Below are 57,671 nucleotides of genomic sequence, written 5' to 3' on the forward strand. Positions count from 1 at the left end.
CCGCAGCCGACCCGGCGCTCCTGGCCGCTCCGGCCACCAGGGCCGACAAGCAACCGGGATTCCCGGCTCATAGCTGACACCCGATAAACGTGCGGCCCGTCGGAGCAGATGACGCCGCAGGTTCTGTCGGCATGCCCATTTCCCGCGAATCCGGGCCCATTTCCGCGCCGAAGGGGCAACCAGTCCGCGATCGACGGCACGCGGATTCCCGGATGAATGAACAAATGCCCCGTCACGACCAGGTCGGAGGGGCCGGGCCTGCGGAAACGTGCTCAGCGAGGCGATGTGAACGGGCGTTCACGACCACATTGCGACCACCAAAGGAAAAGGCCGTTCCTATCATTTCGATAAGAACGGCCTCCGACCTGCAGAAATGCCGGTCGGGACGACAGGATTTGAACCTGCGACCCCTTGACCCCCAGCAGCTGAGACCTCAAGGCCTCGGCTTTCTCGGTGCTCAACTATCCTGAGGTGAAAGTGAGTTGGGACTTCTCGATGGAGATGACACGGCAAGCAGCCGACGGTTGCTCAGTGTTTACTTTGTGCACAAGTGTCCGTTTCGGATCATCAGCGTCCATGGGCGCTCATCAGGGGTGGTCCCAAAGTGGTCCCAAGGCCGACCACCCCACTGCTGTCACTGCCCGCGACCGGAATCTGTCGGCCATTCAGCAGGTGGCATCACGCGAGCTCGACGGCCGCCATTTCGGCGGCGCCGGCCAGCTCGCGGGGCCGGCTCCTGCGAGCGGATCACGGTCGCTTACCCGCTGGCTACGGATCGTGATCTTCCGGGCGGCGTGTCGTCTTGAGCGTGTCTTCGCCGTCTGGTTCTGAGTGCTTCGTGCACCGCCCCGCACGCTCTGCCGCCACACCCGACACGGCAGCCACTCTTGCCCCAGAGGCACCACCCAGTCCGAGAGAAGGGGAAGCTCATGGGACAGCGTGCGCAGCGGGGCAGGGTGTACCGGCGGTGTGGTTGTTCGGACGGGAACGGGAGGCAGTTGGGTCCGTGGTGTGTGCGGTTGCTGGAGGAGGCGGGTCACGGGTCGTGGACGTACTGCGTCGACCTGGCCCCCGAGGACGGGAAGCGAAAGACCCGCCGGCGCGGTGGGTTCGCCACCCGCGCCGAGGCGGCCCGCGAGATGAGGGCGGTGCTGGACGGTAAGCTGCGCGGGGTCTACGAGAACCGCCGCACCACCGTCGCGAGCTACCTGCGGGAGTGGCTGGCCACGAGGAAACCGCACCTCGCGCCGAACACGTACGCCGGCTACGCCGCGTGCGTCGAGCGGGATCTCATCCCCGCTTTCGGCCACCTCCGGCTCCTCGACCTGCGCCCGGAACACATCGACGTCTGGGTCGCCGCCCAGCTGGAGGCCAACCGCGGACGCGTCACCGTCTACCGGGCCATGTCCACCCTGCGCAACGCACTGAACGCCGCCGTGCGCTCCTGGCGCCTGCGCTACAACCCGGCCAAGCACTCCGTGCCGCCCAAGCCCCGCTCCGCCGAGCGCACCTGCTGGACCCCCGAGCAGGCCGCGACCTTCCTGCAGCACGGCGCCGAGCAGTACACGGACCAGCTCACCGATCTGTTCGAGGTCATGCTCGGCACCGGCATGCGCCGCGGCGAGGTCCTCGCCCTCCACTGGTCCGACGTCCACCTCATGGACCGCAAGCTCTACGTCCGCTGGACCCTCGCCGCCATCGACAACGGCAAGACCCACCTCCGCGAGCCCAAGACCGAGGCCAGCCGCGCCTGGATCAGCCTCTCCCCCAGAGTCATCGCAGCCCTCCACCGCCAGGCCGCGATCCAGATGGCCGCCCACCCCGACGCCCGGCTCGAGGGCCTGGTCTTCGCCCGCCCCGGCGGAACCCCGCTGCGGCCCCAGTGGGTCCTCGATCAGCTCCGCAGACGCACCGCCGAACTCGACCTCCCGAAGATCGGACTGCACGACCTGCGGCACACCGCCGCCAGCATCATGATCGCCGAGAACATCCCCCTCGCCGTCGTGTCCAAGACCCTGCGCCACGCCACCCTCGCGACCACGATCAACCTCTACGGCCACCTCTTCAAGGACTCCGCCGACCAGGCCGTCAACGCCCTCGCCCGGGCACTCGACCAGGCCCAGCCGGACCGGCTCCGAGCCGTCCCCCGTGGCGACGACGACTTGCCGCTGGCGGCGTAGCGGTAGCCACGACCTGAGACCTTCGCCGGTCCGGCGTAGCTGCGCCTGGCCGGGGTCTCCGGGAGGGCGGCCTTCAGGCCTCGTGGCTGGCTGCCCTCCCGGGCTTCGCAGAGCGCTGCGTGCCGCTCTGGAGGGCGGCCGCCGGGGCCGTGCCGAGGTCTACCAGTCCAGGGGCAGTTGCACGGGGATTCCGGAGGTTGTCTCTACTCGCGCGGCCAGGTCGGTCGGGATGGGTACGTCGAGCCGTACCGCGGTCGGCGTGTAGAGGTCGGTCTCGATCTCGGGTGTCGTGAGGGACACGAGCAGGGCGTAGGAGACCGGTCGGCCGACGCGGTCGGACCTGTTGTTGTACTTCCACCAGCCGCCGGCCGGGTAGACGGCCAGGGCTCCGCAGTCGGCGAGCTCGGCGGCGGTGCCGCTCCAGATGTCGGCATGCAGGGAGCCGCGGTTGCGATTGTCGGAGCCGACGAGCCAGGCCTTGTCGCCCTCGAACTTGCCGACCGTGGTCATGCCGTCGTTCGCCGCCTGCGCGTCCTTCGCGACGCGTCCTTCGAAGTCCGTCAGGTTCTCCAGGGACCCCTTGATCGCGAACCGCAGCTTGTGGGAGGCGTAGGTGTGCTGGCCCATGACACCGCGCCGGCCGGGGTTGGGTTCGACGAAGTAGGAGAGGGTGACGCGCAGCTCGACCGGGGTGGCGCCGAGGTCGAGGAGCTGCTCGCGGGGCCAGGGCAGCTGGTGGAGCTTGAGCTCCCCCAGCTGCACGCGGCCCTTGTCGCGGCGGAACGGGACGAGGGAGCCCTGGATCATCAGCGTGACGGCATTGGTCGCGCTGGACAGGACGCGTTCCTCGGTCGGCGCTCCCCAGCCGTAGCGGCGCAGCACGGTGCGGGCGAAGTCCTTGCTGCCATTGCCCTTGCCCGTGCGGCGGCGGCCGTTCGCCTTGAGGATGCCGTCGGTCATGGCGTTGGTCCAGCGTGCTTCGTGGACCAGGAGTGCCCGGATGGTCTCGGGCTTGAGAGCAGGGTAGGCGGCGTGGGCGATGGCGGCCAGGCGCGCGGCCTGGGCGGTGGCGGCGCTGGTGGCGTTGGCGGTGGTGAGCGGCCGGTCGAAGCCGTGGTGGGTGGTGGTGAGGCTGACGATGTCGTGTTCCTCGGTGAGGGTGGCGTCGGCGTCGACGAGGAGGTTGCCGCCTTCGAGGACGATGTCCGGCTTGATGGAGGTGTTCGGCGGCAGGGCGACGGAGGTGCGGCTGAAGGGTGAGAGTTCACCGGCTGCGGCCAGGGGCCGGTAGCCGTCGAACATGGCGTCCTGGGGTGGCTGGGCGAAGTCGGTGTAGGCGCCGACGGTCAGGACGTTCCAGGCCTGGGCTGGGTTCTCTATCGGGGAGGTATCGCAGAGCGTGAGGTGGTGCAGGGTTCCGTCGTCCTGGCGGAGATGGGTGATGGGGTGTTCGCGGACATTGCCGGCCGAGACGACGATGAGCCGGGAGGCTCTGGGGTCGGGGGCGCCGAGGAGTTCGATGCGGTCGTCGTGGACGGCGATGTCGGTGCCGGCAGCGAGGGCGTCGAGGGAGGAGGACCACAGGCTCGCCTGACCGTCGGTGCCGTTGTGTTCGGGGGTGGAGCGTTGGGTGACGGCCATCGAGAAGACCCGGGCGCGCGGCTGGTCGACGGTGCCGGTCTCGGCGTCGGAGATCGCGTTGACGGTGACTTCCGCATGGCTTCGCGGGGTGTCGTCGTGGCGGACCTGCCGAGGGAGGATTTTGACGGACTCCAGGCCGTGGGCGAGCGTGATGGTGCCAGTGGATTCGAGGGCCCCGGCAACGTCACCGAGGAGGGCGAGGCCGGCCATCTTCGTTCCGTGGCCGTTGTTGTCGTCAGGTCCTTCGTGGAGGAACACGCTCTGCGCGCGGCCGGCGAGGGCCTGCTTGAGGAGCGGGTGCTCCTGGTGGATGCCGGTGTCGAGGATGCACACGACGGGCGCGTCGGCGGCGGCGTGCTCCAGCCGGGTCGCGAGGTCGAGGGTGAGGTCGCGCTGGAGGGTGCGGGCGGTGGTATGGATCTGTTCGGCGAAGCTGGGCTGCCGCACTTCCGAGGGGCAGGCGTTGGTGGCCAGGAGCATCTTGAGCTGGGTGCCGATCGTGGCGACGTGGGCGACCCGGTAGTCGCCGATGGTGATCGAGCGGTCGGCGATCGGCCAGCCGTTGGCGGCGGCGATGCGCTGGAGGGCGGCGATCTGGTCGGTGTCGGTGATGCCCGGGTCGAACCACAGTTCCCACCAGCGGTGTTCGCTCATGTCCGGCAGTCGTGCGTCGTCCTGCCAGAGGTGGTCGAGCAGGGCGTGCTGGATGCGTTCGGCGTTGGCGACGGCGGCCTGCTGCTTCGGCTTGCCGCTCGGGGTGTCCTGGGTGAACTGGCCGATCTTCTCGGCGAACGCCTGGACCCGCCCGTCGGGGATCCAGATGACGGCTTCCTGCGGGCTGTTGTCGGTTGCCTCGTGAACGCTCATGAGCGTCAGCCCGGAGTTGGCGAGGCTGTCGACCTGGAGGTCGTAGGTGTCGGCGGCTTCCACCCGGATCGCGAAACCGCTCGCCCGTTCGGCCGCGTCCACGTCCCGGCGCTCGGCGGTGGAGGCCTTCCGGGCTTCTTCGAGGCCGTCGAGCAGGCGGTCCACATGGCCTTGCCGGTCAGCGGACCGGTCGGCGAACTGCCCGCCCCAGGTGGACCCGGAGGGTTTCGCGGTGAGTGTCTTCGGATCCCAAAGGACCAGCAGGTGCGGGGTGAACCGCGACGGGGCCGGGTCAGGCATGGCGCAGCGCGTGCCGCTCGTCCAGTCCTTCGGTCAAGAGGTGTTGGTCGACCACGTCGTTGCCTCCGAGAATGGCGCGTTTGGCCGCAGATTCGGCGGCCTTGACCAGCTCGGCGTGGCTGAGCTGGTCAACCTTGGTGATCAGGTCGGACCAAGGTACGCCGGTGGTGTCCATTCCGGCTAGGCGTCGTTGCAGAATCTCGATCGCCTGCTGTGGGGAGGGTGGTGCGTAGTGGACGACGAGGTCAAAGCGGCGGAACAGCGCGCGGTCGAGGAGGTGGCGGTGGTTGGTGGCGGCGACGACGAGGCTCTCGGTGGGGGCTTCGTCGAGGAAGAGGAGGAAGGAGTTGAGGATGCGGCGGGCTTCGCCGACGTCGTTGCTGGCGGTGCGTTCGGCGCCGAGGGCGTCGAACTCGTCGAACAGGTAGACCGCGCGGGTCTCGGCGGCGGCTTCGAAGACGGTGCGGAGCTTGGTGGCGGTCTCTCCCATGAAGCGGCTGATTAGTCCGTCGAGGCGGATGGTGAACAGGGGCAGGGAGAGTTCTTTGGCCAGTGCGGCGGCGGTCATGCTCTTGCCGGTGCCGGGTGGTCCTGACAGGAGGATGCGGTGGACGGGGGTGAAGCCGAAGCGTTCCAGGCGGGCGCGCTGGCGTTGCTCGTGGAGGACCTTGTCCAGGGGGGTGCGGACGTCGTCGGCGAGGGTCATGTCGTCGAGGCTGACGTCGGGGTACCCGGCGGTGAGGAGGCTGGCGAGTTCGCCCCTGGGCTGGACGACCGGTGTCGGGGCGAGCCTGGGGATCTTCTCGGCGCGGGCGGCGTCGATGATCTCCCGGAGTTCGACGGCGAGCTTGCCGTGGCCCTGGCGCGCCGACTTCGCAGCAACCTGGAGGGCGATGCTGTAGAAACGGTCCTCGTCGCCGGCGGCGTGGGCGTTGAGGAGCGCCTTGAGGTGGTCAGCTGTGGCAGCCACGCACCTCACACTCCTCTTCAGCAGACCGGCCCGCCACTCTAACGAGCGCCTCGGACAATCGATACCCGTGGCGCGCGCGGTCCAGCGCCCTGTTCATCGTACGGCGGCAGGTCGGGCCGCTGCCCAACGGGTTACCGGCACTCGGGCCCGCCGGGTGTTTCGGTGTGGCTAGGGTTCGTGCGACAGGGTCGGTCAGCCGACGGGCAAGGCCGGCGTGGGCGGGTCCTGGCGTGTTCTCCGCATGGTCACGCCGGGGTGGCACCGGGAAGCGCGAGGGGGTCGTGCATGCGCGTGGGCAGTTCGCTCCAGTCGTGGAGTGCGCTGTGGAGCAGGTTCTCGAACTGGGCTCTGCCCTCGTTGACGAGGAGGTCCTTCAGACAGGCGCAGTCCTGCATCGGGCCGCCTCCGGTGAAGCAGATGACGATGCCGGCCGCCTGGAGGCCGCGTGCCGCGACGGCGACCTCGTACCCGAACGGCAGTGGTACCCGGGTGGCCAGTTCCCGGGCGAAGACCTGCTCGATCCGGGGCCGGCCCAGGGCCGCCCACAGTCGGCCGATGACGGCGCCGACCATGCCGTGCAACGACTTCTTGCCGTCGAGCAGTGCCCGGGCGAGCTTGGCGAGGGCCTCGCAGCCCCTCCCCCGCTGCTGTTCGAGGAGGGCGTTCCAGGTGGACTCGCTCGTGTAGCGCAGTGCTTGGGAGGTGATCGCGTCGCTGCCGCCGTCGGAGACAAGCTGGACGCAGACTTGCGCCGCGCTGTCCGACTCCGCCCGGCTAACCACCCGCGGTGCGGGCCGCTCAGGCCGCTGCGGACGGCGTTGGACCGGGATCACAGGGGTTCTCGGCGCCAGCGTGGGAACAGGTCGCCCGCTACGGCAGGGGCGGTTCACCGTGGAGGCAGGGCGGCGGGTCCTCGTGTCGGTGGGGCGTGGCTGGGGGGAGTTCGCGGCTCGTCGCGGTGAAGGGCCGAGGGGGCGCCTGCCGCCCGGGAGGCCTTGGTGCTGGTGGCAGCGCAGGCCCTGTTGCCTCACCCGGTTCTTGCAGAGCTTTCCGTCCTTCTTCATGGCACGGCACCTGTTGACCATCCGCAGAGAGTGACTGGTCGGACACCTTCGGGCAAGCCGCCGGAGGTCTCACCGGGTCGATCGAGTCATCCCCGGGGACCCTGCGGCCATGGGGATCGGGACGTGGTCGCACGATGCCACAGATCACGGGCCTATGGATGCCGAGGAAGGCCGCCCTGAACTGTTCGGCCGTCCGTTCGCAAAGCACTGTTGTGCGGTAAGCCGACGAGGCGGGGTGCCGGGCCCAGGAGCTGTCTCGGGCGGTCGTTCTCCGACCGGGGAGCAGCGGTGGGGCCGGGGCGTTTCACACCCGGCCCCGCCGCTCTGCGCTCGGCACACTGATCGTTCAGCGGCGGAAGCCGCGGTGCGGGTCGCGGGTTTGCACGTCCCCGAACGGGTCGAACCAGGCCTCCGCTCGCAGGTCTCCCATGCCGATCTGCCGATTGGTCTCGCCGTCCGGGTCCTCGATACCGTCGAACCGGGCGTCGTAGAGCATCAGTACGTCGGTGTCCTGGAAGAACATGTCCGTGCAGGCGTCGAAGTCGTAGTCGTCACGGTGGACCGGCAGCGCTGCGTGGTCGGCGTCGTCCGTATCGCCGAGTTCCTCCCGCAGGTCGCGGGCGTCCTCGAGGGCGAAGTGGAGGGCGAGTTCTTCGGCGGTGCAGGTCGGCTGCGGCCACCGGCCGTGTTCGAGGTCGTCGGCGAGGTCGTCGGCGGCGCGGGCGAACCGGCGGCGCCACTGGAGGTCCGCGGCGAACGTCAGCTTCGGCATGCGTGCGAACACGCCCCAGTTGCCCTCATGGTCGTCTTGCACCAGGCGGTTGTCGCCGAGTTCCTCGGCGTCGTCGTATGCCTCATCGGCGAGGACCGTGAGCGCGGTGTGGAGCAGGTCCGCGGTGCGGGGGGTCAGCTGCCACAGGCAGCCCTCGTCTTCGCACTCCGGGTCTTCGCAGTGGAGCGGTTCCGCCGCGAACAGCGCGGCGAAGTCCACGCGTTCCTCGGGCCGGTGGCTGTCGCCGGACTGGACCTCGGCCCGGTGTAGCCAGCCCTTGCCGAAGTCCTCCACGATGGGCTCCGGGCTCCACTGGGCCACTTCGTGGCCCTCGGCCGACCGCAGCCGGTGCGCCTTGCCGAGGTCGAGGAGGCTGTCGGCGCCCTCGATCTCGGCTCCGGAGTCGGCGAGCCACATCACCGCGCCGACCACGTCGTGCGGGTCGTCCTCGTCGAGTTCCTCGGCTGGCAGCGGGCGCCAGCCCTGGTCGGTGGCGGCGTCCAGCAGGGCCGTCCGGTCGTGGACGTGGAATTCCCGAAGCACGGCGAGGCGGACGACCGGGCCTGCGAGGTCCCGCAGCCGGGCGTCGTGGGGCGTCCGATCGGCCCGACCGTCGGTCTCATCTCCCTCAGCGTCGTCCAGGCGCGTTTCCTGGTCGTCGGCGGGCCTCCTGCCGTCGAAGCCGTGCGGGTGTTCGGGCCAGTTGAACACTGATGCCGCAGCGGCTGGCCAGGTTCCGGCGCGCGTGTGGGCCACCGCGTGCCGGAAGGAGGCCGCCAGCGCGTCAGGGAGTCGTGCGCAGAGGTCCTCGACGCGTTCCTCCAGCGGGGTGCGGGAGCGCGAACGCAGAGCGCGGAGCAGTTCGGCCGCGCTCTGGGCGAGTTCGGGATCGCGGCAGGTGAGGACGGCCTGGAGCGAGTCCGGTCCGTCCTGGTGGCCGACGAGAGCCAGGACGCGGCTCTTGCTGGCTGTGTGCTCGCAGAAGAAGTCGCGGGGCACGGCGGTGGGATGGTGCTGGGGCATGCGGAGGACTCCGTGGGAAGGGGGTGGGCAAAGTGGTGCCGCACAGGTGTGGAGTTCCGCTGGTGGACGCGCTGCTGACGCGTCCCCGGACGGTGGTGGAGGTATCGACCGTGGCTGGTTCCGCCGATGCTGTCGGCGGCCCGGACCCGGCTCTGCCGATCACCGTACCCGACGGCCGCACTCGTGTCCGTTCAGCGAGTTCTCGTACACGAAGCCCCCTGTCGATGGCGGTCCCGGAAGCCTATGGCCCAGCACCGACAACATCGGCCGGTTCCAGCGATGAGGGCACGCGCCAGCACCGCTGCCGATAGTGGGCCACTTGGTGGGTGACAGCCGACGATCAGGTCCGCCGCCCCGTTCCGCGGTCGATCTCCAGGACGTCGTAGAGGTGCTGGCCCGCGCCCCAGCGCGCGAGGCGCTCGCGGTCGACCAGGTGAAGGCGCTGCTGGTTGGCGAAGGCGGCCGCAGGATCGGTGAAGCCGTTGAGGGCGACGACGACCGGGACGGCTGCTCCGTGCACCGGCCGGGCGGTGCCGTTGAACTTCTGCACGGCTTCCGACCCCACCGCGTTCGCGTACCGCTTGCACTGGAGGACCACACGCCGCCCCAGATGGTCTTTGGCGACGACGTCGGCACCGAGGTCCCCGGCCCCGCCGACCCGCTGCGCATTGCTGAATCCGTCGCGTTCCAGCAGCTCACGGCACATCTCCTCGAACCGGACCGGCGCGGCGGCCTGGAACGCCTCCAGCGTGTGGTCGAGGGAGCGCCGCACATACGACGCGGCAGGCTCGGCCGGCGCGGCCTGGTTCAACGGCCGGCGGGCCCACTGCTCGATGCGGTCGGTGACGGCTTCCGCGAGTAGGGTGCGGGCGCGGGTGAAGCGTGCGGAGAGCCCTGTGCGGACGAGCGCCCACAGCGACTGGAGGAACCTGCGCACCACCGGGCCGAGGCCGGTTCGCCGAAGTGCCCAACGCAGGCCGATGAGCATCACAGCAGTGCCTGCCAGGGCTGCCGCTGCCACCAGAGGGTGTCCCCACAACCAGGCCGCAGTCTGTATGGCGGTGCCGAGAACGATCAGCCCGCCGAGCAGTGCGGCTCCACTGCCTTCGTCGTCCGGGGTATCCGTCGTCGGACTTCCCTCGCCGCGCCCCATTCCCACCCTCTTCTGCGCTCTGGCTGTCTGACGAGAGGCTAGGTCTTGTGGTCGCTGCAGGACGGTGCTTCGGGGGAATCCGTTGGTGACCGGGCCGGTTGCCAGCCCTGCCTGCCGTTGGAAGGGAGGCTGGGTGGCGGCCGTGCTGGGGCTGGCGCCCCGGCTCGCGTACCCGCCGACGGGCGTCACCGCTTCTCGCCATGGCCGCAAACAGGATCCCTGCACTGCCCGGAAGGGCCTTCTTCCAGGTGGGGCGCCGTTCCTCTCCACAGCGGTCGGCGCAAACTTCCGTCCTCCTCTCGGCGGGCCTGCCCGATCTGGTGAGGCCAGAACCGCGTCCCTGCGGCACCGACCGCCCTACCAGTCGACCTGGCGCGAACGGGCTGCGTCCGCGATCAGCGGGCTCAGTTCCTCCATCGTGTCGGCCAGCATGATGAGCGCGTCGGCGGCGATGCGGTGTACCTCCTTCTCGCCGTTCGCCGCATCGTCGCTCGCCGGGGCAAGATCGACGGTCACGGTCGTGTTCTCCCGAGAAGCGATCCCGTGGCGGGGAGAGGCGTGGCTGAGCGACTGTGGGCGGTGCCGGTGGTAGTCCATGCCGCGTCGGCGGTCCAGGCTGATGAAGCGGTGGTCGCGCTGGAGCTCTATCAGGCGTGTGACGACGGCGGACATCCGTTGGGGAGGCCTGGCAGCCTTCGCGGCCGCATCCAGGGACGAGGACCAGAAGGTGGCGGCCGGAGAGAAGGTTGGCCATGCGCCCTTGCCGTCTGTCCCTGGCGGGAATCCCTTTCCGTCCTTACCGAACTTCGAAGAATTGACCACGGCTGCTGCCGCCGGGTCGAGGAGAACCGTTCTGAGCACCGCGTTGGCCAGGCTGTGTGTGGCGGCCAGGGAGAAGTGCGTGCTCATCTCGCACAGGCCGCGGGCAGCCATTCGATGGCGCTCCCGCCCGATCCGAACCTGCCGGAGGTCGCTCGGGTCTCCCACGATCGGGCGGGCCAGCCACCGCTGCGCGTCCTGCTCCGCAGCGTAGGCAAGGGACAACTGTTCCCCGATACTGCCCATGAGGCCGTGCAGTTCGACAACACGGTTCACGCTCTCAACGGCGTCCGCGGACCCCGCCGCGTGCAGCCTGTCAAAGGACCGGAACCCAGCCATGCCGCCCCGGGCACTGTGCCCTTGCCAGGCCATGGCGACCTCAACGATGTGCTCGCGGCGATCAGCGACTTCCGGAAACGACCCGTCAGGGTTGTGAGGGGAGAAGCTCGGAAACGACATCGCCGAAGTCCACTGCTCAGTCATGCCCGGCACCGTACCGCCGCCCCACCGATACCTCCACCTCCGGCCAACCCCTCCCTGGTGAGCCGCAGTTCCCTGCACCAGACCTGTCGGCACCTCTGGCTAGCATTCCGACATGGACTACCGATCGGCCAGGGACCTGCCGTCCGTCATGGAGGCAGCTCAACAGCTTGAGGCATTTCGTCTGCTCCGCTACGCCATACCTGCGGCCCGGCGTCCCGACGTCGCGAAGATGCGCCGCGACCTCCATCACATCGCGGACACCGTCGACGGCTTCTACGAGTTACTCGGCCCACGCAACTGGATCTACCACGACACCATCTCCGTAACGTTCGCTTCCGAGCTGGTGGCAACCGCGACGAGTCCCGAAGAGGCCGAGTCCGCACTGATCGCCCACTACAACGATCCGGACCGTCTGTTCCACCTGACGATCGGACTGAACCGCCTGCCTGCCATGCGCAAGCGGCTGGAGCTCGTGGAGAAGGCCAAGGCGGACTACTTCGCCGGCCGCTACTACTCCACCGTCCACGTCCTTCTGAGCGTCATGGACGGCTTCGTCAATGAGTTCGAGACCGTCCGCAAGGGGCTGCACGCACGGCAGGCGGAGGAGCTGAAGGCATGGGACAGCGTCGTCGGCCACCACATGGGCCTCGCCAGGGCGCACCGGACCTTCACCAGGGGCAGGAGCGCGACCACTGAGGAGCCGGTGTACGAGCTCTACCGCAACGGGATCGTGCACGGCAGCATCCTGAACTACGACAACATCGTCGTCGCCACCAAGGCATGGAACCGCCTCATGGCCGTCGCCGACTGGGCCCGGGCACGGGAGAAGGAGCAGCAACCCGCTCCGACGAAACCGACCTGGCGGGAGCTCTTCGCCCGCATCGCCGAACAGGGACGGACAAACAGAGCCGTCACCGCATTCGAGCCGTTCCAACTCAGCCCCCGAGACGACGGGTTCGCGACCCACCCCGTCCACACCGCCACTTCGGGCTTCCTCACTGCGTGGACCGCACGCAACTTCGGCGCCATGGCGGCCCTGGTCACGGCCGATGTGCATACGAAGTACGGCAACGCCGCACCCCGTCAGGTACGGCTCGCCTTCGCTGACCACGGGCTGAGCGCGTTCACGATCCGGGGCCTGGACTTCCGGGCAGCCGCGGCATGCACGGTCGCGGTGGACCTGACGGCCCCGGATGGTGCCGCACGCTCCATCAGCCTTCGGTGGATCCGGGAGGACGAGACCGGTCAACCGGTGCCCGTCCCGCTGGACGGCGGCACCTGGCGCCTCTACACCTGGGACCCGGCAGCCTTCCCGCCCGGGAAGGAATCACCCGCGTAGCATCAGGCCCGGAAGGTATCTCGGCGGTGCAGGTCGGCCTCGACCTGCGCGCGAACACGACCTCGCCATCGCCTCCAAGAGCCTGCGCCGCTCCACCCGCGCCATCACCATCAGCCGCTACGGGCACCTTCCCCGAGGACTTGGCCGACGAGGCTGTGACGGCACTCTCCACCGCGGTCGACCGTGCCGGCCCCACCACGAGAAACGCGCGACCGCCGCTCATCGGGCCACACACTTGGCCACAGGGGCCCGTACGAAACCTCTACGGCCACCTCTTCAAGGACTCCGCCGACCAGGCCGTCAACGCCCTCGCCCGAGCCCTCGACCAAGCCCAGACGGACCGGCTCCGAGCCGTCACGCCCGCTATCGCATCTACGTGCTGCGCGAGTTGATACCCGTCTTCGGCAAGCTGCGCCTGGAGGAGCTCGCCCACGACCACATCGCCGCCTACGCCCACGAGCAGCTCGACGCCGGCCGCGGACGCCTGGCCGGATGTGATCTAACGGACCCGCCCGCGCGTTCGCCTCGCGGGGCCGCGGGGCGTCTACCTCGCAGACTGCCAAGCTCAGCGAAGTCCCTTGCCGGAAAGGGCGCTTCGCACTTGAACCAACTGGCTGCCCATGCCTATGCTACGAACTCGACGGCGCACTGGCGATCAACTTCCTTACAACGCAAGGCAGAAGCACCTGGTCGCCTAAGCCAGCACCGCCGGGGTGTTTTGCTGACACTCCACACGCCGTCGCCCTTCTGTCCGCATTCGGCCTGATTCGCTCGCCAGACCAGTACACCTTTCCTGGACCAGTCAATGGGGATGGCCAGGGATCACAGCACTCGTCTCAAACCCTGGCAAAACAGAACAGCCATCAGTCAGTTGCAATCGGGGGAGCACTGAATGAGCAAGGCCAGACTACGCATTGCCGTCATCGGAGCGGGGATCGGGGGCATCACCGCTGCGATAGCACTCTCACGGGCGGGTTGCGATGTGACCGTCTTCGAGCAGGCAGACGAGTTACAGGAGGTCGGAGCCGGGCTCCATCTCGGGTCTAACGGTGCCAGAATTCTGCATCGCTGGGGCCTGGGCAGTCAGCTGGACTCCGTCGGCGTACGTGCTGCAGCACTAGAAGTCAGGCATTGGCAGAATGGTCGCATCCTGACCCAGCAGACAATGGGTACGACCTGGGAGAAACGATTCGGCTCGCCCTACTACACGATCCACCGAGCAGATCTGCACAGGATCCTCGCCGAACAACTCGGCGATGCACGGCTGCACCTGGGCAGTCGCCTCACCGGGCTGAACGAGGAAGATGACAGCGTTCGACTCCACTTCGCAGACGGCGATTCGGCACAGGCTGATGCGGTGGTCGGTGCAGACGGTGTCAATTCGGTGGTGCGCAGGGCTGTAGCCCAATCGGATGCGAAGGCCTTCTCCGGGAACAGTGCTTTCCGTGGCCTAGTACCCGCCGATTCGGTACCGGACCTTCCCGCCAAGACTTTGCTGATCTGGCCGGGCCCCGAGGCGAAACTCCTTCTTTGTCCCGTCAGTGGTGGAAGCGCCTGGGCCTTCGTAGCCGTGGTTCCCGATTCGGGACGGCAACCGGAATCCTGGAGCGCTGCCGGGAGCGCGGAGGAAGTGGCGACTGCCCTCGCAGGCTGGAATGCCGATGTGGACAGCGTTCTCGACGCGATCACCGAGGTCGGCCGTTGGCCCCTGTTCGACCGCGAGCCGCTGTCATGCTGGTCAAACGGCCGGGTCACCTTGCTCGGCGACGCCGCTCACCCCATGCTCCCCCATCACGGCCAAGGCGCCGGCCAAGCGATCGAGGATGCTGTCGCCCTGGCGTACTGCCTCACCCGGCCGGAGCGCCCGCGGCAGCGGGACCTGCCCACTGGCGGCTCCCCCTTGGTCGATGGGCTGCTCCGGTACGAGGCGCTGCGCCGCCCGCACACCGCCCGCGTGCAACTCGGCTCACGGGGCGGCGGCACGCTGCGGCTGTCCGCGGCGTCGCCGCCCAACAGTGTGGCAGGACCGGGACAGGCCCCCCTTGGTCAGATGGTCGAGGACGTTTCCTGGATTCAGGCCTACGACGTGGAAGAGGCGCTGGGAAAGCTCATTGACGCCGATGGTCCGGCGTCTGGCTACTGAAGGCCATCACCATCGTCCAACAAAATGGCGCCGCCGAATATGTCGTTTCCACCGCCGGTGGCGGCCGGGAATTCGGTGCCCTGAAGCCTGCCACTCCGAGCAGGTTGCGAAGCCGGATGTCCATGCGTCGGCCGGCGCGACGATCCACCGCGAGGGTTCAGTAGCCGCAACGGCATTCCGGGCTCCTATTCGGCATCTGTGCAGCCGAACTCCTCGAATCGCAACGGCTGCGCCATGCCTTCCCTGCCCAGAGCCATGGATGCATTGGGTCGTACGAATGATCGGTTCCAACCCAACAGGAAAGGCAGGGCTGCCCATGCGAACCGGCCTGTGGCTGATCGGAGCCCGAGGATCGGTGGCCACCACTGTCGCCGCGGGAGCCGCGGCCGTTCGAGCGGGCCTCGGCGCACCGCTCGGCTGCGTCACGACGCTTGACGACTTCCAAGGCGTCCCCCTGCCACGCTTCGATGAGGTGGTCTGCGGCGGGCACGACATCAGCGACATCGACCTGGTGAAGCGGGCCGAGCAACTGGTCACGGACGGCGTTCTACCGGCCGGCCTTCCCGGCCTGGTCGAGGACGACCTGCGTGCTGTGGACGCGAGGATCCGCCGGGGCACAAGCGGCGAGCAGGACATCCGCCCTGGTGACATCGTCGACTCCCTGGCGGCCGATCTTGCGGACTTTCGGAGCCGGAACGACCTCGACTCCGTCGTCGTGGTGAACGTGTCCTCCACCGAGGGACCTGCGGTCCCGCACCCCGCCCATGCTTCCCTGACCGCGCTGAGGTGCTCGCTCTATGAGGAGCCGCACGCTCGCGCGCAGGCACCCGTGCTGCCGAGCAGTTCGCTCTACGCCTTCGCGGCGTTCACCGCAGGTTGCCCCTACATCGACTTCACCCCGTCGACCGGGGCGCGTCTTCCGGCCCTTGCGGAGTTGGCCCACGAGCGCGGGATGCCCTGGGCTGGCAGCGATGGCAAGACCGGCGAGACGCTGGTCAAGTCGGTCCTGGCACCGATGTTCGCCCGCCGCGCGCTTCGGGTCCGAGGCTGGTCCGGGACGAATCTGCTCGGCGGCGGGGACGGTGCCACCCTCGACGCCGAGGGACCGGTGAACAGCAAGGCGTCCAGCAAGGCTGTGGTCCTGCCGAGGATTCTCGGCTATCCGGTCGACGGTGGTGTCCACATCCACAACGTCCCGGCGCTGGGCGAATGGAAGACCGCCTGGGACCACATCGTTTTTGAAGGCTTCCTGGGCACGAGGATGTCCATGCAGTTCACCTGGCAGGGATGCGACTCCGCCCTCGCCGCACCCCTCGTTCTGGACCTGGCACGGCTGATGGCCACGGCGCAGCGGGCACGGTGCAAGGGACCGGTGCCGGAGCTGGCGTTCTTCTTCAAGGACCCGGTCGGCAGCCACGAGAACAGCCTGGAAAGGCAGTTCACCACTCTGGCGACATGGGCACGCGGCCTCAGGGTGGGCTCGTGAGAGGTGTGCCCGATAGACGGAAGCTCCTCGTGGCTGTGCGGCGGCTGCACCCCGTCGCGCAACTGTTGCGGGCTCCGGCCGCTTTGACCGTCCCGGGTGACGTCCTGGCTGGGACGCTTGCCGCCGGACAACCACTGCGGCCGAGAACCGCGATAGCAGCCGCCTCCTCGGTGTGTCTCTACTGGGCCGGCATGGCCCTCAACGACTGGAAGGACCGGGAGATCGACGCTCTGGAGCGCCCTGAGCGTCCCATCCCTTCCGGAACGGTGTCGCCGGGAACCGCGCTCGCCCTGGCCATCGGCTTGACGGCCGCCGGTATCGGGCTCGGCACAGAGGCGGGGGGTCGCCGGGGGCTGGTTTCCGCCACCGCCTTGGCCGGCGCCGTCTGGTCGTACGACCTGGCGCTCAAGTCAACACCGTTCGGGCCGCTGTCCATGGCGGGTGCGCGCGGTCTGAACGTCCTCTCCGGGGCGGCCTCCAGCAGCGGAAGCATCCGAACCGCCATGCCCGCGATCGCAGCGGTGGCGGCGCACACGGCTGTCGTCTCGCAGCTGAGCAGGCATGAGGTCGATGCCGACCCGGGGATGCTGCCGGTGGCCGCCATCGGGGTCAGCGGGGCCATCTGCGCAGGCCTCACCGCCGGGGTGCGGCGCGCGCCGGAGATGGACATGGCAGTCACGACGACGTTGGCGGGGCTCTACTTCGCAGGCTTCGGCAGAGCCCTCGTCGCCGTGTCGCGCGATCCTTCGGCGAAACGGGTGCGGCATGCCGTGGCCGCCGGAATTCACGGGCTGATGCCGCTTCAGGCCGCGCTCGCGTCGCGAGCGGGCGGACCCGCGATCGCAGGGCTCATCGCCCTGGGCTATCCGCTCGCCAGCAGACTCGGTAGGCGGGTGTCCCCCACCTGAACTGCGCCTGAGCCGACGCCACCCACGGCACGCAGCGCCTTGTGTGCCGATGGGGCACCCTGCGGCTCGTTCCACTGCTGAGGAGACAGACGTTCGCGATGACAGTGCCATCATTCCCCGCCCGCGTAACCGAACTGGTATTCGGTTATGGCACCAATGGCTTCGGAGACCACTCGTTGGAGGACACCCTCGCGGTCCTCGCCGATCTCGGTTACGACGGCGTCGGCCTCACCCTGGACCACCGCCACCTCGACCCCTACTCCACCGACCTGGTCCCCCGGCTGTCCCGGATCGCCCGTCGCCTCGACACACTCGGCCTCAGCGCCGTCATCGAGACCGGAGGTCGCTACCTGCTGGACCCGATGCGCAAGCACTATCCGACGCTGCTCTCGGACGAGGGGGCGGAGCTCCGTGCGGACCTCCTGCGCCGCGCTGTACGGATCGCGGTCGACCTGGGCGTGCATGTGGTTTCGTTCTGGAGCGGGGCGGCACCCGCCGGACTTTCGGAGGATCAGGCCTGGGATCGGCTGACCGCCGGGTGCGCCGGGCTGGCCGAGTACGCCGCAGACCACGACGTCACCCTGGGCTTCGAGCCTGAGCCTGGCATGTTCATCGACACCCTCGACCGGTTCGACGAACTTCGCTGCCGCCTCGGCGGGCCCGACGTCTTCGGGCTCACCCTCGACATTGGCCACTGCCGCTGTCTGGAGCCGCAGTCCATCACCGACTGCGTGCGCCGGGCGGCCGCCCACCTGGTCAACGTCCAGATAGACGACATGCGGCGCGGAGACCACACCCATCTGGAGTTCGGTGCGGGAGAGATCGACTTTCCCCCTGTCCTCCATGCTCTGGCCGACATCGGATACGGCGGGCTGGTCGCCGTCGAATTGCCCCGGCACAGTCACGCGGCGCCCGAGGTCGCCCGGCGTTCGCTGCAGTTCTTGCACACCGCCGTACGCTCCGCGTGCCCTGTTCAGGTCCGCCCATAGGAGAGTCCTGTGACCGTACCAGCCGAAACCGAGACCATGTCGGCCCGGCTTCCCGCCGTCGCCGCACGCTGGCTGCGCGAGGCCCTGACCGCCGTCGAGGCCGACCCGTCCCGCATAGACACGCTGCTCACGAGCGCCGGCCGCCATTGCGGCCGCCAACCGCTGCCCGGTGACCCGCCTCCCCCAGTCGGCAGGACCGTCGACGACGCCGTCCGCGCCCTTCTCCTCGCCAGGGTGCCGTGGCGTGGCGCCACGCTGGCCGACGCACTGTCCCGGCTGTACTGGCAAGGGGACGCGGCTGAACGTCGCGGCGTCCTGCGCTCCCTCTCCTGCTTCGGTTCGCGAAACACGCTTGGCGCCTTGGCCCTCCCGCTCGTACACGACGCCCTGCGGACCAACGACCCTCGCCTGATCGCGGCCGCGCTCGGTGACTACGCAGCCCGGCACCTGGACGCCGCGGCCTTCCGCCAGGCCGTCCTCAAGTGCCTTTTCTCCGGCATTCCACTCGTCGCCGTGACCGGACTCGACGAGCGCGCCGACCCGGAACTGACCCGCATGCTGACCGACTACGCCGAGGAGCGCAGGGCGGCCGGCCGCGCCGTTCCGTCCGACATCGAGCCGTTCATCGGAGCTGGACCCACTACCAGGGAGTGAGTGCCATGGACATCTTCGACCCCCACATCCATATGACGTCGCGAACCACCGACGACTACCAGGCGATGGCTGCGGCGGGAGTCCGGGCCCTGGTCGAACCCGCCTTCTGGCTCGGCCAGCCCCGCACCAACACCGGCAGCTTTGAGGACTACTTCGACAGTCTGCTGGGCTGGGAGCCTTACCGGGCCTCCCAGTTCGGCATCGCACACCACTGCGCGCTGGCCCTCAACCCGAAGGAAGCCAACGATCCCCGGCTCACCGGCGTGCTCGATCTGCTGCCCCGCTACCTGACGAAGGACCGGGTGGTGGCCGTCGGAGAGATCGGGTACGACTCCATGACCCCGGAGGAGGACAAGGCGTTCGCCGCCCAGCTCGCCCACGCGCTGACGTACGACCTGCCCGTTCTCGTGCACACTCCGCACCGTGACAAGGCCGCCGGCACCCGGCGCAGCCTCGATGTCATCCGCGAGTCCGGCATACCGGCGGAGCGGGTCCTGATCGACCACCTCAACGAGCCGACCGCGCGCATCGTCGCGGACAGTGGCTGCTGGATGGGGTTCTCCGTCTACCCGGACACCAAGATGAGCGTGGACCGCACGGTCTCGATCCTGGCTGAGTATGGCAGCGCCCGAATGCTCGTCAACTCAGCTGCCGACTGGGGCCGGAGCGATCCCCTCACACCGCGCCGAACGGGTGACGCGATGCTGGCCGCCGGTTTCGGTGAGAACGACGTCCGCACCGTCCTGTGGCAGAACCCGATCGACTTCTACGGGCAGAGCGGACGGCTCCAGCTGACCGACGAGAGCGATCCGGCGCATGACGACTACGCGGGCAATTCCATCAAGCGCGGAGAGGTGTAGTCGGCATGCGGCTACGCCACCGGGACGGATCCACCGTCCACCTTTCCTACTGCACCAACGTCCACGCCGCCGAGGATCTGAACGGCATCCTGGCGCAGCTCGCCGACTTCGCGGAACCCGTCCGAGAACGGCTCGGCGCGGACCGGCTCGGCCTCGGCCTCTGGTTCGCCCGCACCGCCGCGACCCAGGCACTGGTCGACCAGGGCGCGCTGACGAGACTCCGCCGCGAGCTGGACCACCGAGGTCTGGAGGTGGTCACCCTCAACGCCTTCCCGTACACGGGTTTCCACGCGGCATCGGTGAAGAAGACCGTCTACCGCCCGGACTGGACCGAGCCGGACCGGCTGTCATACACCCTCGACTGCGCCCGCATCCTGGCTGGCCTGCTGCCCGACGACGTCGACCACGGCAGCGTGTCGACGCTACCGCTGGCCTGGCGGACCCCCTGGTCCGCTGATCGGGCCGACCTTGCGTTCCACCACCTGGACCGGCTGGCCGACGGCCTCGCGGCCTTGTACACCGAAACCGGGCGTACCATCCGGGTCGGTCTGGAGCCCGAGCCCGGCTGCATCGTGGAGAACGTCGCCCAAGCCGCCGAGCTGTCGGGCCGTCTGGCCACCGACCACATCGGGGTGTGCCTCGACGCCTGCCATCTCGCCACCGGTTTCGAGGACCCGGTCGACGCGTGCGCACGGCTGGCTGCTGCCGGGCTGCCGATCGTCAAGGCCCAGGCGTCCTGTGCCCTCCACATCGATGATCCAGCCGACCCGGCCGCCCGTGCCGTGTTGGCCGGGTTCGCAGAGGAGCGCTTCCTGCACCAGACCCGGATGTCGGACGTCGGTGCCGCGTCCGGCGTGCTCGGCGCCGACGACCTGCCCGACGCGCTCGGTGGAGCGCTGCTGGGGGACCACCCGTGGCGAATCCACTTCCACATCCCGGTGCATGCCACGCCCGACCCACCCCTGCGGTCGACACGGAGCGAACTGACCGCCACTCTGGACGCCCTGTTTGGCGGGCCGACCGCGCTGACCGACCACGTGGACGTCGAGACGTACACCTGGTCGGTGCTTCCGGTCCCGCCGGACCGAGCCGGGCTCGTGGACGGCATCGCCGCCGAACTCGCTTGGACACGTGACACATTGACCGCGCTCGGCCTGAAGGAGTTTCACCAGTGAACCGGCTGGTCGTCCTGAACGTCGTCGGGCTGACGCCTCGACTCCTGTCCCACATGCCCCGTCTCTCCGCCCTGCGCGACCGGGGTTTCGGCGCCTGCCTGGAGCCCGTGCTGCCAGCGGTCACCTGCTCGGTGCAGTCCACCTTCCTCACGGGTGAACTCCCCGCCGCGCACGGCGTGGTCGGCAATGGCTGGTACTTCCGTGACCTGGGCGAGGTGCTGTTCTGGCGGCAGCACAACCGGCTGGTCGAGGGCGAGAAGCTCTGGGAGGCGGCTCGGCGGGTCCATCCCGGCTACACGGTGGCGAACGTCTGTTGGTGGTACGCCATGGGCGCTGATGTGGACTGGATCGTCACGCCCCGACCGGTGTATTACGCCGACGGCCGCAAGGAGCCCGACTGCTACACCCGGCCGCCGAGTCTGCACGACGAACTCACGCGCTGGGGAGGCCCGTTCCCGCTGTTCGACTACTGGGGGCCGAGGGCCGGGATCGCGTCGTCCCGCTGGATCGTCGGCGCCGCCCGTTACTTGCTTCGTCAGCACCGGCCCGATCTCAGCCTGGTGTACCTGCCTCATCTCGACTACGCGCTCCAGCGCCACGACCCGCACGGAGGTCGGGCCGCTGAGGCCGCCGCCGAACTGGACGAGGCGCTCGCGCCGCTGCTAGATGAGGCCGAGCGTGCGGACGCCACCGTCGTGGTACTGAGCGAGTACGGCATCACTCCCGTCGACAGCCCGGTCGACGTCAACCGCACGCTCCGTCGCGCAGGCCTCCTGGAGGTCCACACCCAGGACGGCATGGAGTACCTGGACCCCTGGTCCTCTCGCGCGTTCGCCGTAGCCGATCACCAGATCGCCCACGTGTACGTGCGGGACCCGGGCGATCTCGATCGGGTCCGGGGGCTGCTGTCGGAACTCGACGGTGTCGCCGAAGTCCTGGACGACGCCGGCAAGAAGGACCATGGGATCGACCACCCGCGCGCGGGTGAGCTGGTGGCCGTCGCGAAGCCCCGCTCCTGGTTCACCTACTACTACTGGCTGGACGACGCACTCGCCCCAGACTTCGCCAGGATCGTAGACATCCATCGAAAGCCCGGCTACGACCCCGCCGAACTCCACTTCGACCACACCGACCCGTTGGTCAAGGTGCGTGCTGCCGCGGCCCTCGCCCGCAAGAAGCTCGGCATGCGCTACACCATGAAGGTCGTGTCGCTCGACCCGTCACGTGTACGCGGCAGCCACGGCAGGCTGCCGACCTCCCCTTCGGACGGCCCCGTCCTCCTGTGTTCCGACGACCGCCAGGCCCGTGCCGCGGTGGCCGCCACCGAAGTCAAGGACCTCCTGCTGACGCTGGCCGGGCTGGGGCCGCGGGACAAGGAGAACCACTGATGAACGCCGCGCTGACGTTTCGAGTCCTGGGCCCCGTCGGGGCGTATCTGAACGGTCAGGCGGTGGGGATCGGCGGGGTCAAGCCCCGGACCGTGCTCGCATCGCTCCTGCTGGCACCCGGTCGGACGGTGCACGACGCGCGATTCAGCGAACTCCTCTGGGAGACAACCCCTCCACGTACGCAGGCTGCACAGTTGTACACCTACATATCGAGACTGCGCAGCACCTTGGGAAGCGGAGTGCAGATCGTCAGGATGCACGGCGCGTACCAACTGCGCATGTCCTCCGCCTCACTGGACTACGACGACTTCGTCGACCTCAGCTGCCGGGGTGTCGCCCGGCTGGCGGTCGGCGAGTACGAGCAGGCCCATGCCCTGCTGAGCACAGCGGTCGAGCAGTGGACGGGATCCGCTCTCACCAACACGACCCGATGTCTGGCCGATGCCGAACTACCGGGGCTGACCGAGGAGTACTTGACCGCCATCGAGAACAAGACCACCGCTGCCCTCGGGCTCGGTTGGCACAAACGGATCGTCCCGGAACTCACGCGGCTGGTGGCCGAGCAACCCAGCCGGGAGCACCTGCGCGCCCAGCTCATGGCGACGCTGTATCTGTGCGGACGGCAGTCGGATGCGCTCGATGTCTACCACGCGGGCCGGCGCGCGTTGAGTGCGGGCTGGGGTGTGGATCCGGGAGTCGAGCTTCGCAGAACCTATCAGGCGATTCTCGAAGACCGAATCCCGGACATCGTCCACAACGGCTCAGCGGCGGGTCATCCGCTGGCGCCCCACTAGCGAGATCGCCATCGCCAGCACCAACAGCGCTCCTCCGTAAGCGAGTTGCCAGGACCAGTAACCGGTCATCAGATCCTCGTCCCGCAGCCGGTCGCGGAGCGCCGGGCCAGCGGTGGTCAGGGCGATCCAGGCGACCAGAACGACTCCCATCGTCGGCAGGGTGCGCTGCAGCACCGTACCTGCTGTGAAGCCGAGCGCGACCAGGAAGAGGGCGACCGCGAACGGCGTCACACCGTGGGAGTCGAAGTACGCCTGGCTCATCGGGTCTTGGGTGAACCTGGACCAGCCCTCGGGGCGCTGGCCTGCCCATGCCACCGCGGCGGACAGGCCGGCGACGCCCGCCACGGCCACCGCGGCCGCGACGGCGATTCGGGTCGTGTACCAGCGCCGGCGACTGATCGTCTGGGTCCACACGAATCGGTGGGTACCCAGTTCGTATTCCCGCGCCACGGCGGGCGCGCCGACGAAGAAGCCCAGGAAGAGGGAGAAGTACTGCGAGAGTCCGGAGGTCAAACCGCGCATGCCTGGATAGGTGCTCTGCTCCCACACGGCCATGGCCGCGTAGAAGGCCAGGATGGCGAGCAGTCCGGCCGCTACCGCACGCTGCTGGCGCCAAGCCAACCAGATCATCGGACCTCCTCCGCAGCCAGGACCGGTACGGCCCGATCCTCCACACCCCGCATGTAATCGAGAACCAGCTCTTCCAACTTCGGCGTGCGGACCGAGAGCCCCGAACCGTCGATCGGCGAGGCCAGCCGTACGAGCGAGGAGACTCCTCGCTCACTCCGGGAGGTGCGGATGACCTCGTGCACGTTTCCGGCCAATCGCTCCGCCACGTCCAACGGACCGGACAGCACGGCGTGTTCGGTGAGGATCTCCTCGATCCCGCCGCTCAACCGAATGCGCCCACCGGTGAGGAGCACCAGGTAGTCGCAGACGTCCTCCAGCTCGGCGAGGACGTGGGAGGACATGACGACCGTCATACCGGTCTCGGCGACCGCCGCCATGAGGGACTCCATCACCTGATGGCGGGCCAGCGGATCCAGGTCCGCCATGGGCTCGTCGAGCAACAGCAGGTCGGCCCGTTTCCCGAGAGCCATTCCCAGCGCCACCTGGGTGCGCTGACCCCCGGAAAGGTGTTTGATCTTGGCCTCGAGCGGGATGCCGAGTGCTGCCAGCCGTTCCCGCGCGATCCTGCCGTCCCACACTGGATTGAGCCGTGGTCCGAGCTCGAGGGTCTCCTCAACTGAGAAGCCCGGATAGAGCGGCTTGTCCTGACCGAGGAACGCGACCCGGGCCAGGCCCTCCTCGCGCTCAGCGGGCTCGTCTCCGAAGACGCGGATGCTTCCGCAGCTCGGGGAGAGCAGACCGGCCGCCAGGTGCAGCAGGGTGCTCTTGCCGGCGCCGTTCGGCCCGACCAACGCGGCGATCCGGCCAGCGGGCACGGTGAACGACAGATCGTGTAACGCCCATCCCCTCTTGTAGCGCTTGCCGAGTCCGACCGCGCTCAACGCGTCGTCCGTCACGTCTCTCCTCCCTGTACGCCCACCTTGGCCCGCATCACGACGTCGAAGACCGCACGCAGGTCGGCCGCCTCCATACCGCTGGCGACGGCGGTATCCACCCACCGTTCGAGTTCCGTGCGCAGGGCCGGATTCCGGTCTCCCGGCGAACTTCCCAGTCCCCGGAGAACGAAGGTCCCCTGACCGGGCCGAACCTCCACGAGGCCGACCCGCTCCAGTTCCCGGTAGGCCTTGTGCACGGTATTCGGGTTGATCGCCAGTTGTGCGACGACCTCCCTCGCGGTCGGCAACCGATCGCCGGGGGTCAGCATCCCCAGCCTCAATGCCTGCTCGATCTGGCGGATCAGCTGGAGATAGGTGGGCAGACCGGATCTCCGGTCAAGGTACAGCTCCAGCATGAATCCCCTTACCACTAAGCCCTTAGTAGTAGCGTAGTAGAAGGATGCTTCAGCCAGCAAGGCGCTTCACCCCTTCGTGATACCGCACGGGCCGTCAGAATCCGGCGCTCGCAGGCCCGATCCGGCCCCAGGGGACAGGCCCTACGTCTCCGGAACGATCCGGCGCAGCGCCTCCAACAGCCCAATGCGCGTACTCCCGGCCCGAGCCAGAGCATGGGTAAGGTCCTGGACCGAGTTGAACCCTGCCTCCTCCGCCCAGACCGCATAGCCGGCCTCGCTCCTGCGGCCCGTCCACGCCTCGTGTTCGCCGCGCAGCTGCCGCGGGCCGCTCCTCGCCGCGACCTCCGCCGGTTCCACACCGGACTCCCGCGCGGCCTCCGCGGCCAGGGCGGCGCCCCTCCCCCACTTCTCGAACTCGTCGTTCCATCGCAGGTGATCCAACAACGGCTTGGCACTGCGTTCCGTGTGGTGCGCGTACAGCAACCACCGGTGCAGCGCCCGGCACTGCGCCGCCTCCCGCGCCAGGCCCCGGAACTCCTCAGGCGTGACCTGGTTGCGGCTCAGCCACCCCGCGAACGCGGCCTCGTCCTCGTATCCGTGCCGGGCCGCCCAGCGGGAGGCCTCCTCGTCGATCTCGCGCTCCGACGGAGTGACGTGCAGAAGCCTCGCCAGGACGAGGGCCACCGCCCGGTTCAAGGCGTCCTCGTTCAACCGACCGGCCCCCGGGTGGTGCAGTTGGACGTGGTCCGCGACATCGGAAAGAGCGATGCGGACCCCGTCGAACTCCACTTGCCGTTCACGGTTGTAGAGCGTGTCCAGGCTCGCGGTCGGTGCCAGCGTCCACGGCACGACCGTATCGTCGGCGGGCCTACGCCGGTCCGCCAGTTCCCCGAACAGCGCGCGGGCGTCGTCCGCCTTCACATCGACGAGGTTTTCCCGCCAGAACACGTCGAGGCGACGCGCCTCCTCCGCTCCGGAAGTGCGCAGCATCGCGGCGATCCGCGCCCTGGACCGATCGCGGTAGTGCAGGCCCTTCGCGGTGTCGACGGCCAGCCGTGCCGTCTCCGCGGAGATCACGCCGCGCGCCTGAGCCGCCTCAACGGTCGCCCTGATGTTGACCATGGGTTCTGAGAGTTTGATGTAACGCCCGTCCTCGAACGCGTACGTCAGGGCGACCTCGTCGTCGTCGATGATCTCCCCGGAGGCGTAACGGGCGAAGACCTCGCCCCGGCCCCGCATCCCGAACGCTTCGAGCTCCGCCGCGCGCAGCGCTCCCATGCTCGAAGCGCCGTACACCCGGACCCCGCGTTGCAGGGCCAGCAGCACCTCCTTGTGCCAGACGGAACGGGCCTGATGGAACTCGCCGTCGACCAGGGCGATGACGTCCGGGTCGTGAACGGTGAGGACCGTCGCGATGTCCGCCTGCTTGGCCGGAGGGAAGAAGACCGCGTCAGGAAGGATGCCGCGTGCTTCGTCCAGCGGCAGGGACGGCCCGAGGAAGACGATGACGGTCACGAGTTCACTCCGATCGCGGAGCTCTGCGCGAACCGGCGCGCACGCCTGCCCGGCGCGTAGTTCTCCATGCGGTAACCCTCCAGCCCGGGAACCACGACCTTCACCACCGAGATCGGCGACCCCGGACGGCTCAGGTCCACTACGATCACGCGCTGGATTCCGACGGCCCGGAGCCGCTCCAGCATCAGGCAGATGTCCCCTTCGAAGGTGGCGGTCGCCTCCGAGGCTCCCGGACGGCCCGCCACGACGGGCGGCGTCCCGTCGGCCATGGAGAGCATCCGCTCGTACTCGTGGTCGGCGTGGGCGTGGGTGTGGAGGTCCCGGTTGCGGAAGATGTCGTCCCGGGAGCCGGCGATGTGGACGGTACGGGCCTGCACCGCCTCGGTGAGCGCACGGGTCAGGGCGATCTCCGGGTCCAGGTGGGCCCCATAGCCCCGGTAGGTTCCGTCGACCTGGCGCGTGCGGTCGAAGATGTCCGCCATGTACACCGGCACCCGGGTGTCCACCGTACAGTCGAAGAGCAGGACACCGACGTCCGCCTTGCGCAGGCGGTCCAGCAGTTCGCGCACCGCGGGCAGTTCGACGGCATCAGGGTCGAGAACCGGGGGCGGGGTGCGCTGCGCGTCCCAGCGTTCCTGTCGGCAGGTGGCCGCGTCCCGCTCGATGACCTCCGACAGGGCGGCGTGCAGGGCCTCGGCGAGGTTGTTGCCCGAGGCCAGCCCGCTGGACGTCACCTGGAAGGAGAACAGGTCGAAGATCCGGCTCGTACGGTTCCCCATGTGGATCATCGAGACGGGAACGGCGACCTCCTCCTGGGAGAGGACGTCCCAACCGAAGGTCCACAGGTACGGCCAGTCGGGCGGGAACGGCGCCGCCCGGGAGAGCGGCAGGTCTTCCGGGTCCGGTACCGGGAATTCGTCGCTGATCTCCTCGTACGACCTGCGGACCGCTACGGGCGACCACTCCTCGGCGTGGTGCAGCTCCAGGGACTCCATCGCTGCGGAGACCAGGGCCGCTTCGAGGGTCATGCCCTTGCCCGCGCTGCTACTCAGCGTCCGCCCGTTGGGACGGATGGCCAGGGTCACCGGGATGCCGACCGTGTCGAGACCCGTGATGTCTGCCAGCCTGGTGATGCCCGCTGCGGGGAAGAGCGGGCTGATCCGCCGAAGCGTCTCCTCCGGCGGGACGCTGCGCTGCGTGCCCCGGAAGTAGTTCTTCACCGCCTTCAGTTCGACACCCCGGTAGTGAACCACCGATAGGTGCGGCGGCTGGTCCCAAACGCGCATGTCGTGCCCTTCGAATCGCTCCGGCTTCATCGTCAGTCCGCCAGGCATCCGGCGATCAGCGCGGCGGCGCCAGTCAGTTCGGCGCCGTCACCACCGCCCGGGCCTGCCCCGGTGCCCGCGCGCAGGTGCCCGAGCGCGGCGTCCACCGCCGCACCTGGCACGTCGGACAGCCCGATAGCGCCCGCGGCTTCGGCCGACGGACCACCGTCGTGCGCGAGCAGTCGCTGCGTCATCACCGGGTCCGTGACGAGCAACCGGAACGCGGCCTTCAGCCGGTCCTCATCCCGCTGCACCGGCAACCTCTTTCCTCTCTTCCGGGCCGGCGTCCACTCGTAGGGCACGCACGGTCAGGTCACAGACCTCCTGCAGGCGTGTGGGGCCCTCCGCCGGAAAGAGCCGGGCGCCGTGCGAGATGAGCAGTGCGGCGAAGGCCCGCCGGCTCCGGCCGTCGCTGCCGTCAACTCGGCGCGCATACCGGGTGAGCAGGGGTTCCAGGGCACCGTTTCCGCTGGACGGCGCCGAGCGGGCGGGCACCGGCACGGCCCGTGGCTGCGGCTCCGCCGTCACCGCGGCGGCCATTGCCGCCACGATGGCGATCTGCTCGTCCCGCCGGCGGTCGAGCAGGGGCAACCAGGCGAGGAAGTCGTCGACGCACCGCCGCATGCGTTCCTCGTCCGTGGGCCGACCTGCCAGGAACCCGGCGGTCTCGAGGCTGTCCACCCGGTGCACTTCCTCGGCCAAGCAGAGCACGTCCGGCCCACCGTGCAGATCGACGTTCGGGGCAACCGCCACGACGGCGGCCCGGACCACCTGGCCACCGGCGATGAGGTCCAACCCGACGCGGTCCAGCTCGGCCACGGCCGCCGGGCGCTGCTCGGCGTCGGCAGCCCGGCAGTCGAGCCGGAGGGTAAGACCGTGCCACTCGTACGACCACTGGGCGACGCACCCTTCGGCCGCCAGTTTCTCCATCCTCGCGCCGACCAGCCCCGGCAGTTCGTCCACGACCGTGGAGCGGCACTGATACTCGCCGCGGACCCGGAGCCACTGGTGCGTCCATGAGCTCTGAGCGGGGGCGGTGCGCGGGCGCGGATCGTCCTCCGGGGGCAGCAGGAGGTGCGCGGTGTGCCTGCCGCCGCCTCCGGAGACCACGGGGCTCTCGAAGTGCGGAAGCTCCTGGCAGTCCACGCCGCTGGGGTTCGCGAGAGCCTGCAGCGCCAGTTCGACGGCGGCCGGGGCCGACGTGTCCACCGGCAGTGTCTGGCCCCGACCCGCGAGGGCGAGCCAGCGCCGGTTCCCCAGACCGGGCAGCGCGGCGCGCAGACCGGCGCTGACGTCGGGCGCACCGAGGATGTCCTCGACGGCGGGGGCACTCAACAGCCAGCGTTCGGGGGCAACGATCACGCGGCCGGCCACCACCCTGGGCAGGTGCGGCAGTTCCTCGCCGAGGGCACCCCAGGTCCACTGGACCGGGCCGGGGTCCAGGAACGGCTGCAGCAGCGCGTCGAGCATCCGCTGCAGACCCGTCCGCGAGTGGCTCGGCCACGGATGCACTCGGGCGCCGGTCCGCCGGTCCCAGAGCTCCGGACCCGACCCGGGAGTAAGCGACACCAGGACGTCGTCCAGCTCCGCAGTGCCGTCGGTCTCCTCCGACAACACTCCGAAGTCCTGGAGCAGTGGCTGCGGAGAATGGTGGTACCCGCCGAGCAGGACGGCACAGTACCGCCCTTCGTACTGGTCGAGCAGGGCCGCGTGGATCCAGTCGGTCACACCGGCGTCCCTCGGGCCGTCCGGCTGGCCGGTCTCCGCCAGAAGATCGAAGGACTCGCCGGTGCGGGCCCATTGGGCCAGTGCCCGCGCGCAGGTCCGCTCGGCGGCTTCCCCGGAGCGGCCGGACCGCCAGGGCAGGTCAGCGAGTTCGGCCTCAAGATCCAGCAGTTCGGCCACCGGGACAGCGCCGTCGCCGTGGCGCGCGAGGAACGCCGCGTCGAGGGCCGCTTGCCGAGGCGACTCGTCCGCCAACGACAGGACTCGCCCGTAGGCCTTACGCAGCGCGCCGAGCGACGAGCGGTCGACGGCCGGCAGGGCCACTCCGGTCCCGATCCGCACCCGCAGTCGCTCGCCCTCGGGGACGTCGGTCAGCACCCCCTCCAGAGACGCGGTGTGGCGCGGCCACACACCGGCGACGCCTTCGGCCAGATATTGCTGCAGCGGCTGCTCCTGGCCGAGCCCCGCCTGGAGCGCGCGAAGGCTCCCCATGGCTTCGTCCTCCCCTGCAGCCGTGAGAACCTCCCAAGCCCGCTCCATCCCGCTGTCAGCGGTCGTCGCCAGGTCGGCGAGGAGCACGCCCGCGTCAATCAGCCGGTCCAGGAAGGCGTCGAACCGTTCGACCGGTGTCGCGGGTGACGCCGCTGCCAGGGCCGCAGCGGCCCTAGTCCGTTCGGTGCCGTGCTCACCGCAGGCGGCCAGGACCGCATCGATCGCCGTGGAGGCGCTCACCGCGGAGAGCACGAGATCCGGTCCCTGCCACGTACGGAACTCGTACCTGGTACCGGCCCTGCGCAGCGTCGGGTTGCGCCGCAGCCGAACGAGGTCCGACCCGGCCGTCGTGACGGCGCGGTGGAGCAGCGCGCGGAGCGCGCCGCCACTAAGGCCTGCGGTCACCGTGAGGTTCGGCCTCGCCGGCATGTCCAGTCTGCGTCTGTGCCCGATGGTGGCCGTGACCGTCACGCAGAGGCCGACGGGCCGGGCGGCCCGGGTCGCGCGGGCGTGCATGAAGGCGTCGAAGACCTCACCCGCGGTGGCGGCGTCGCGGCCCCCGGTGCCGTTCAGCTGGGCGCCCGCCGCAGCGATCCGGGCGAGGTCGGTGGGAAGCCGGTCCGCCCGTCCCACGGCAGCCACCTCGTCGACACTGACGATCGGAATTCTCAGGTGCACGATCATCGGGCCGTCACTCCGTACGCCCGGAACCGATGGGGATGGTGAGCAACCGTTCCTCCCACAACGGGGGGACCCCCGAAGCGAGGTGGAGCAGCGTCAGAGCCACCCCCAGGTCTCCTTCGAGGAACGAGTGTTCCGGCCGCATTCCTTCCCGGCCATAGTACTCCAGGCCTCCTCTGGCCCGGCGGCGCTGGACGAAGGACGTCCAGAAGTCGATCACGACATCGGCTGCCGGCAGTCCGTGATCGCCCCGCACGCGGTTCGCGAAGTAGATCAGCCCGGCGGCGCCGTGACACAGACATGGGTCCACCACCCGGGTGCGGTCCACGGGCCTGACTGCGGCGGTGGCCGCGACGTGCTGTGCGACCTCCGCGACCTCCGGGTCGCCCGTCGCCTTCGTGGCGACGTCCAGGGCCAGGGCGATGCCCGGGTCCCCGTAGCACCAGGCGCTGCGCGAGATCTCGTAGCGCAGTTCGACGGCCTGGGGGAACACCGCTCCGTCCGTGTCGGTGCGCTGCTTCAGCAGCCATGCCAGGGTTTCGTCGAGCAGCTTCCTAGCCCGCTCCCGGGCGGGTGTGTCGCTCATCGCGACCGAGGCGAGGAAGGAGACGAGGCCGGCGTTGCCGTGCGCCATGCCGAGGTCGCGGTAGCCGACCAGGTGGGGGGTCTCGGCGAGCCGGAAGCGGGCGGGTGCCAGTCGGATGAACGCTCCGTCCCCGCGTTCGGTTCTTGCTTCGATCACGTCCATGACGCCCGATGTGATCTTCTCCCTGGTGCTGCGGGAGGGATGCACCAAGCCGTAGACGCCGAGCCCGAGGACCCCGGTCGGCAGATCCACGTCGACGTCTTCCGGATACTCCTCGACCCACCGCACGACGGTGTCGTCGATGGCCGTCAGACCTCCCAGCGCGACGCCGTGGACCCTGGACAGCTGCACCGCCGTCCAGCCCACGTGTGCGGCACCGCCGTACAGCCAGGGGGTGGCGCCGTGCCCGACTCTCAGCAGGCCCAAGGCATCCCGGAAGGCGCCGATCGCGCCCTGGTCCTCGCCGGTCACCCGGGAGAACTCCAGCCGGGCCAGGGTCACGTCGAGCTGCAGGGACAAGTCGTCCGTCCCGGCTGCGCCCTCGAGTGCATCCTCGTAGAGGGTTCGGGCCAGGGACATCAAATCCTCGGTACCGAGCGGCTCCGGCGGCTCGTGATGATGGTGGTGACACGCTCCGTTCGACACTCAGGCCTCCAATCGCGCTTGACGCTCACGCATCTTCCGGATTGCCAGTTCATGGGCCAGGAACTCGAGCCGCCGGGGATCGGAGGCGAAGATCCGGTTGCAGTGCATGTGCAGCACGGACGCCAGCACACGCATGGTCGTTCTGGTGTTCTCAGTGGAACGGAGGGATTCGATCAGCACCTTGAGTGCTGCCGCAGTTCCCGGGCTCACCGTGCCCTCGGCCGACTCCCGGTCCAGCGCGGCACGATGCTCCCGGTGGTACCTGCCCACGCGGTTGCCCGTTTTGAAGAAGGAGAGGCCCAGGCCGTCCTGGCAGGCTTTGAGGAACCTGCGGCGCTGTGCATCGTCGTCGAACAGCACACCGCACCACTGGACGACATCCGAGACAGCGCGATAGAGGCGCGCGGTCTCGTCAGGGCCGCCGGCGAGGAACTGCGCGATGTCGTCGCTGTCGGCAGAGAAGAGCTCCTCCGCGAGCGCTAGGTTGGCCGGGCCACCGTACCGGCCGATCTCCGGGACGTACTCGCCCGCCGCGGTGCGGGAGGCCAGCCCCTCAGCCACCAGGGCCCGGCCGAGATCCTCCATCTCCGCCAGCACGCCGGGGCGGTCCTGGGGGCGCACCGGCCTCATCCGCACCCGAACGTGGTGCCCGTCGTCGTTGTAGCGCACGAAGAACCACGCGTTCACCAGCCCCTTGGACTCCAGATCGGAGGCGAGGCGGTGCACCCGCCCGATCAGGCGGTCGGCGGCGGCGGTCCCCGTGTAGTACTTGAAATACGTCCACTTGCGGCCCAGTTCCGGGTCGAAGGCCCTGGGCACCTCCGCACCGGACTCGGGCGGGACGGTGCTGCTAAGCGGGACGATGACTTCAGCGGTGTGACGACCGCCAGGCCCCTCGACAGCCGGGGCCTCCAGTTGCGGCATCTCGATGAACTCGACGTGGCTGCGGGTGCGCATGCGCTCCAGAGCGTCGCGCACCGACCCGTCGGAGTGGATGTCCATGGGGAGGACCTGGTCATACTGCCCGACTCCGATCCAGCGCCGCCCACCGAGGCCCTCCAGCGCGGCGCGCAAATCCTCGGCCGGTCGCGCGGATTCCAGGATCCGACGGACCTCGTCCGAAGTGAGGTGCCACACCTCCTTCGCCACGATGACGCGCCCGCAGGTCACCCGGGGCAGGTGCGGGAGCCCGCCGAGGTCACCCCAAGTCCAGCCGATCGGCCGGATGTCCGCGACATGGCCAAGGAACGTGTAGAGCGGATGGGAGCCGACAGCTCCCACATTATGGGCCGAGTTCAGCTCGATGAGCACTCGCCGCCCGGTCTCGGCGTCCCGGATCCGGAACTCCGAGCCGACCAGGCGGATGAGAAGCCGGTCCAACGTGAGGGTGCCGCCCGCGCCGCCGGAGAACGCAATGGCGTCGTCGAGCAGTTTCGGTCGGAGCAGGACGTTTCCGACCCGCCCTTCCGGGGCGTGGACAAGTTCGGCGCGGATGGGTGCGGACGACGCACCCTCGGTCGGGTCGGCCCCTCGCTGCTCCTCCACCCAGGCCCGCAGCCGCTGTTCGACGTCCGGTCGGGACAGCGCGAAGCGTGCCAGCAGGGCAGTGGGTGTCCGACGGTGGCCCGCGAGCAGCACGCTGTGGAACCCGCCCTCATGGTCGCCGAGGAGGGCGGCGTGTGCCGACTGCTGGGGGGTACGCTCGGCCATCGGATAGACCCCGATGTCGAAGGACTCTCCGGTCTTGAGCCAGTGCGTCAGCGCCCGGACGACTGGCGAGTGCAACTGCAGCTTCGGAGCGGCGCCGTAGGACTGGACGCCAGCCTCCTCGGCCACCTTGGACATCTCGCGTTCCGAACCGGCGAGGATGCCGTTCTCCTGGTCGGTGGCTTCGAGCAGCGGCACCTCCGCGTCCTCATAACGGGCCTGGAACGCCTCCCGGGCGCTCTTGAGGGGGTCGGGTGCGGGGAACAGGCCGTCGAGTCGCCGCAACGTCTCCTCAAGGTCACGGACGGCATCGCGGCTGATGATCGCCTTCCGGACCGGGAGTTCCAGGTCGATGTGGTAGCGGTCCTTCGTCGGTACGCCGCGCAGTGCCGCAATCGATTCGCTGGCCCTATCCCAGGCGCCGGCTAGCGCCTCGGTGAGGTACGGGCCGACCGGCCGGAGCCCGCAGGCCTGGTCGAGGAGCTCGCGGACGGCCGCTGCGCGGCCGTGGCTGCCGACGCGTTCCAGCACCTCGACGGTGATGTCCCCGGGCTCGCGCCCCGGCTCGATGAGGTTGATCGCCCGTAGCAGCAGACCGGAGTCCACCAGGTTTGCCAGGAACGCGCTGACCGCGGAACGGGGGGTTCCGGGGCTACGGGCGGTGATCGCGTCGATGATGTCGGCGCCGAACACCGTGCCGGCGCCGCATATCCGCCGGACCTCCTCGATCGCGGGGGTCGCCCGCAGCCGGACGACGTCAGCGCTGGCATCGCCCTGTTTCGCGTACCGCAGGTCGGGGCCGCTGCGGCGCGCGGTGGGATTCACCCGCAGCGGCCACTGGGCCGGGCCGGTTTCGTCGAGGGCCTCTTTGATGGCTACTTCCAGCGCCTCTATGTCCAACCTGATCCGGGCCCGGTCGCCCTCTCGGTCGCCCAGGACCAGGCGTTGGACGGCGCCGATCCCAGCGATCGCGGTACCGGCGAACAGACCGTAGGGGGTCGCGCGACCTCCCATCCTGCTGGCGTACCGGCCGATGGTGCTCTGCGCACGCTGGTGGTCCCCGGCCAGCGCGACCAGCTCGGCACCGGCGGCCAGGGCCACGGCCGTCACCACCCTCGGGTCCTGGACCAGTTCGTCGGCAGGCCGTCCCCAGGTCTCGTCCACACTCAACGCGGCGACGCGCAACAGTCCTATGTCGGCTGACACTCGCTGTCCTTCCCTCTCAGTCGCAAAGCGCTGCGACCGCTTCGTAGATGTCCTTGACCGCTCGGCTGTGCGCGACGGGGTCCTGCGACACCTCGGCGATGACGACCTCATCCGCACCGGTCATCTGCTGCACCCGTACGATCGCCTGGGCGCATTCCTCGACGCTGCCGGCGCAGTTGACGACCACGGGCCGGCGGTGCGCGTCGGTGATCGTGGCGGCAGACCGGTCGCTGGTCAGCACCGTCATCGCCACCGCGGTCGTCCCCGAGTCCGGGCGCAGCGAGCGGTAGGTCTCGAACTGCTGCAGGCAGGTGTCCAGATTAGGGTTGAGGAAGAGGCCGTGCGAGTAGTTCAGCCCGAGCTTCCCGGCCACCTCGGCGGATCCCCCGCCCGCGCCGTGGATCCAGCGCTCGTAGGGCAGGTTCAGTGGCGCGATGGCCGGCGACCCGGTGTCGAGCAGTTCCAGCAGCAGGTCCAGTGCGGCGGTGAACTGCCGGTCGCTCTTCCGGAGGTGATCGAGGATCTCGGATCCCGGTCCACCAAAGTCGCCGCGCCCGATGCCCAGGTCGAAGCCGTTGGGGCTGAGTCCGACCGCGTCCCCCACCTCAACGGCGGTGAGGTAGGGGTCGCGGATGCGCAGCAAGGTGACCGCCGAGCCGACGCGGGCACGGCGGACATGGGTACCGAGCATCGCGGCGAGCAGTAGCGGGTTGGCACACGCGCTGGCCGGTCCGTGGTGTTCCGGGATCCAGATCCGGGAGTATCCGACCTCGTCGGCCAGCAGCGCCGCCGTCGTCGCGTGCTCCTGTTTCTCCTGGCGTGAACGGTCCGGCGCAAAGTCGAAATACTCGATGAGTCCGAGCCGCGGCGACAGTGGGCGCTCACCGGCCTGCCGGGTACGGCCGACCGTCCTGTCGGAGATCACTGGGCCTCCATGAAGACGCTTGCCTGCAGGGTGTACATGTCGGAGTAGAGGCCCTGAAGGGCCATGAGGCTCTCGTGCGTTCCGCTCTCCACCACCTCGCCCTTGTCGAGAACGAAGATCCGGTCGGCGTTGCGGACGTTGGAGAACCGGTGGGAAACGACGATCGCGGTCCTGCCGTTCAGGTGGGCCTTGATGTCGTTCAGCAGCGCGTGGTCGGACTGCGCGTCGAGCGCGGAGGTTGGCTCGTCGAGGATGACGAGTTCGCGGGAGCGGTAGAAGGAGCGGGCGATCGCGATCCGTTGGGCTTCTCCGCCCGACAGCGAGGTCCCGTCGACGAACTCCGGGCCGAGCTGGGTATCGACACCGTTGGAGAGGCGTCCGATGATGTCCCCCGCCCCCGCGTCGTCGATCGCGCGGTCGATCCCGCCACGATCCGGTGTGCGCCGGACATCGCCGATGGAGACGTTCTCGGCGACCGTGAACTGGTAGGTGACGTGGTCCTGGAAGACCGTGGTGACCTGGTCCCGTAGGACCTCCTGGTCATAAATCGTCGAATCCAGGCCATTCCAGCGTACTTCCCCAGAGGTCGGCTCGTAGAGGAAGGCCAGAATCTTGGCCAGAGTCGTCTTTCCGGAGCCGTTGGGACCGACGAAGGCCACCAGTTCGCCGGCCCGGATGGTCATCGTGACGCCCTTCAGGGCATCGCGGTCGGCTGCGGGATAGCGAAAGCTGAGGTTCTCGACGCGGAGCTCGTCGAGCGGCTCGGGCAGCCGGCGCTCATGGTTCGCGCCGCCCGTCCCCTGCGCGTACCGGTAGAACTCCTGCTGGTCACTCAGGAACAGCCCGGCTTCAGCGAGTTCGCTCAACGGCCAGCCAAGACTTCCGAGCTGGGCTCCGAGTTGCGATAGCGCCATCGCCGCCGCGATCACTTCCGGCGTGCCGAGCCGTCCCGAGTAGTAGAACCAGCCGAGGACGGCAATGCTGGAGGTCAGCAGCAGCCCGAGGGCGAGCTGTCCGCCCAGGAGGCTCCGCCGCTGCTTCCCGAGCAATGTCCTGAGCTCATCCAGCCGCTCACGCGACAGCCGGTCATATCGCTCGGAGAGGTGCGCCATTAGACCGAACGAGCGTACCTCAGCAGCAGGTTGACGGGTGGACATCAGTTGGCCCAGGTACCGGCGCCTGCGTTCCAGTGGGGTCACCCGGCCGATGAACTGGAAGCGCTGGCCGGCCAGCCTGGTCGACACGAAGAAGATTGGGACTACGGTCAAGAGCACGGCAGGTACCAGCAGGGGCTCCAGGAGGAAGAGCCAGCCGACTAGGGCAGTCGCCCGTAGGGCCGCCGCGAGCAGCGAGGTGGAACTGCGCACCACCTGGGTGGGCCGATAGTCAGCCGTCGCCTCGGCCCTGGTCATCCGATCGTGAATCTCGGGCCTGTCGAAATCGATTAGGTCGAGTGCAGCGATTGCCCCGTGCATTCGGGTCGCGGTCAGCCGCTTCACGTGCTCGGACAGCAACTCGCGGATGACCTCACGGATGTTGTCGATCGAGGCACCGACGATGGTCAGGCCCACCGCGGCGCCGAGCCAGGGGAGCATCGCTTCGACAGCGACCTTGGCATCGGGCATGGAGCCGCGCCCGACGAACGCTTGGGCGGCTCCGCGGATGACCAACAGCTGGCCGACACCGAGCAGCGCCGCCACGGCCGGCAGGCCCACGGCGAGGGCGAAGAGCCGACGGTCCGCCTGGTAGCTGAGCCGCAGGGAGCCTGCGATGTTCTGGAGCAGTGTTCGTGATTGCGGCGCCTGCCGGCGGCTGTCCTGTTTCACGCCAACCCCCTCGTCCCTTTCCCCAACCCGGACCGGCCATGCGAGGACGCCTGGCGCAGCGCGCCCTCGCATGGCCGGTAGCAATCACGGCAGCGGGATCGCACCCGGGGTGCGACTACCCCTCACGCCGTTGTCAGCAGGTGCAGGTGGAGCCGGGAGGGCAGTCGCACGTCCACTTGCAGCTCCAGCAGGTGGTGGATGTGGTCCAGTCACCCTCGACCGCCATACTGGCACCGAGGTCACCGCGACCGGGGGCGGAGAACACCTCCTGGTCGATCGACAGGTCGAGCTCCCCGACCATTTCAGCAAGGGCCTGCGGCATATCTTTCTCCTTTCGGTGTGACCTAGATCTACACTGGCACCCGAGCGTCGAAATCCGCTCGGACCCGTCCACAGAAGCACACGGCCGCCGCATCGTCAACGCCCGAACGATGCCAGTGGAGTCTATATTTTTCGAGTCGTCACCCCATCTCCTCGGGCACCTGTCAGAATCCCGAGAGAGCGTTTGTCGAGGCACCACGAACGCTGCTGCGCGAAATATAGATGCAATATAGACACCACTGCTAGGGTCACTGTGGGCCAACTTCCGACCAAGCAGGGAGCACCATGAATGACCGGCTCAGCCGGCGGGGAGTAGTACGGATTTCGCTCGGTCTCGCCGCGGGAGCGGCCATTGCGTCAATCCCGGCCAACGCCCAGGCGACAGGCCGGTCACGAGGGCGCAACGCCCGCGACGACGCCCGCGCCATGGAGCTGTGGCACGCGTTCGACCAGGACACCTACCACCGCCCGGTCCCCGCTTTCGCTAAGGCGATGGATGAACTCCGCCAGAAACTCGGCGACCAAGTAGAGGGGGCGTTTCTCACATCCTGGCGCTATCACATGCGTGCAGGCACTTACCCGCAGAGCTTCGCGGCCCGGATGAAAGATTTCAAGGACCAGCTCTCAGCTATCTCGCAAACCGAGCTCGCAGTCTTCGACAGATTTTTCGACGAAGACTTCAAGGGCCTCACCCGCGCCTTCTCGGCATTCGGACAGGGAACTCTTTTCGATCCGCGAGAAGGACAGGGAAACCAAGTCCACACCATGAACTACGGCCCGAACGGCTCGGCTCCGCTCGGGTACCACATCTGGCACGCCATCATTCGCGCCATGTCCGAAACGGGGATCGATGCCGACCGGTGGAACCGGATCAACCCGCTCGTCGGATTCGCCTGGGCGCTCCAGACCGCCGCGAAGCCGTCGGTGGCCACGCCCAACCCCGGACTCCCGCACGATGTGGTGCACCAACTGGCCCACAAGTGGCTGAGGATGGATCAGCAGCAGCTGGATCAGGAGTTCATGAGCATCCCCTACCCGAACGGGATGTCCTGAAGACTCTCCCGCGCGAACAAGGGGGGCTGCAGGGACGGATCGGCTGTCCGAACCGTCCCTGCAGCCCCTTGCCGATCGTGCCGCATGAGGTGGTTCACGGCAGAGGGCGGGAGCAGGACGACACCCCGACATAGGCGAGTCCGTCGTACTCCTCCGCCGGCACGGTCGGCATCAGGCTCAACCGGTAGGTCCAACGCGGCACCAGCGCACCGAAGCTTCGCATGACCTGGCTTTCATGGAGCCAGTGTCGTACCGCCGCCGGGGCAGCGGCGCTGGCCCGTAGATCCACCAGATGGTCCCCAGGGCAGGCAGCGGCGAGTCGCGACTCCACGGCGGCGGGGCGGGGCGGGCCGATCCGGTTACCGACGGCGGGCGGGACGCCCGTCCATCGCCGATGTCCGGGCCACACCCGCCGTGCACGGAAGGCGCCGCTGCCGAACAGCAGGCCGAGCGCGTAGTAGGCCGCACCGTTCCGTGCGCTCAGATGCCACCCCAGCGCCGGCACTGCGCCACCCTGGCGGCCCTTCATGACATGGCAGTTGTGGGCCCACAACGCGACCTTGGCGGACGGATCCTCAAGCAGCACCCCCATGGCGTCGGCCATGTGGCGATCGCGTGCGGCGAAGGCGGTCTGCAACGGATCCGTGTGCCGACGAGCGCATGTCACCACGTCTGCGGCTCGCACCAGAATTCTGGCGTGTTCGATCGCATCGGCTGCTTCAGGGCCGAACTCCTCCAGAGCATCCACGAGTTCGTGCGCATCCCGCACCAGCTTCCGGGCGCCCGGGAACGATCCAGGATACGCCGTGGAGAGCACACCGAGGGCAGAGCGGAGGGTGGTCAAGCGCTCCGGTGCCGCCGGTGCCGCTTCGCGAAGGAATGAGTCGAGTACCGTGAGCGAGGCTCCGCACCGCTGTGGATCGATGCCCGCGAAGCGCACCTTCTCATCCTCGGGTCGGCCGCGGTTGTAGGCGCGCATCCACTCGATTACCGCGAGCACCTCACGAGTCCGCCAGGTCCAGAACCCCAACCCGGCAAGCACCTTGTCGGCCTCCCCGATGCCATAGCGCACGTAGGCGTCAACTGCCGGACTCGCCGACGCGCTCGCTTCCATGGCCAGGGTTCGGAAGCCCAGCTCCATCACCAGAAACTCCAGCAGGCGATGTTTGAGCTGGAAGAATTCACGCGTGCCGTGCGTGGCTTCTCCCAGTCCCACGATCCGCACGCCGGCGAGGACCTCCTTCAGCGGCTGAAGGTCAGCCGTGGGTGCCCCTGCGACAAGGCTTTTCAACGACAGAGCGCTTCGGGCCAGCCAACCGGTCAGCTCGGCCGGCGCGGTGTCCCGGCCCATCAGGCTTCGGTACCGGGAGCCGGCCGACGATACGGGTATCCCAGCTTCTCCCCGAGCCAGCCGTTGTTGCCGCTCGGGCGGCGCTCACTGCTCTGCGCGTCATGGAGACGGAAGGTGCGCTCCGGGGCCGCCGGGGCAAAGTCGATCGCCTCCACGCTCTTCGACCAGGACACGTGCATAACCATGGCGTCGGACGCTCCAGTCAAGTCCCGTGACTCGCTCCGGACTCCGGGATCAATAGCAAGTACCCAGCTTCGGCTGTGTTCCAGCCACACGCACGAGGTGTGACCTCGATGGGTCGCATATCGCATAGCTTACGCAGCTACGGCTCCACGCAGGCAAGTTAGCCAAGATCTGCTAGAACGCGCCGAGGTGGCCGACGCGCTTCTGGGCTGTCCACGGACACAAAGCGCCCAAGCCCGGCCAGCTGACCCACCGAACTCATCTGGGAACACGGGACTCTGTTGGCACGTCATAATCCAGTGCGGCCGTTGCCCGGCGGTGTGCCGGCAAGGCCGAAGACAGGACGTCATGACCTCTACAGCATCGACCCCGACCGGCGTGAGCTGATCGCCGCCTGGGGAACGGGCGAGGGCGACCCCGCCACCCGGGTGGCCTCCCTTCCGGCCGGGGCCCACACCTCTCTCCTCCTGGGCTTGGCCCGCGCGCTCAGCCACCTGTCCGAGGCCGCCTGGCGGACCTACACCCACCCCGCCAGTGCCGCCGGCTCCCTGGAGCCCAACACTGAGGGCTGGCGCCGCGAGCAGGAACGCAACGCCTTCGCCGAAGTCCCCGACGCAGTCGCCAAGCCAAACCTGCCCAACAGCGGCGCGATGATCGTCTCCTACAGCCGCCTGCTCGAATCCGCCCACCAGATCGGCCGTGCCCTCCGCTGCCTCGCCGACGCCGCGCTGACGGAGGCCGTCCTCGCCGAGGCCGCCACCGAGCTCGCCGCCGTCGAGAACGCCGAACTGGGCAACCTGACCGGCCGCGCCCAGCAGGCCGTCCTGCTGAGCCGGGAGGACGCCTCCCCCGTCCAGGTCGCCGCCGCTGACCGCCTTCTGGAACAGGACCCCTTCGGGTCGGCCGAGCTGTTCTCCGTCGTCGACCCCACCGCGGCCGCTGTCGCCGCGGCCCACTGGCTCGCCGCCGCGGCCGAGGTCACCACCGACGCCTCCGGCCACGACGCCGTCGACGTCGTGCAGGAAGCCGACAACATCGAATCCCTCCCCCACGAGACACCCACCCTCGTCCTCGGCCTCATCGAGGACGGCGCCACCCCGCACGAAGCCGTCACCGGCCTCGTGCGCCACGCCTGCGCATCACCGACGGCCTCCTGCCCGACCCCGACGCCCTGCGCGAGCAGCTCGACAACCTGGAGGAGACCCTCGCCGACTATGGCGACGCCGCACCCGACCTCGCCGACGTCGACTGCGCCTGACCCCCCTCGACCCGAAGCGCCCCGCCCGCGACCTCCTCGAAGACCTCCTCACCGGCATCCACGGCTGCTGGCTCCTCCACACCGAGTACGACGACCTCGACGACGAGGACGACGACACCAGCGCGGAGGACTGGACCGACGAGCAGGCCGAACAGCACCAGCAGCGCAGCCGCGAGCGCTTCGCCCAGCTCGTCCGCGAAACCGCCGCCCACCGCGACCCGCTCATCTGACGATTCCAGTAACGCCATGTGACCAATCTGCAGATGGAGGGGCGCTCGAAGGCCGCACCACACACCTCCAGGTCGACCAATCTCGCTATATCCCAAACATGGCCATCCGTCAAGAGTCTGCACTGCGGGCGCAACCCGCGTAGCCTCCGGCCCACAGCCCCAGGACGGCTACACACCGTAGCGAATCTGGGCGTCCGCACTCCCTTCCGCAGACTGCCGAAAAGGGCCAAGCCGGAGCCTCCCGCACAACCGGCGCTCCCGGCGGGTCCTCACCGCGAGCCGCAGGTCAAAGGCCTGATTCGGCGTTGGTGATCGCATGGTGGTCTCAGACGACCCTCCGGCCCGTTGCACCAGTAGCCTCCGCGAGCCGATCAAGAGCCAATGACCGCTGGAGGAACAGGAAGTGCGCAAGTCAGGACGGCCGGGCCGGGTCTACCGCCGCTGCGGGTGTCGGGACGCCGACCGGCGCCAGCTCGGAGCAGCGTGTCCGCGCCTGGCCGAAGAGGGACACGGCACGTGGACGTTCGCCGTCGACATCCCCTCCCTCACGGGCCGCCGGCGCACGATTCGTCGCGGCGGGTTCGAGGACGAGTGGTACGCCGAGACGGCGCTGCGGCGCTTCCTCGAAGGCCGGAAGCTGGGGTTCGACGCCGACCCGCACGCGACGGTGGCCGCCTACCTCACGAAGTGGCTCAAGGGCATGGAGTTCCTGCTCAAGCCCACCACCTACGCCCGCTACCGCACCTACGTGCTCTGCGAGTTGATACCCGTCTTCGGCAAGCTGCGCCTGGAGGAGCTCGCCCACGACCACATCTCCGCCTACGCCCACGAGCAGCTCGAAGCCGGCCGCGGACGCCAGGCCGTCTACCACTGCCTCGCCACCCTCTCCAGCGCCCTCGGCACGGCCGTGCGCACCCACCGCCTGCCCTTCAACGCCGCCCAGCCCCTGCCCATGCGCAGGCCCCGCCCCGACGAACGAGTGCCCTGGACCGCGGAACAGGCCGTCGCCTTCCTCGCCCACTGCCGCAATGTCGACCCCGCCTTCGCCGACCTCTTCGAGGTCATCATCGGAACCGGCCTGCGCAAGGGCGAGGCACTCGGTCTCCAGCGCCCGTGCGTGCGGCTGGATGACCGCGTCATGTACATCCGCCACACCCTGTCCGCGGTCGACAACCACGAACTCGTCCTGACCGCGCCGAAGACCAGGAAGAGCCGCAACTGGGTGCCCCTGTCCGAGCGCGTCGCCGCCGCCCTCCAGCGCGCCATGGACCGCAGCACCGCCACCGTCAACGGCCACGTCTTCCAGGGCCCCGACGGCCAGCCCCTCCACCCGGCAGCCGTCCGCCGGCGCTTCCACGAGCTGCGCGAACAGGCCGCGCTGCCCCACGTCACCATCCACGACCTGCGCCACCTCGCCGCCACCCTCGCCCTGGAGGGCAACGTCTCCATGGCCGTCATCTCCAAGACCCTGCGGCACTCCACCCTGTCGACCACCGCGAACATCTACAGCCACCTGACCTGGGACGTCGCCAGGGCCGCCGTGAACACCATCGAGGCAAGGCTCCACCTCGTCGAAGCCCGCACCCGGAACGACCCGGACGCCCCCGCCCACGACGTCGGTCTACCGAACCCGCTGTTCAGCCACGCGGCCTGACGGCCCCACCGCTGCAGACGGCTCGGCGCTCCCGGCCGCTCCGGCCACCAGGGCCGACAAGCAACCGGGATTCCCGGCTCATAGCTGACACCCGATAAACGTGCGGACCGTCGAAGCAGATGACGCCGCAGGTTCTGTCGGCATGCCTGTTTCCCACGAATCCTGGCCCGTTTCCGCGCCGAAGAGGCGACCGGTCCGCGAACGGCGGCACGCGGATTCCCAGATGGATGAACAAATGCCCCGTCACGACCAGGCCGGAGGGGCCAGGCCTGCGGAAACGTGCCCGGCGAGGCGATGTGAACGAGCGTTCACGACCACATTGCGACCACCAAAGGAAAAAGCCACTCCTATCGTTTTGATAGAAGTGGCTTCCGACCTGCAGAAATGCTGGTCGGGACGACAGGATTTGAACCTGCGACCCCTTGACCCCCAGGCGCACAAGTGTCCGTTTCGGACCATCGGCGTCCATGAGCGCTCATCGCGCGTGGTCCCAAAGTGGTCCCAGGGCCGACCACCCCACTGCTGTCACTGCCCGGACCTGAATCTGTCGGCCATTCAGCAGATGGCATCACGCGAGCTCGACGGCCGCCATTTCGGCGGCGTCGGCCAGCCCGCAGGGCGGGCCCCTGCGGGCGGATCAAGGTCGTCTACCCGCCGACTGCGGACAGTGATCTTCCGGGCGGTGTGTCGTCTTGAGCGTGTCATCTCCAACTGGTTCTGACGTGCCTCGCGCACCGCCCCTCACGCTCTGCCGCCACGCCCGACGAGGCAGCGAGTCTTGGTCCCAGGATCACCCGATCGGAGAAGGGAAACCTCATGGGACAGCGTGCGCAGCGGGGACGGATCTACCGGCGGTGTGGTTGTACGGGCGGGAACGGGAGGCAGTTGGGTCCGTGGTGTGTGCGGCTGCTGGACGAGGCGGGTCACGGGTCGTGGACGTACTGCGTCGACCTGGCCCCGGAAGAGGGCAGGCGCCGTACGCGCCGGCGGGGCGGCTTCGCCAGCCGAGCGGAGGCCGCCCGCGAGATGGCTGCGGTGCTGGACGGTGAACTGCGCGGGGTCTACGAGAACCGCCGCACCACCGTCGCGAGCTACCTGCGGGAGTGGCTGGCCACGAGGAAGCCGCACCTCGCGCCGAACACGTACGCCGGCTACGCCGCGTGCGTCGATCTCCGCCCAGCTGGAGGCCAATCGCGGGCGCGTCACCGTCTACCGGGCCGTGTCCACGCTGCGCAACGCGCTGAACGCCGCCGTGTGCTCCTGGCGCCTGCGCTACAACCCGGCCAAGCACTCCGTGCCGCCCAAGCCCCGTTCAGCCGAGCGCACCTGCTGGCCCCCCGAACAGGCCGCTGCCTTCCTGCAGCACGGCGCCGAGCAGTACGCGGACAAGCTGACCGATCTGTTCGAGGTCATGCTCGGCACCGGCATGTGCCGCGGCGAGATCCTCGCCCTGCACTGGTCCGACGTCCACCTCATGGACCGCAAGCTCTACGTCCGCTGGACCCTGGCCGCCATCGCCAACGGGAAGATCCACCTCCGCGAGCCCAAGACCGAGGCCAGCCGCGCCTGGATCAGCCTCTCCCCCAGAGTCATCGCAGCCCTCCACCACCAGGCCGCCATCCAGATGAACGCCCACCCCGACACCCGGCTCGAGGGCCTGGTCTTCGCCCGCCCGGGCGGAACTCCGCTGCGGCCCCAGTGGGTCCTCGACCAGCTCCGCAAGCGCACCGCCGAAGTCGACCTCCCGAAGATCGGGCTGCACGACCTGCGCCACACCGCGGCCAGCATCATGATCGCCGAGAACATCCCCCTCGCCGTCGTGTCCAAGACCCTGCGGCACTCCACCCTCGCCACCACGATCAACCTCTACGGCCACCTCTTCAAGGACTCCGCCGACCAGGCCATCCAGGCGCTCGCTTCCGCCCTCGACCGGGCCCAGGCACGCCAGCTCCGGGCCGTCCCCCGTGACGACGACGACCTGCCGCTGGCGGCGTAGCAGCAGCCGCGACCGGAACCCCTCACCAGTCTGACGAGGCTGCACCTGAACGCCGTCCCGGGGAGGGCGGCCGTCAGGCCTTGCGGCTGGCTGCTCGCTCGCAGGACGGCCCAGCAGAGGCCGGACCCACGAGGAAATTCGGATGGCCAGTTCGGGGTCGCAGTTATTCTCCGTTACGGCGACCGGCACCCATCCAGCCGGTCGACCCTCTGGCCGACTTCATCAGCCAGCAGGCACGGAAGGACCTCAGTGATAGACCTCAGCAACTACGAGCTGGCCTGGCCGGTCGACCTCTTCGTCAGCGAGGCCAACCACCTCACCGCCACCGACCACAACAGCTGGGTGTCCAGGGCCGAGTGGCTACTCACTGAAGCGTTCCAGGGGGCCAGTGCCTGCTCGGACTTTCAGGATCTTCCTGCCACAGCTCCCCACAGCAGCTACTGGAGCCCCCGTTCCGATCCCCCGCCATGGGAGCAGGCTCCAGTGGTAACGCAGGAGACCTGGTTTCGTGAGCTGGCCGGCAGAGCGAAGGAGGTCCGGCATGTCACGGAGCCGCGTCCGTACTGGCCACAGCGCCAGGGGAAGGCTGCCCCGAACGCATCGGCAGGCTCATATTCCGTAGCTCATGCATTCGCCCGGCTGATCGGGGAGATGCACCGCAACGGCTATCTCGCGGAGCACTTCGGGCAGGAGTGCGTCGACGTCTATGCGGACCTGCCGGATGCCGCCGAGGTGCTGGAGCGCCGACTGGGCATACCTCTGCTCTGGCCCCTTACCCCTGGGGAGTGGGACGAGGACACGTTCCTGGGACTGGTAGAGGTCTTCCATGACCTGGTCTCACGTCCGCGTGATCGCTGGTATCACTCCTACAGCCAGTGTGGTTGGCATCACCGGGAGTTCCGTGCAGGTCCTGCTCGGACGTTGTACAGGTGGCAGGTGAACCGGCTCCTCGCCGGTGCCGGACACCGCTACCGCCTGGCGGACGAGGGGGAGGACCTGGGCCGACTCGTCGCCGTGACGGACGACGCCCGAGCCGACCTCGTCCACCGCGCCCTGGCCGTCGCCGATCCCGACATCAAGCAGCGCACTACGCACGCCATCGCCCTCTACCGCGGCCGTGGCGCGTCCATCGAGGAGAAACGCTCCGCGATCATCGTCCTGGCAGGAGTCCTCGAGGAGCGACGTGACCTGATCCGTGCCGAGCTCGGAAAGCCCGATGACGGTGCGCTGTTCCAGATCGCCAACCGGTTCGAGATCCGCCACCGTGATGCCTCTCAGCAGGAGGACTACGACCCGGCGTTCCTCGACTGGATCTTCTGGTGGTACCTGGCCACCGTGGAACTCACCACGACGATCGCCCTGCGGCAGCGGGTGGGTGAGTAGGTCGCCGGGTAAGGCAGCGTTTGACCTCGGGTCTTACTGCGCCGTTGCGGGGCGAACCCGCCGCGCGAGCGGCCAGGGCCCTCGCCCCCACCACGACCTCCACCAGGTGGGGCGACAAGGCTCTGCCGGGACGTCCCGTCCCGGTGTTCTCCCGGTCCGGCCCCATTGGGAGGCCAGGATCGGCGGCTGGTCGGTGCAGGCGCCGGCCGCGTGCTGGTAGGCCCGAACGATCGTGGAGTCCACGGAGGTGTCCCAGTCGATCCCGCCGCTCGTGTCCACTGCGGCGGACGCCCGCGACGAGCAGGACGTGGCAAGCGATCGAAGTCCTGCGGGCTAGGGGGTTGCGGGTTCCGAGGAAGCGGAAGCCTCAACCCAGCCAGAGCCGCCTCCCGAACTGACCGTCGGGACGCCCGGGGACAGGCCGTTCTGAGCACGGATCACCTCCGCTTGCGCGCGGATCACCTCCGCCTGGGCAGTCATGACGTCCACGCCGGCTCTGCCCTTTGCTGTGACCAGCTTGGCGTAGGCCCCGACGATGATGGCGATCACATAGCCCACAACACCGGTGAGGCCGATCACGGCAGTAACGACGGGCCCTGCGTCACCGGGACCGAGCTGACCGTGGGTGTTCCAACGCTCGATCAATACCGCGATGCTGAAGCAGGCGAGAGCTGTGCAGAGCCCTGCCGAGAAGATGATCAAACCGATCAGGGCGACTCGCGGGCCGCGGCGGAGGTCCCGCTCGTAGCGCTGGCGGGCAGCATCGGGCCGGAGCCGAAGGACCATCCTCTCGTGCCGGTCCGGCTTACGCCCACCCAATGGCTTGTTGAGGGCCCTCCGGGCTTCCACATGGTCAGCGAATCCGGACACGGCAGCAGCCGCTCCTCCGCCCATGACCAAGACCGCAACCTGCAGCACCCAAGAACTAACGCGCATGCCGTCGATCAAAGCAGTCCCGTGCTTGGGCTGTCGGGCAAACTGCCTGACCCGACGGCGGCGGCCGCCGTTCAGCGAAGGCGCGGTGTGCTGGTGTTGCTGAACCTGCTACGGGCACGGTTGAACCGGCTTCCACTGCCCGACCGGGCGCTGGCCTGGTGCTGGTCGGCGGGCTCGACGCGGCGGTTCGGCGTGGGCCGGGCAGTGCGGGTGGGCATCCACCGCGCTGCGGGAGCTGGTCACGGTGAGTCGGTCGCTCGGCCTGTCGGCCAGCTGCTGGCGGTGGGTGAGGAACTCAGCGACCTCGCCCAGTGGCCGGCAGTGGCGGAGCAGCTGAGGACGCTGCTGCGACACGATCCCGGATCCCAGGGCTACCGCAGGGCCCTCCTCCTCATTCCTCTGATCGGCGGCAGACCGGTCCGGCTCCTGGCACATCAGCTCCAGAGCACGCTCTGGCCGGGTACCGATCTCTTCGACACCTGGGACACGACACTTCCCACAGCACACCCGACCCCCCTCGCCGATGCGGTCATCGACGCCCACCAGGCGCTGCAATGTCTCTCAGGGCTGGCGCACCTCGCGACCCTGCGGGACGCCGACCCTCGGCATCAGAACGTCGCCGACAGAGCGATGGGGCAGTTCCAGCAGGCGCACCACTCGATCATGGCGCTACGGCCCGGGGATCCGGTCATCGGTGAGGTCGTGGACTTTCTCGCAGCCCTCGCGCGCCGGGTGGGAAGCGAGCATGCCGATGGCGCCCGTTGCCGAGATACTGGAGTACCGAACCTTGCGGCTTCCATCGCCGAAGGCGGCACAGGCCGGCCGACAGACGACTTCCTGCAGCTGAACGGCCTGATCACGATCGCCCTTCAGTGGGACCTCGACCCCGGCCGTGCCGCTCAGCTCCTCGCCCGAGTCAACGGCTGAATCCCGTCGCCGGTCGGGCGCTCCTGCCGACGGCTCTTCTGCCTGCGCTCCGGAATAACTTGCAGCGCATATTCGATGAAGCGCATACTGTCGACGTGGCATGGGAAGTCTCACTGGAGAGCGAGGTCGAGGAATGGCTCCTGGACCTCGCACAGCAGCATCCGCAAACCGCCGACGAGGTTGCGGCAGCCATCGACAAGCTGGAGCAGGACGGCCCGACCCTCGGCCGGCCCCTGGTGGACCGCATCCACAGCTCCAAGCACCACAATATGAAGGAGCTCCGCCCGCGGACCACCGGGCCCGGCGAGATCCGGATCCTGTTCGCCTTCGACCCCGAACGCCAGGCCATCGTCCTGGTAGCGGGAGACAAGGCCGGAGCATGGAAGCAGTGGTACGAGATCAACATCCCCATCGCCGACGAACGATTCAGCAGGCATCTGAAGGCCATCGAGGAGGGCAAGCCATGAAGTCCTGGAAGGACGTACGACCCGGTGTCGTCACCGACCCGCAGCGCGTGTCCGCACACCGGGAGAAGCTCGATGCCGAGGTACGGGCCTACCGCCTCGCCGAGATCCGCCGCGAGCAGGACCTCACCCAGGCCGAGGTCGCCGAGATCATCGGCATCACCCAGCCCAACGTCTCCCGACTCGAGAGCGGCGCGCTCGACACCGCAGCGCTCTCAACGATCCGGGCCTACGTCGAAGCCCTCGGTGGCCAGCTCCGTATGGTCGCCGACTTCGGCGACCGCACCCTCACCATCGGCTGACGTCTCTGCCAACCCGGTCGCGCCTACCCGCGCGCTATGCGCCAGCTTCAACCGTCAGCCTGCGCGGAGCTGGACTCGCCGACGAGGGCATCCAGCCCGATCATGATCAGACGCCGGTGCTGCTCGTCCACTACGCCGCTGCCGCACGCGGGCCGACCCCACGAAAGTGTGCCTGCCACAGAGCGCATAGCTCCCTGGGCAGGAACAGCTCAGTGGCCGTTGCTGTTCCGATCTTGAGCAGTGCCACTCGAACTGGAGTATCAATCTCGGCTGACTGTGGTGAATGCCGGGCTGAGACTCGTCGTGGTCCCGAAGAAGGAAAGTCGCCCTACTCGGGTCGCCGGCGCGCGAGATGGACGGTGATGTCGGCAGCGATCTCGACTGTCTCGGGCAGGACCCGCGTGATCGCGTCATACGCCTGCTGGCGCCTCGATTGCGGCAGCTGGAGATACGCCGAGACGGTCGACAGGTAACCAACGTAGTCAGCAGACCGCATCGTCAAGCGCCGCTCGATGACGGCCTGCTGAACGTCAAGGAACAGCTGAGACCGTTGTAGTTCCGTACCCGGCCACTGCATCTCCTCATCCTGAGCAGTTCCGTCGGGAGAGGGAACCTCATCGCTTTCCAGGAACGGCGCCCGGGCAGCACGCACCGACTCCTCGACAGCTGGGTCAGCCAGCTGGACCGGGCCACCGCATGAAGCGAACACACCCTCCGGTTCAAGGAGCGCCGCCACCCTCGACCATCGACCCTCCGGGCGTGTCCAATGCAGGGCAGCCGCCGCATAGACCAACCCATAGGGTTCGCTTGGCCGCAGGTCCTCGAACACGGCCCGCACAGTCGTCACGTTCGCAGGCACAGTCTTGTTCAGCTCGGCAAGCATGGCAGCGTCGGGGTCCGTCGCCGTCACCATGACCCCATGCCCCGCGAACAGGCGGGTTGCTTTGCCTGTCCCCGCACCGATCTCCAAGGCCGTCCGAACCGGTCGGCCCGCATACGTCATCACCAAGTCGAAGAGCTCTTCGGGATACCCCGGCCGGAACCTTTCGTAGGCTTCCGCGATCGCGCCGAAGCTCAGTGCACGAGCAGACATGTCGAGCATCCTGGCACGACCGGGGCAGGCACTGCTCGGCAATAATCAGTGACCCTTGGCCTTCCGTTTTGAGGCGTGTTGGTCGGACGGGAGTCTCGATCGGGTGACTGCGGCGGCTGCCATGCATGAGAGCAGGGCCTCTTGGTAGCTCAAAGGGTGTCTACGCCAACAAGCTTTCCAGGAGGCCCTGTTGTCGCATTTGTACGGCATCGCGGGAGCGGGGTCCACTTCGGCCACTCTCGCGTGTGACTGCCTGGCTCACCAGTTCGGGAACGCCGGCGACCATGGGGTACGCGAGCGCCGCTATCCGACAGATATGTCGGACGCCGAATGGGCGGCGGTCCGGCCGCTGCTGCCGGTGCTGGCCTGGCTGCGAGGCCGGGGTGGCCAGCCGGAGGCATACTGCCACCGCGCGATACTGGACGCGATCCGCTACATGGTCGACAACGGAACGAAATGGCGCGCCATCCCGGCCGACTTCCCGCCGTGGGACCGGGTCTACGCCTTTTTCCGCCGCTGGCGCGACCACGGCATGGTCAAGGAGTTCCACGACCGGCTCCGCCGCAAGGTCCGCGAGAAGGCCGGGCGGGATCCGGAGCCGACCGCCGGTGTGATCGACTCCCAGTCGGTCAAAGCGGACGCCGTCGTCGGGTCCGACAGCCGCGGCTTCGACGGCGGCAAGCTGGTGAACGGCCGCAAGCGGCACGCTGTGGTAGACACCCTCGGACTGCTGATCGCGGTGATGGTCACCGCCGCGGATGTCGGAGACCGTGCGGCAGCCCAGGTCCTGCTCGCCCAGGTTGCGGCCGCGCACCATCTGCTGGCCCTGGTCTGGGCGGACGGCGGCTACACCGGCAGCCTCGTCGAGTACTGCCGCGCCGCCCTCGCCCTCGTCCTCGCCATCGTCAAGCGCAGCGACGACATGCGCGGCTTCGTCGTGCTGCCCAAGCGGTGGATCGTGGAGCGGTTCTTCGCCCACCTGATGCGAAGCCGCCGCCTCGTGCGGGACTTCGAACGCTCCACCAGCAGTGCCGAGGCGATGGTCTACTGGTCGATGACGCAGCTCATGACCCGCCGCCTTGCCCGGCCACGGCCTTCGAGAGCGTGAACCGGCCCGGCGCCGGCTCGGCCAGCCACCCACGGGCCACCAGCCGCTTCGCCTTCGACCGCACGCCTCCACCTTCCCGGGCACCGGGTCCAGGCCGAAGCAGGCGGCCAGCTGCTGGCACGTCAGCGGCCCCGGCCGAGACGGTGGCGGTCCGCGAGAGCCTGCAAGATGCGCTGGTAGTCCACCGACAGCGCCGACCGCGCCAGCCCCGCTCGCCACATCGGCACCACAGACTTCGGCTTCGGCGCCTCCGAAGGCCCCTGCGGCTCGCCGCGATCCGGTAGGTCCTCGCAGGCATCGGGGCCAGCGGCGTCGTCGCCCGGGGCCAGGACCTCGCCGACGCGCGAGCGGGCGATGACCCATTCGCTCCACTCCCGCTCGGCCTGGATACGGTCGGCCTCCTCCCGCAGCTCGTCCATGCGACGGCGAGCGGTCAGCTCCCGCTGTTCCAGCAGCCCCACGACCGACGGCATCCCCGACCTCCACCAGAGCGACGATTCGACACGTCACCACTCCCCAAGACCGCCGACCCTATGCCTGACCAGCAGAAACACAGCCCTCAAGCCCGGAAAGAAAACAGTTTCTCAGGCCAGGCCCGCAGCAGGGTCGCCCGATTCAGGTGATCATGGAGGTCGGCGGGCGTCTATGCATCGCGGATCACCCGCTCGTACATCAGGATGAGGTCGGCCGGATCGCCGAGGTCGTAGGTGTACGGCGGGCCCCAGTCCAGGCGCCGTGGCAGCGTGACGGCACGATCGTAGGACCGGCCAGCTGATCCAGTGGCGCTGGCAGAGCGTACGGCTTGGCGACGTCATACCTGCTCATGGCCCTGCACACCGTGCTGCGGCGCCGCGCGAACGGCGAGTCCGTCGAACAGATCCAGCCCGCCCTGATCATCCCCACCAGCAAGCGCAAGGGGCGCAACCCCCTCGGTGGCCAGCATCTACGGGGCACTGGCCGAGCACGCCAAACGCGAGGGGGCTGTCCTGTGCGGAGGTCACGGGGACGGCGGCGGGCGGCTTCGTGCGGGCTTGTCGGTCACGACGTCTGGGAGCCGGGCAGGACCACGTCGTCGCGCATGCGGGCGGGCAGTTCGCTCCAGTCGTAGAGGGCGCCTTGGAGGAGATTCTCGAACTGTGCCCTGCCTTCGTGGGCCAGGAGGTCTTGCAGGCATGCGCAGTCCCGCATCACAGCGCTGTTGGTGAAGCAGACGAAGATGCCGGCCGCTTGCAGGCCTCGTGCCGCGAGGGCGACCTCCTGTCCGAACGGGAGTGGTACCCGGGTGGCCAGTTCCCGTGCGAAGGTCTGCTCGATGCGGGGCCGTCCCAGTGCGGCCAGAAGTCGGCCGACGGCGTTGCCGAGCATGCCGTGCAGAGACTTCTTCCCGTCCAGGAGCGCACGGGCGAGGTTCGCGAGTGCCTCGCAACCCCTTCCCCGATGGCGCTCGACGAGGGCGTCCCAGGTGGTTGCGCTCACGTGGCGCAGCGCCTGGGCGGCAATGGTGTCGCCGCCACCCGCGATGACGAGTTCGGCGCACACCCGGACGGCACTGTCCGTCTCGGCGCGGCTCACGACCCGTGGCGGGCTCGGAGCAGGACGGGAGGTGGTGCGCTGGGCCGGGATCCGGGGTGCCCTCGACGGCGGTGCGGGGCGTGCGCTCGAAGAGGGTCGGTTCACCGTGGAAGCGGGCCGGCCGGGCCTTCGGCCCGTCGGCCTCGCGGGTGCGCCGCTCGCTGCCCGCCTGCGTGGGGAAGGATCGGTGGGTCGCGGGCCGGAGGGGAGTCCTTGATGCAGGTGGCAGCGGATTCCGGGACGGGAGACCCGGTTCCTGCAGAGCTTCCTGTCCTTCTTCATCGCACGGCACCTGTTGACCATCCACAGAGAGTGACCAACACTGCACCTTCAGGAAAGAGGACGAGGACCGTACCGGTTCGATCGGGTCATCCCGGGCAGCCCTGTGACCTCCGGGGTCGATCTTTCACGGATGACGGGGCAGCTCACGGGCGTCCCGCCGCCGCCGGAGGTTGCCCCGATCCGTTCGGCCACCCGTTCGCTCTGCACCGCCGCGCCGGAAGGGGTCGAGCACCGTGCGGGGCCCGGAAGGTCGCTTTCCGGTCGCCCGCTCCCGGGCGCCGCGGACGGCAGGCGGAGGCACCTCGCGCGCCTCGGCCCGCCGTCCGGATGAGCCTGTCCGATCAGCGGCGGAAGCCGCGGTGAGGGTCCCGGGCCTTGACGTTCCCGAACGGCTCGAACCACGCCTGCGCGCGCAGGTCGCCCACACCGAGCCGGCGGTTGGCGTCGCCGTCGGGGTCCTCGATGCCGTCGAAGCGGGCGCCGTAGAGCATGAGGACGTCGGTGTCCTGGAAGAACATGTCGGTGCAGGCGCCGAAGTCGTAGTCGTCGCGGTGCGTCGGCAGCGTGCTGTGCGTGCCGCGCCCGGTGCCGTCGGAGTCGTCCCCGAGCTCGGCGGCGCTGTCGCCGGCGTCGTCGATGGCGAGGTGCAGGGCGAGTTCCTCGGCGGTGCAGGTCGGCCGCGGCCAGTGGCCGCGTTCGAGGTCGTCGGCGAGGTCGTCGGCGGCGCGGGCGAAGCGGCGCCGCCACTGGAGGTCGGCGGCGAAGGTCAGCTTCGGCAGCCGCGGGAACACCCCCCAATTGCCCTCGTGCCCATCCGGCACGAGGCACCCGTCATCGAGTTCCTCGGCGTCCTCGTACGCCTCGTCGGCCAGCAGCGACAGCGCGGTGTAAAGGAGGTCTGCCGTGCGGGGAGTCAGCTGCCACAAGCAGCTCTCTTCCTCACACTCCGGGTCCTCGCAGTGCCGAGGCACCACAGGGAAGAGCGCCGCAAAATCGGGAAGCTCCTCCCCGCGACTGTGGTCAGGGGACTCCCCGGCCCTGGCGGCACACGGGCCGGGGCCGAAGTCCACCACGACCGGCTCCGCACTCCACTCCGCGACCTCGTCGCCCCTGTTCCGCCGCAGCAGCGAGGCCTGGCTGCGATCGGTCAGGGCGTTCGTCCCGCGGTACCGGGCCGGACGCGGGCCGCAGGGCGGCCCGCGTCGCTCGGTGTGATGCTCGGCACCTCTTCGGGGTCGCCGGGGGAAGGAGGCCCGGGAGGCGCGTGGTTCAGCTCATTCCGTGCTGCCCGGGGGCGTTGGCGATGGCGATGAGACCGTCGATCCGGTCCGCCAGATCGCCTCCGCCTTCACGACCGTCCCCGTCCCCGTCGCCCAGTGCGGCCAGCATGCCGAGGCGGCCGATGGGGAAGGACTCCAGCATCTTGGAGAAGTCGACGCCCTCGGGCATGACCGACGCGGCAGCGTCCGCGCTGCCCAGCATCTGGTCGAGCGCGGTCTGGAGGACCGGACCGGCGACGGGGTGCCGCAGGGCCTCACCGAGGGTCGACGTCCGCGACAGCGGCAGGACGAGCCGGTCGCCGGCGACCTCGACGGTGGTGGTCGAGCGGATGTCGCGGCTGGAGGCTGCGACGTCGACGGTGTAGGTGCCGCCCTCCACGACCCAGCGGTCCGCGCGGATGTCCCAGTACGCGAGGTCCTCGCGGCGCACCGTCAGGGCGATCTCGCGTGCCTCGCCCGGCGCGAGGTTCACCGAGGCGAACGCCTTCAGCTCCCGTACCGGACGCTGCACGCCGCCGCCGGGAAGTGCGGTGTAGACCTGCACGACCTCGCGGCCCTCCCGGTCGCCGGTGTTGGTGACCGTCACCGTCACGTCGATGTCGCCCGCGGCGTTGACCGCAGCGGAGGCGGCCCCGTACGCGAAGGTGGTGTACGACAGACCGTGGCCGAACGGGAACGCCACCGCCATCCGGCGCGCGTCGTACCAGCGGTACCCGACGAACAGACCCTCGCCGTACCGCACGTGCGAGAACTCACCGGGAAAGTCCAGGAAGGCGGGGGTGTCCTCCAGCCGGAGCGGGATCGTCTCGGTGAGCTTGCCCGACGGGTTGACCTCGCCGAACAGGACGTCGGCGGTCGCGCCGCCGCCGGCCTGGCCCAGCAGCCAGCCTTCGAGGATCGCCGGCACCCGGTCGGCGAACGGCAGCGCCACGACGCCGCCGTTGGAGAGGACGACCACCGTGTTCGGGTTGGCGTCGAGCACGGCGTCGAGCAGTTCGGTCTGAACGGCGGGAAGGTCGATGTCCTCGCGGTCGTACCCCTCGGACTCCAGCCGCGCCGGAAGCCCCAGGAAGAGGACGACGACGTCGGCGTCGGCCGCAGCGGCCACCGCTTCCTCGCGAAGCGCCGCGGCCTCGGTGTCCGTCGTCCCGAGCGCGCTCGCGAAGCCCTGGGCGTGGAGCACGGTGCCGGTGGAGAGCGCGCGGATCTCGTCGAGCGCGTTGTCCAGGCGGGTCGGATTGATCAGCGACGAGCCGGCGCCCTGGTAGCGCGGCTTCCCGGCGAACTCGCCGATGACGGCGATGCGGGTGTCCCTGGCCAGCGGCAGCAGCGCTCCGTCGTTCTTGAGCACCACGATCGAGCGGCCGCCTGCCTCGCGGGCCAGGGCGTGGTGCGCGTCGACGTCGAGCGGTCCCTCGACGGCGCCCGCGCCCGCCTGCGCCTTGCGGACGAGGTCGACGACGCGTCCCGCGGCGGTGTCGACCACGCTCTCGTCGAGCGTCCCGTTCTCGACTGCGGCGACGATCAGGGCGTCGGTCACGCCGTTCGACGAGGGCATTTCGAGATCCAGGCCCGCCGCGACGGCCTTGACGCGGTCGTTGACCGCGCCCCAGTCCGACACCACCAGGCCCTGGAAGCCCCACTCGTCGCGCAGCACGCTGGTGAGCAGCCAGGGGTCCTCGGAGGCGTACACGCCGTTGATGCGGTTGTACGAGCACATCACCGTCCACGGCTGCGCGTCCTGGACCACGCGCTGGAAGCCGCGCAGGTAGATCTCGCGCAGTGGGCGCGGGTCGACGTCGCTCGACGCGCGCAGCCGGTCGTCCTCCTGGTTGTTGGCGGCGTAGTGCTTGAGCGAGGTCCCCACTCCCTTGGACTGGATGCCCTTGACCAGTGCGGCTCCGAGCACGCCGGAGACGACCGGGTCCTCGGAGAGGTATTCGAAGTTGCGCCCGCACAGCGGCGAGCGCTTGATGTTGATGCCGGGGCCGAGCAGCACCGCGACGTCCTCGATCGCCGCCTCGGTGCCGAGCGCCTCGCCGACCCGGCGGGCGAGGTCGGCGTCCCAGGAGGATCCGAGGCCGACGGCGGGCGGGAAGCAGGTGGCCGGGACGCTCCCGCCGAGGCCGAGGTGGTCGCCTCCCTCCTGCTGCTTGCGCAGGCCGTGCGGGCCGTCGGTGAGCATGATCGAGGGTATGCCGTGGCGCTCGACGGCCTTGGTGCGCCAGAAGCTCGCGCCGCTGGTCAGCGAGGCCTTCTCGGCCAGGGTGAGATCGCGCACCTGGTCGGGCACCGCGGCCGCCTGGGTGGTGGTGTCGGTCATGGATTCCGCTTCCGTTCTCTGGAGGGTTGTGGTTGTTCCGTCCGGTGCCGGCTCAGCGGACGGATCGGATGAACTGGTTCGCGACGGCGCCGACGATGGCGATGACGGCGCCGCCGAGGAACAGGGCGGGGTAGTTGCTCGACCCGCCGCCGATCATCAGGAACAGGGGCGCGGTGACCGGGACCAGCGTCTGGGGCAGCACGTTCGCGAGGTGCAGCACGGCCATGTCCTTGGCGACGTCCGTGCGGGAGGGCAGCACCTCCGCGACCAGCGCCTGGTCGACCGACAGATAGGCGCCCATCGCGAAGCCGGCGATCACCGAGGAGGCGACGAAGGTCGCGAAGTTCGGTGCGAAGCCGGCGACGATGTGGGCGACCGAGAGGACGACCGCGG

Annotated in this window: 46 protein-coding genes and 1 pseudogene (1 of these 47 running past the window's edge); 19 read left to right on the top strand and 28 right to left on the bottom strand. The window is 69.0% G+C overall.

Translation table 11 applies throughout. From position 1 onward, the window contains the following. Positions 1-1,019 precede the first annotated feature (1,019 nt). On the top strand, positions 1,020-2,180 hold the full coding sequence (locus ACFU9E_RS32370; protein ID WP_380679377.1) for a tyrosine-type recombinase/integrase: 1,161 nt from the start codon (positions 1,020-1,022) through the stop codon (positions 2,178-2,180). Between the two features lie 159 nt (positions 2,181-2,339). On the opposite strand, the gene ACFU9E_RS32375 is transcribed toward ACFU9E_RS32370, so the two are convergent. From ACFU9E_RS32375 to ACFU9E_RS32400, 6 genes are all read right to left on the bottom strand, one after another. Then, positions 2,340-4,988, bottom strand: a complete 2,649-nt coding sequence (locus tag ACFU9E_RS32375) for a S8 family peptidase (RefSeq protein WP_380679374.1) — start codon at positions 4,986-4,988, stop codon at positions 2,340-2,342. Next, the gene (locus ACFU9E_RS32380; RefSeq protein WP_380679371.1) at positions 4,981-5,958 is read right to left on the bottom strand and encodes an AAA family ATPase; all 978 of its coding nucleotides are present in this window, start codon (positions 5,956-5,958) and stop codon (positions 4,981-4,983) included. The genes ACFU9E_RS32375 and ACFU9E_RS32380 overlap by 8 nt, the downstream gene beginning before the upstream one ends. 245 nt (positions 5,959-6,203) lie before the next feature. Next, positions 6,204-6,740 carry a hypothetical protein gene (locus ACFU9E_RS32385; protein ID WP_380679368.1) on the bottom strand — a complete coding sequence of 179 codons (537 nt, stop codon included), beginning with the start codon at positions 6,738-6,740 and terminating at the stop codon, positions 6,204-6,206. A gap of 628 nt (positions 6,741-7,368) precedes the next feature. Beyond that, entirely contained in the window at positions 7,369-8,817 is a 1,449-nt protein-coding gene (locus ACFU9E_RS32390) for a hypothetical protein (RefSeq protein WP_380679365.1), read from the bottom strand. A gap of 340 nt (positions 8,818-9,157) precedes the next feature. Then, a complete protein-coding gene (locus ACFU9E_RS32395) occupies positions 9,158-9,970 on the bottom strand; it encodes a restriction endonuclease (protein WP_380679362.1) in 813 nt (270 codons plus the stop codon). A 357-nt stretch (positions 9,971-10,327) separates the two neighbouring features. Continuing rightward, complete coding sequence (locus tag ACFU9E_RS32400; protein ID WP_380679360.1) at positions 10,328-11,272, bottom strand: hypothetical protein; 945 nt, start codon at positions 11,270-11,272, stop codon at positions 10,328-10,330. Between the two features lie 112 nt (positions 11,273-11,384). On the opposite strand from ACFU9E_RS32400, the gene ACFU9E_RS32405 reads away from it, so the two are divergent. From ACFU9E_RS32405 to ACFU9E_RS32450, 10 genes are all read left to right on the top strand, one after another. Next, positions 11,385-12,611, top strand: coding sequence for a hypothetical protein (locus ACFU9E_RS32405; protein WP_380679357.1), 1,227 nt, complete (start codon positions 11,385-11,387; stop codon positions 12,609-12,611). An 892-nt stretch (positions 12,612-13,503) separates the two neighbouring features. Then, on the top strand, positions 13,504-14,754 hold the full coding sequence (locus ACFU9E_RS32410) for an FAD-dependent monooxygenase (protein ID WP_380679354.1): 1,251 nt from the start codon (positions 13,504-13,506) through the stop codon (positions 14,752-14,754). Positions 14,755-15,031: 277 nt separating this feature from the next. Continuing rightward, complete coding sequence (locus ACFU9E_RS32415) at positions 15,032-16,240, top strand: inositol-3-phosphate synthase (RefSeq protein ID WP_380715556.1); 1,209 nt, start codon at positions 15,032-15,034, stop codon at positions 16,238-16,240. A gap of 35 nt (positions 16,241-16,275) precedes the next feature. After that, positions 16,276-17,148, top strand: a complete 873-nt coding sequence (locus ACFU9E_RS32420; protein ID WP_380715560.1) for an SCO3242 family prenyltransferase — start codon at positions 16,276-16,278, stop codon at positions 17,146-17,148. Between the two features lie 176 nt (positions 17,149-17,324). After that, the gene (locus ACFU9E_RS32425; RefSeq protein WP_380679345.1) at positions 17,325-18,137 is read left to right on the top strand and encodes a sugar phosphate isomerase/epimerase family protein; all 813 of its coding nucleotides are present in this window, start codon (positions 17,325-17,327) and stop codon (positions 18,135-18,137) included. A 9-nt stretch (positions 18,138-18,146) separates the two neighbouring features. Next, positions 18,147-18,791: an EboA domain-containing protein gene (locus tag ACFU9E_RS32430; RefSeq protein WP_380679342.1), complete on the top strand. Its 645-nt coding sequence runs from the start codon at positions 18,147-18,149 to the stop codon at positions 18,789-18,791. Between the two features lie 5 nt (positions 18,792-18,796). After that, entirely contained in the window at positions 18,797-19,651 is an 855-nt protein-coding gene (locus ACFU9E_RS32435; protein ID WP_380679339.1) for a TatD family hydrolase, read from the top strand. Between the two features lie 5 nt (positions 19,652-19,656). Beyond that, positions 19,657-20,826 (top strand): metabolite traffic protein EboE, encoded by a 1,170-nt coding sequence (gene eboE, locus ACFU9E_RS32440; RefSeq protein WP_380679336.1) that lies wholly within the window; start codon positions 19,657-19,659, stop codon positions 20,824-20,826. Then, entirely contained in the window at positions 20,823-22,214 is a 1,392-nt protein-coding gene (locus ACFU9E_RS32445) for an alkaline phosphatase family protein (protein WP_380679333.1), read from the top strand. The genes eboE and ACFU9E_RS32445 overlap by 4 nt, the downstream gene beginning before the upstream one ends. Next, entirely contained in the window at positions 22,214-23,008 is a 795-nt protein-coding gene (locus ACFU9E_RS32450) for a BTAD domain-containing putative transcriptional regulator (RefSeq protein WP_380679330.1), read from the top strand. The genes ACFU9E_RS32445 and ACFU9E_RS32450 overlap by 1 nt, the downstream gene beginning before the upstream one ends. Here ACFU9E_RS32450 and ACFU9E_RS32455 read toward each other — a convergent pair. From ACFU9E_RS32455 to ACFU9E_RS32510, 12 genes are all read right to left on the bottom strand, one after another. Beyond that, positions 22,976-23,638, bottom strand: a complete 663-nt coding sequence (locus ACFU9E_RS32455) for a hypothetical protein (protein WP_380679327.1) — start codon at positions 23,636-23,638, stop codon at positions 22,976-22,978. The genes ACFU9E_RS32450 and ACFU9E_RS32455 overlap by 33 nt on opposite strands. Then, positions 23,635-24,534: an ABC transporter ATP-binding protein gene (locus ACFU9E_RS32460; RefSeq protein ID WP_380679324.1), complete on the bottom strand. Its 900-nt coding sequence runs from the start codon at positions 24,532-24,534 to the stop codon at positions 23,635-23,637. The genes ACFU9E_RS32455 and ACFU9E_RS32460 overlap by 4 nt, the downstream gene beginning before the upstream one ends. Beyond that, the gene (locus tag ACFU9E_RS32465; RefSeq protein ID WP_380679321.1) at positions 24,531-24,929 is read right to left on the bottom strand and encodes a GntR family transcriptional regulator; all 399 of its coding nucleotides are present in this window, start codon (positions 24,927-24,929) and stop codon (positions 24,531-24,533) included. The genes ACFU9E_RS32460 and ACFU9E_RS32465 overlap by 4 nt, the downstream gene beginning before the upstream one ends. Positions 24,930-25,070: 141 nt before the next feature. Beyond that, positions 25,071-26,444 carry a TfuA-like protein gene (locus ACFU9E_RS32470; protein ID WP_380679318.1) on the bottom strand — a complete coding sequence of 458 codons (1,374 nt, stop codon included), beginning with the start codon at positions 26,442-26,444 and terminating at the stop codon, positions 25,071-25,073. Beyond that, positions 26,441-27,730, bottom strand: a complete 1,290-nt coding sequence (locus ACFU9E_RS32475) for a YcaO-like family protein (RefSeq protein ID WP_380679315.1) — start codon at positions 27,728-27,730, stop codon at positions 26,441-26,443. The genes ACFU9E_RS32470 and ACFU9E_RS32475 overlap by 4 nt, the downstream gene beginning before the upstream one ends. A gap of 32 nt (positions 27,731-27,762) precedes the next feature. Then, a complete protein-coding gene (locus tag ACFU9E_RS32480; RefSeq protein WP_380679312.1) occupies positions 27,763-28,023 on the bottom strand; it encodes a hypothetical protein in 261 nt (86 codons plus the stop codon). Beyond that, positions 28,010-30,670 carry a lantibiotic dehydratase gene (locus ACFU9E_RS32485; RefSeq protein WP_380679309.1) on the bottom strand — a complete coding sequence of 887 codons (2,661 nt, stop codon included), beginning with the start codon at positions 30,668-30,670 and terminating at the stop codon, positions 28,010-28,012. The genes ACFU9E_RS32480 and ACFU9E_RS32485 overlap by 14 nt, the downstream gene beginning before the upstream one ends. 7 nt (positions 30,671-30,677) lie before the next feature. Next, complete coding sequence (locus tag ACFU9E_RS32490) at positions 30,678-31,832, bottom strand: lanthionine synthetase C family protein (RefSeq protein WP_380679306.1); 1,155 nt, start codon at positions 31,830-31,832, stop codon at positions 30,678-30,680. Between the two features lie 66 nt (positions 31,833-31,898). Further along, positions 31,899-34,811: a thiopeptide-type bacteriocin biosynthesis protein gene (locus ACFU9E_RS32495; RefSeq protein ID WP_380679303.1), complete on the bottom strand. Its 2,913-nt coding sequence runs from the start codon at positions 34,809-34,811 to the stop codon at positions 31,899-31,901. 16 nt (positions 34,812-34,827) lie between these two features. Continuing rightward, positions 34,828-35,736, bottom strand: a complete 909-nt coding sequence (locus ACFU9E_RS32500) for an LLM class flavin-dependent oxidoreductase (RefSeq protein WP_380679300.1) — start codon at positions 35,734-35,736, stop codon at positions 34,828-34,830. Further along, positions 35,733-37,562, bottom strand: a complete 1,830-nt coding sequence (locus ACFU9E_RS32505) for an ABC transporter ATP-binding protein (RefSeq protein ID WP_380679297.1) — start codon at positions 37,560-37,562, stop codon at positions 35,733-35,735. Before ACFU9E_RS32505 ends, ACFU9E_RS32500 begins: the two co-directional genes overlap by 4 nt. A gap of 133 nt (positions 37,563-37,695) precedes the next feature. Then, on the bottom strand, positions 37,696-37,884 hold the full coding sequence (locus tag ACFU9E_RS32510) for a hypothetical protein (protein WP_380679294.1): 189 nt from the start codon (positions 37,882-37,884) through the stop codon (positions 37,696-37,698). A gap of 284 nt (positions 37,885-38,168) precedes the next feature. On the opposite strand from ACFU9E_RS32510, the gene ACFU9E_RS32515 reads away from it, so the two are divergent. Continuing rightward, positions 38,169-38,936, top strand: coding sequence for a hypothetical protein (locus ACFU9E_RS32515; RefSeq protein WP_380679291.1), 768 nt, complete (start codon positions 38,169-38,171; stop codon positions 38,934-38,936). 94 nt (positions 38,937-39,030) lie between these two features. On the opposite strand, the gene ACFU9E_RS32520 is transcribed toward ACFU9E_RS32515, so the two are convergent. The 3 genes from ACFU9E_RS32520 to ACFU9E_RS32530 form a co-directional block, all read right to left on the bottom strand. Beyond that, positions 39,031-40,287 carry an erythromycin esterase family protein gene (locus ACFU9E_RS32520; protein WP_380679289.1) on the bottom strand — a complete coding sequence of 419 codons (1,257 nt, stop codon included), beginning with the start codon at positions 40,285-40,287 and terminating at the stop codon, positions 39,031-39,033. Beyond that, positions 40,287-40,472 (bottom strand): hypothetical protein, encoded by a 186-nt coding sequence (locus ACFU9E_RS32525; protein WP_380679286.1) that lies wholly within the window; start codon positions 40,470-40,472, stop codon positions 40,287-40,289. Before ACFU9E_RS32525 ends, ACFU9E_RS32520 begins: the two co-directional genes overlap by 1 nt. A gap of 1,210 nt (positions 40,473-41,682) precedes the next feature. Then, a complete protein-coding gene (locus tag ACFU9E_RS32530; RefSeq protein WP_380679283.1) occupies positions 41,683-41,976 on the bottom strand; it encodes a hypothetical protein in 294 nt (97 codons plus the stop codon). A gap of 385 nt (positions 41,977-42,361) precedes the next feature. Here ACFU9E_RS32530 and ACFU9E_RS32535 point away from each other — a divergent pair, with 385 nt between their 5' ends. From ACFU9E_RS32535 to ACFU9E_RS32545, 3 genes are all read left to right on the top strand, one after another. Next, the gene (locus ACFU9E_RS32535) at positions 42,362-43,612 is read left to right on the top strand and encodes a tyrosine-type recombinase/integrase (protein WP_380715558.1); all 1,251 of its coding nucleotides are present in this window, start codon (positions 42,362-42,364) and stop codon (positions 43,610-43,612) included. A 1,219-nt stretch (positions 43,613-44,831) separates the two neighbouring features. Beyond that, positions 44,832-45,608: a site-specific integrase gene (locus ACFU9E_RS32540; protein WP_380679277.1), complete on the top strand. Its 777-nt coding sequence runs from the start codon at positions 44,832-44,834 to the stop codon at positions 45,606-45,608. Between the two features lie 249 nt (positions 45,609-45,857). Further along, positions 45,858-46,991, top strand: a complete 1,134-nt coding sequence (locus ACFU9E_RS32545) for a hypothetical protein (RefSeq protein ID WP_380679274.1) — start codon at positions 45,858-45,860, stop codon at positions 46,989-46,991. Positions 46,992-47,324: 333 nt separating this feature from the next. Here the strand turns inward: ACFU9E_RS32545 and ACFU9E_RS32550 are convergent, their stop codons facing one another. After that, on the bottom strand, positions 47,325-47,861 hold the full coding sequence (locus ACFU9E_RS32550; RefSeq protein WP_380679271.1) for a hypothetical protein: 537 nt from the start codon (positions 47,859-47,861) through the stop codon (positions 47,325-47,327). Between ACFU9E_RS32550 and ACFU9E_RS32555 the strand changes: the two genes are divergently transcribed. From ACFU9E_RS32555 to ACFU9E_RS32565, 3 genes are all read left to right on the top strand, one after another. Next, on the top strand, positions 47,841-48,854 hold the full coding sequence (locus ACFU9E_RS32555; protein ID WP_380679268.1) for a hypothetical protein: 1,014 nt from the start codon (positions 47,841-47,843) through the stop codon (positions 48,852-48,854). The genes ACFU9E_RS32550 and ACFU9E_RS32555 overlap by 21 nt on opposite strands. A 95-nt stretch (positions 48,855-48,949) precedes the next feature. After that, positions 48,950-49,321 (top strand): type II toxin-antitoxin system RelE/ParE family toxin, encoded by a 372-nt coding sequence (locus tag ACFU9E_RS32560; RefSeq protein WP_380679265.1) that lies wholly within the window; start codon positions 48,950-48,952, stop codon positions 49,319-49,321. Next, complete coding sequence (locus ACFU9E_RS32565) at positions 49,318-49,620, top strand: XRE family transcriptional regulator (protein WP_380280477.1); 303 nt, start codon at positions 49,318-49,320, stop codon at positions 49,618-49,620. Before ACFU9E_RS32560 ends, ACFU9E_RS32565 begins: the two co-directional genes overlap by 4 nt. A gap of 328 nt (positions 49,621-49,948) precedes the next feature. Here ACFU9E_RS32565 and ACFU9E_RS32570 read toward each other — a convergent pair whose 3' ends face one another. Continuing rightward, the gene (locus ACFU9E_RS32570) at positions 49,949-50,713 is read right to left on the bottom strand and encodes a class I SAM-dependent methyltransferase (protein WP_380679262.1); all 765 of its coding nucleotides are present in this window, start codon (positions 50,711-50,713) and stop codon (positions 49,949-49,951) included. A gap of 316 nt (positions 50,714-51,029) precedes the next feature. On the opposite strand from ACFU9E_RS32570, the gene ACFU9E_RS32575 reads away from it, so the two are divergent. Further along, positions 51,030-51,821 carry an IS5 family transposase gene (locus tag ACFU9E_RS32575; RefSeq protein ID WP_380679259.1) on the top strand — a complete coding sequence of 264 codons (792 nt, stop codon included), beginning with the start codon at positions 51,030-51,032 and terminating at the stop codon, positions 51,819-51,821. Here the strand turns inward: ACFU9E_RS32575 and ACFU9E_RS32580 are convergent. The 5 genes and pseudogenes from ACFU9E_RS32580 to ACFU9E_RS32600 all read right to left on the bottom strand — a co-directional run. Beyond that, positions 51,778-52,294, bottom strand: a pseudogene (locus tag ACFU9E_RS32580) (hypothetical protein). The gene ACFU9E_RS32575 and the pseudogene ACFU9E_RS32580 overlap by 44 nt on opposite strands. Positions 52,295-52,859: 565 nt before the next feature. Next, on the bottom strand, positions 52,860-53,393 hold the full coding sequence (locus ACFU9E_RS32585) for a hypothetical protein (protein WP_380679256.1): 534 nt from the start codon (positions 53,391-53,393) through the stop codon (positions 52,860-52,862). A 623-nt stretch (positions 53,394-54,016) separates the two neighbouring features. Further along, positions 54,017-54,601 carry a hypothetical protein gene (locus ACFU9E_RS32590; RefSeq protein WP_380679253.1) on the bottom strand — a complete coding sequence of 195 codons (585 nt, stop codon included), beginning with the start codon at positions 54,599-54,601 and terminating at the stop codon, positions 54,017-54,019. Positions 54,602-54,944: 343 nt separating this feature from the next. Continuing rightward, entirely contained in the window at positions 54,945-57,278 is a 2,334-nt protein-coding gene (locus ACFU9E_RS32595) for a glycoside hydrolase family 3 C-terminal domain-containing protein (protein ID WP_380679250.1), read from the bottom strand. 52 nt (positions 57,279-57,330) lie between these two features. Beyond that, positions 57,331-57,671, bottom strand: the 3' portion of a protein-coding gene (locus ACFU9E_RS32600; protein WP_380679247.1) for an MFS transporter. 988 nt of this gene lie beyond the right edge of the window; the window shows 341 of its 1,329 coding nt (coding positions 989-1,329); the start codon falls outside the window, past its right edge; its stop codon occupies positions 57,331-57,333.

Origin of the sequence: Kitasatospora sp. NPDC057595 (assembly GCF_042800875.1) — a bacterium.
Taxonomy (GTDB): domain Bacteria; phylum Actinomycetota; class Actinomycetes; order Streptomycetales; family Streptomycetaceae; genus Kitasatospora.

What these genes read in the sequence shown, in the direction of transcription:
- ACFU9E_RS32375 (WP_380679374.1), bottom strand. Translation starts at nt 4,988, where the DNA reads ATGCCTGACCCGGCCCCGTCGCGGTTCACCCCGCACCTGCTGGTCCTT.
- ACFU9E_RS32390 (WP_380679365.1), bottom strand. Translation starts at nt 8,817, where the DNA reads ATGCCCCAGCACCATCCCACCGCCGTGCCCCGCGACTTCTTCTGCGAG.
- ACFU9E_RS32395 (WP_380679362.1), bottom strand. Translation starts at nt 9,970, where the DNA reads ATGGGGCGCGGCGAGGGAAGTCCGACGACGGATACCCCGGACGACGAA.
- ACFU9E_RS32400 (WP_380679360.1), bottom strand. Translation starts at nt 11,272, where the DNA reads ATGACTGAGCAGTGGACTTCGGCGATGTCGTTTCCGAGCTTCTCCCCT.
- ACFU9E_RS32405 (WP_380679357.1), top strand. Translation starts at nt 11,385, where the DNA reads ATGGACTACCGATCGGCCAGGGACCTGCCGTCCGTCATGGAGGCAGCT.
- ACFU9E_RS32410 (WP_380679354.1), top strand. Translation starts at nt 13,504, where the DNA reads ATGAGCAAGGCCAGACTACGCATTGCCGTCATCGGAGCGGGGATCGGG.
- ACFU9E_RS32415 (WP_380715556.1), top strand. Translation starts at nt 15,032, where the DNA reads ATGATCGGTTCCAACCCAACAGGAAAGGCAGGGCTGCCCATGCGAACC.
- ACFU9E_RS32435 (WP_380679339.1), top strand. Translation starts at nt 18,797, where the DNA reads ATGGACATCTTCGACCCCCACATCCATATGACGTCGCGAACCACCGAC.
- eboE (WP_380679336.1), top strand. Translation starts at nt 19,657, where the DNA reads ATGCGGCTACGCCACCGGGACGGATCCACCGTCCACCTTTCCTACTGC.
- ACFU9E_RS32450 (WP_380679330.1), top strand. Translation starts at nt 22,214, where the DNA reads ATGAACGCCGCGCTGACGTTTCGAGTCCTGGGCCCCGTCGGGGCGTAT.
- ACFU9E_RS32455 (WP_380679327.1), bottom strand. Translation starts at nt 23,638, where the DNA reads ATGATCTGGTTGGCTTGGCGCCAGCAGCGTGCGGTAGCGGCCGGACTG.
- ACFU9E_RS32465 (WP_380679321.1), bottom strand. Translation starts at nt 24,929, where the DNA reads ATGCTGGAGCTGTACCTTGACCGGAGATCCGGTCTGCCCACCTATCTC.
- ACFU9E_RS32475 (WP_380679315.1), bottom strand. Translation starts at nt 27,730, where the DNA reads ATGCGCGTTTGGGACCAGCCGCCGCACCTATCGGTGGTTCACTACCGG.
- ACFU9E_RS32485 (WP_380679309.1), bottom strand. Translation starts at nt 30,670, where the DNA reads ATGATCGTGCACCTGAGAATTCCGATCGTCAGTGTCGACGAGGTGGCT.
- ACFU9E_RS32490 (WP_380679306.1), bottom strand. Translation starts at nt 31,832, where the DNA reads ATGTCCCTGGCCCGAACCCTCTACGAGGATGCACTCGAGGGCGCAGCC.
- ACFU9E_RS32510 (WP_380679294.1), bottom strand. Translation starts at nt 37,884, where the DNA reads ATGCCGCAGGCCCTTGCTGAAATGGTCGGGGAGCTCGACCTGTCGATC.
- ACFU9E_RS32515 (WP_380679291.1), top strand. Translation starts at nt 38,169, where the DNA reads ATGAATGACCGGCTCAGCCGGCGGGGAGTAGTACGGATTTCGCTCGGT.
- ACFU9E_RS32520 (WP_380679289.1), bottom strand. Translation starts at nt 40,287, where the DNA reads ATGGGCCGGGACACCGCGCCGGCCGAGCTGACCGGTTGGCTGGCCCGA.
- ACFU9E_RS32525 (WP_380679286.1), bottom strand. Translation starts at nt 40,472, where the DNA reads ATGGTTATGCACGTGTCCTGGTCGAAGAGCGTGGAGGCGATCGACTTT.
- ACFU9E_RS32530 (WP_380679283.1), bottom strand. Translation starts at nt 41,976, where the DNA reads ATGGCGTTACTGGAATCGTCAGATGAGCGGGTCGCGGTGGGCGGCGGT.
- ACFU9E_RS32555 (WP_380679268.1), top strand. Translation starts at nt 47,841, where the DNA reads ATGGTCAGCGAATCCGGACACGGCAGCAGCCGCTCCTCCGCCCATGAC.
- ACFU9E_RS32565 (WP_380280477.1), top strand. Translation starts at nt 49,318, where the DNA reads ATGAAGTCCTGGAAGGACGTACGACCCGGTGTCGTCACCGACCCGCAG.
- ACFU9E_RS32570 (WP_380679262.1), bottom strand. Translation starts at nt 50,713, where the DNA reads ATGTCTGCTCGTGCACTGAGCTTCGGCGCGATCGCGGAAGCCTACGAA.
- ACFU9E_RS32575 (WP_380679259.1), top strand. Translation starts at nt 51,030, where the DNA reads ATGTCGGACGCCGAATGGGCGGCGGTCCGGCCGCTGCTGCCGGTGCTG.
- ACFU9E_RS32595 (WP_380679250.1), bottom strand. Translation starts at nt 57,278, where the DNA reads ATGACCGACACCACCACCCAGGCGGCCGCGGTGCCCGACCAGGTGCGC.